Below are 57,038 nucleotides of genomic sequence, written 5' to 3' on the forward strand. Positions count from 1 at the left end.
TAAAAAAGGCTCCCCCGCGGGGAGCCTTTCTGTTTGCCGCAATCCGGCAGATTACGCCAGCTTGCCGTGGCAAGCCTTGAACTTCTTGCCGCTGCCGCAAGGGCAAGGGTCGTTGCGGCCGACCTTCATGCCCATGTAGGTGGTGGCCGGATCGTCGCTCACCGCGGTGGCGCCGGCGGTGGCCGCCTGCGGTGCCATCAGTTCTTCCGGCGCGGCGGTCGGGTCGAAGTCGGCGTGCTGGTAGTTGATGTTTTCCAGGTGCGCCGAGGCTGCCTGCATCGCTGCTTCCGCCGCCTCGACTTCCTCGCGGGTCTGGATGCGGACCGTCATGATGGTGCGGATCACTTCGTTCTTGATCTGGTCCAGCATGGCGCCGAACAGCTCGAAGGCTTCGCGCTTGTATTCCTGCTTCGGGTTCTTCTGGGCGTAGCCGCGCAGGTGGATACCCTGGCGCAGGTGGTCCAGCGCCGCCAGGTGCTCGCGCCAGTGGGTGTCGATGTTCTGCAGCATGACGTTGCGCTCGAAGCCGCCGAAGGCTTCCTTGCCGACGATCGCCACCTTGCTGTTGTACGACTCGTCGGCGGCGGCCAGCACGCGCTCGAGGATGTCGTCGTCGTTCAGGTTCGGCTCGTCTTCCAGCATCTGCGCCAGCGGCACCGGCAGCGCCCACTCGTCGGCCAGCACGCGGCTCAGCGCCGGGATGTCCCACTGCTCTTCGACCGATTCGGCCGGCACGTGGGTGCGCACCACATCGGTGAACACGCCGGTGCGCAGGCTGGCGATCAGCTCGGACATGTCGACCGACTCCAGCAGCTCGTTACGCTGGGTGTAGATCACCTTGCGCTGGTCGTTGGCGACGTCGTCGTATTCGAGCAGCTGCTTGCGGATGTCGAAGTTGCGGGCCTCGACCTTGCGCTGGGCGGTCTCGATCGAACGGGTCACGATGCCGGCTTCGATCGGTTCGCCTTCCGGCATCTTGAGGCGGTCCATGATCGCGCGCACGCGGTCGCCGGCGAAGATGCGCAGGAGCGGATCGTCGAGCGACAGGTAGAAGCGCGAGGAGCCCGGGTCGCCCTGACGGCCCGAACGGCCGCGCAGCTGGTTGTCGACGCGGCGCGACTCATGGCGTTCGGTACCGATGATGTGCAGGCCGCCCTGCGCCACCACGTGGTCGTGCAGCGACTGCCATTCGTCGCGCAGCTTCTGGGCCTGCTCGGCCTTCTGCTCCGGCGACAGCGACTCGTCGGCTTCGATGAACTGGATCTGCTTCTCGACGTTACCGCCGAGGACGATGTCGGTACCGCGGCCCGCCATGTTGGTGGCGATGGTGATCATCTTCGGACGGCCGGCCTGGGCGATGATTTCCGCCTCGCGGGCGTGCTGCTTCGCGTTCAGCACGTTGTGCGGCAGGCCCGCCTTGGTCAGGATCCCGGACAGCAGCTCCGAGTTCTCGATCGAGGTGGTACCGACCAGCACCGGCTGGCCGCGCTCGTAGCAGTCGCGGATGTCGTTCAGCATCGCGCCGTATTTTTCCTCGGCCGATTTGTAGACCTGGTCCTGGCGGTCCTTGCGCTGCGACGGGCGGTTCGGCGGGATGACCACGGTCTCGAGGCCGTAGATTTCCTGGAATTCGTAGGCTTCCGTGTCGGCGGTACCGGTCATGCCGGACAGCTTGGTGAACATGCGGAAGTAGTTCTGGAAGGTGATCGAGGCCAGGGTCTGGTTCTCGTTCTGGATGCGCACGCCTTCCTTGGCTTCGACGGCCTGGTGCAGGCCATCGGACCAGCGGCGGCCCGTCATCAGGCGGCCGGTGAATTCGTCGACGATCACCACTTCGCCGTTCTGCACCACGTAATGCTGGTCCTTGTGGTACAGCACATGGGCGCGCAGCGCCGCGTACAGGTGGTGGATCAGGGTGATGTTGGCGGCGTCGTACAGCGAAGCGCCTTCCGGCAGCAGGCCCATCTTGGTCAGGATGGCTTCGGCCTTCTCGTGGCCGGCCTCGGTCAGCAGCACGGTGTGCGCCTTCTCGTCCTTGGTGTAATCGCCCGGGACTTCGACCTTGCCCTTGCCGTCCGGGGTTTCTTCGCCGATCTGCAGGGTCAGCAGCGGCGGGACTTCATTGATCTTGTGGTACAGGTCGGTGTGGTTCTCGGCCTGGCCGGAGATGATCAGCGGGGTACGCGCTTCGTCGATCAGGATCGAGTCCACCTCGTCGACCACGGCAAAGTTCAGGCCGCGCTGCACGCGTTCCTTCGCGTCGTAGACCATGTTGTCGCGCAGGTAGTCGAAGCCGTATTCGTTGTTGGTGCCGTAGGTGATGTCGGAACCGTAGGCCTTCTGCTTGCTGTCGTGATCCATCTGCGACAGGTTGACGCCGGTGGTCAGGCCGAGCCAGCCGTACAGGCGGCCCATCTGGTCGGCGTCGCGCTGCGCCAGGTAATCGTTGACGGTCACCACGTGCACGCCCTTGCCGGACAGCGCGTTCAGGTAGACCGGCAGGGTTGCCATCAGGGTCTTGCCTTCGCCCGTGCCCATCTCGGCGATCTTGCCGTAGTGCAGGACCATGCCGCCGATCAGCTGCACGTCGAAGTGGCGCATCTTCATGACGCGCTTGGCCGCTTCGCGGCAGACCGCAAACGCCTCGGGCAGGATGTCGTCGAGCGTGGCACCGCCCGCGAGCCTTTCCTTGAATTCGGGGGTTTTTGCCTTGAGTTCGGCGTCCGACAGCTTTTCCATCTGTGGCTCGAGCGCGTTAATCTCGCGCACGGTTTTTTGGTATTGCTTGAGCAGTCGCTGGTTACGGCTGCCGAAAATCTTGGTCAGGAATGACATGCTGTGTTCTTAAAAAGTACGCCGCGAAAAAGCCATGGATGATATCAAAATAATATCCGCCGAAGACCGCCTATGGCAAAAAGCCACTGATTTTATCATGCGATCCGGCCACACTTGGGGATTGGCGGGCGGATCACAAGTGCAGGCGGACAAAGAATGTTATCAAATTGCACTCGATGACATCCGTCCGATACGTTTCCTTATGAGCATACCGCCCGGCTGTGGTATGTTCCAAGCCATGCAGTCTCCCAAGCCTCCCTACCATATCTACGGCACCAAGATCCGCCGTACCTCGATCGAAGCGACCGATTTTCTGCGCCGTAACGACCGCCTGGCCGCGCTGCTGCCGGCGGCGACGCGCATGGCCAAGCTGCAAAAGGATGTGCGGCTGATCCTGCCGCCGATGTACGCGAACTGCGAGGCGCTGTCGGTCCAGGAAGGCGTGCTGACGCTGGCCGTGCCCTCCTCCGCCGTCGCCGCCAAGCTCAAGCAGCAGGCGCCGAAGCTGCAGGCGGCGCTGCAGAAAAAAGGCTGGCAGGTGGATGCGGTGAAGATCAAGATCCAGGTGGGACGCGCGCTGCCGGTGGAAGACTCGGCAAGCCTGAAACCGTCTTCGCTGGAACTACCGCCGACGGCGGTGCAGGCATTCGAGGAACTGGGCGACGCCTTGCCGGCATCGCCGCAGAATGCGCCGCTGATTGCGGCGATCAAGCGCTTGGCGGAGAAGCGGAAGAATAAATAGCACCGTTACCGCTCGATTCGTCGTCCTCGCGCAGGCGGGGACCCAAGTTCGGCGCCTATCACTATCGTTTCAAGCTACCGCTACGCAAACAAACTTGGGTCCCCGCCTTCGCGGGACGACGGTGTTATTGCGGGGACGACGCTTACGTGAGAGCCCACTCCCGCTCCATCTGCGCGCCATACGACACCGGCGCGCGCTCCTGCTGTTCGAAGGTGACGATCTCGTAGGCTTCCGGATGCGCCAGCAGCTCGCGCAGCAGCAGGTTGTTCAGGCCGTGGCCCGACTTGTGCGCTTCGTAGCTGGCCAGCAGCGGGTAGCCGACCAGGTACAGGTCGCCGATCGCGTCGAGGATCTTGTGGCGCACGAATTCGTCTTCGTAGCGCAAGCCGTCCGCATTCAGGATGCGGTACTCGTCCATCACGATCGCGTTTTCCAGCGAGCCGCCCCTGGCCAGGCCCATGCCGCGCAGGCTTTCGACGTCCTGCATGAAGCCGAAGGTGCGGGCGCGGGCGACGTCGTGCACATAGGAGACCTTGCCGAAGTCGACCTCGGCGCGCTGCATGGTGCCATCGACGGCCGGGTGGTTGAATTCGATGAAGAAGTCGAGCTTGAAGCCGTCGTAGGGGGTCAGGCGGGCCCACTTCTCGTTGTTGCCGCTGCCCTGGCGGACCTCGACGGGCTCGAGCACGCGGATGAACTTCTTGGCCGCGCTTTGCTCCTGCACGCCGGCCTGCTGCAGCAGGAAGACGAAGGACGAGGCCGAGCCGTCCATGATCGGGATTTCTTCGGCGGTGACGTCGACGTACAGGTTGTCGATACCGAGGCCGGCGCAGGCCGACATCAGGTGCTCGACGGTCGAGACGCGCGCATTGTCCTTGCTGAGGACCGAAGCCATGCGGGTATCGCCGACGATTTCCGCATTCGACGGGAACTCGACCACGGGGTCGAGATCGACGCGGCGGAAGACGATGCCGGTGTCCACGGCAGCCGGACGCAGGGTCAGTTCGACCTTGGTACCCGAGTGCAGGCCGACACCTGTCGTGCGCACCAGCTGTTTGATTGTTCTTTGTTTGAGCATCCCTCGATTATATAGGAGGGTCTTTGGCTTCGCTGGCGCCCGCCTTTCATTTGGCAGGAACACCACGTTTTCAGGGATGTTCGGCCTCTGCATGCGCAGTTTCGTGGCGAATCAGGTACAGCCCGCTGCCGATGATGATTGCCGCACCGATCAAGGTGTATTGGTCGGGCAAGGTTTGCCAGAACACCCAGTCGATCGCGATGCCGCAGGCCAGGGCCGTGTACTCGAACGGCGCCACCACCGAGGCTTCGCCGTGGCTGAAGGCTTCGGTCAGGGCCAACTGGGCCAGGAAGCCGCTGATCGCCAGGCCGGCCAGCAAAGGCAGGTGGCGCGCTTCGACCGGCGCCCAGTTCGGCCACGCCAGCGCGGTGGCGCCGACGGCCATCATCAGCATCAGCCAGAACACCATCTGCGCGCTGCTGTCGCTGCGTGCCAGCACCCGCCCGGTCACGGCCGACACCGCGTAACACACCGCCGCCACCAGGATCGCCAGGCCGCCCAGGGTCAGGAAGCCGTCGCCGCTGGGGCGCAGCACCACCAGCACGCCGGCCATGCCGATCGCGATCGCCAGCCAGCGCGCGCGGTTCACGCGTTCCTTCAGCACGAACACCGAGAGCGCCGTGATCAGGATCGGACCGATGAAGAAAATCGTGTAGGCCTCGGCCAGCGACAGCTCGCGCACACCGTAGGCGAACAGCGACAGCATGACGATGCCGATCGCGGCGCGCAGCAGGTGCAGCGGCCAGCGGACCTGCAGCATCGTCCCGAAGCCGCCGCGCCAGGCCACCCAGACGCAGACCAGCGGCAGCGAGGCCAGGGAACGCAGCGCCGCCACCTGCATCGCCGGGAATTCGGCGGACAGCAGCTTCATGATCGTGTCCATGATCGAAAACATGAGCACGGCCGCCAGCATCGCCTGGATGCTGCGGACGTTGCCGCTCATTCGGCTGCTGGTTTTGCTGCCCTGGCTGGCGCTGCGGACCTTCACGTCTTAGCCGATCTGTTCGAGCAGCTTCTCGGCCGACGACACGGCAAAGCCGCCGCCGTTCTCGAGGTTCAGCTGCTTGACCACGCCGTCGGTGACCAGCATCGAGTAGCGCTGGCTGCGCACGCCCAGGCCCTTGGCGGTCAGGTCGAATTCCAGGCCCAGGGCCTTGGTGAAGGCGGCGCTGCCGTCGGCCATCATGCGGACGATGCCGGTGGCTTTCTGCTCGCGGCCCCAGGCGCCCATCACGAAGGCGTCGTTGACCGACACGCACCAGATCTCGTCGACGCCCTTGGCCTTCAGCTGGTCGGCCAGCTGGATGTAGCCCGGCAGGTGCTGGGCCGAGCAGGTCGGGGTGAAGGCGCCCGGCAGGCCGAAGATGGCGATGGTCTTGCCCTTCGCGAGCTCGGCCGTGTTGAAGCTGTTCGGGCCGAGCGAGCAGCCTTCGGTTTCGGTTTCGATGAACTCGGACAGGGTGGCTTCCGGGAGGCGGTCGCCGATCTGGATGGTCATGTCAGGTACTCCATGTTGTGATTTCGGAACCCGCAAGTATGCCTGATCCACAGCAAACCGGGGTCAGACACCGATTTTTGGCAATGTCCATGAGGCTCTTTCCAAAATTCGGTGTCTGACCCCGGTTTTTGGAAACGGATTTTTGACAACAAAAAACAAAAGGCCAGTACCGCTTGGTCGGTACTGGCCTCGCATCATGGAGCGCCGGTGGTCAGCCGGCTGGAGTTTGCTCTTCGATTAGTCGGCTTGCTCAGTCAGCCTGTTTACGCAGGAACGCCGGGATGTCGTAGGTCTCGACGCCGTTGTTCTGCATCGCGCGAACCTGCTCCGAGGCCTGCTCGCGGCGCCACACGGCCGGCTGCTTCATGCCGGCGTCGGCGCTGCCCGTGCTGATCGAGCCCATGCGCACGTTGCCTGCGGCGACCGGTGCGGTGCCCGACATCATCGGCGAGCCGTAGGTGCCGGTGTGCAGCATCTGCTGCGGCTGCACCAGCGAGATGCTGGCCTTGTTCTTGCCCAGGCCGGTCGCGACCACGGTCACGCGCAGCTCGTCGCCCATCTCGTCGTCGTAGGCGATACCCTGTGCGATGGCGGCGTCCGGTGCGGCGAAGGCGCGCACGGCGGCCATGACTTCCTTGATCTCTTTACCTTTCAGGCCGCGCGATGCGGTGACGTTCACCAGCACGCCCTTGGCGCCCGACAGGTCGATACCGTCCAGCAGCGGCGATGCCACGGCCTGCTCGGCGGCGATGCGCGCGCGGTCCACGCCCGACGCGGTCGCGGTGCCCATCATGGCCTTGCCCTGCTCGCTCATGATGGTCTTGACGTCGTTGAAGTCGACGTTGATGTGGCCCGGCACGTTGATGATCTCGGCGATACCGGCAACGGCGTTGTTCAGCACGTCGTCGGCATGCTTCATCCAGTCCAGCATCGATTCGTCTTCGTAGATGTCTTCCAGCTTTTCGTTCAGGATGACGATCAGCGAGTCGACGTGCTTGGTCAGCTCGGCCAGGCCGTTCTCGGCCACGTCCATGCACTTCTGGCCTTCGTAGGAGAAGGGCTTGGAAACCACGGCGACGGTCAGCGCGCCCAGGCTCTTGGCGACTTCGGCCACGATCGGCGCGGCGCCGGTGCCGGTGCCGCCGCCCATGCCGGCAGCGATGAAGACCATGTGCGCGCCGCGCAGTGCGTCTTCGATGCGGGCACGCGACTGCTCGGCCAGCTGGCGGCCGACTTCCGGACGCATGCCGGCGCCCAGGCCGGACTCGCCGATCTGGATGACGTTGTGCGCGCTCGACACGGCGAGTGCCTGCGCGTCGGTATTGGCGGCGATGAACTGCACACCGGCCACGCCTTTATTGATCATGTGCTGGACAGCGTTACCACCCGCGCCGCCAACCCCGACGACCTTGATGACGGTGCCCAGTGCTGCGTTATCGACCATATCGAACTCCATGATGAACTCCTAATCTCAATGTGCCGTTCCCAAGCTGCAGACCTCATCGTTCGCGATCAAACCTGCAGATTGGAAACGCGCTTGTATTGTAAAAATATTTGCGTGCCTTGACCAATAAAAACGTAACTACTTGTAGCTGAAATTCTTAAAAGTTCCCTAAAAACCACTCCTTCATGCGCTGCCACACCGCTTTCACCGATCCATCCTGGCGCGTGACGATATGGCCGCGCAGATACTGCTTCTTCGCTTCCAGCAAAAGACCGAGAACGGTCGCGTAGCGCGGACTGCGCACCACGTCGGCCAGCTGGCCGCGATACTCCGGCGTGCCAAGGCGCGCCGGCTTCAGGAAGATGTCTTCGGCCATCTCGATCATGCCCGGCATGATCGACGAGCCGCCGGTCAGCACGATGCCCGACGAGAGCACGCCCTCGTAGCCGGACTCGCGCACCACCTGGTGCACCATCGCGAACAATTCCTCGACGCGCGGCTCGATCACGGCGGCCAGCGCCTGGCGCGACAGCGAACGCGGACCGCGGTCGCCCAGGCCCGGCACTTCCAGGGTCTCGCCCGGATCGGCCAGCACCTGCTTGGCCACGCCGTAGCGGATCTTGATTTCTTCCGCTTCGCCGGTCGGGGTGCGCAGGGCCATCGCGATGTCGCTGGTGATCTGGTCGCCGGCGATCGGGATCACGGCCGTGTGGCGGATCGCGCCATCGCTGAACACGGCGATGTCGGTGGTGCCGCCGCCGATGTCGATCAGGACCACGCCGAGTTCCTTCTCGTCGTTGGTCAGCACGGAATCGGCCGACGCCATCGGCTGCAGGATCAGGTCCGAGACCTCGAGCCCGCAACGGCGCACGCACTTTACAATATTCTGCACGGCGGACACCGCACCGGTGACGATGTGCACGCGCACTTCCAGGCGGATGCCGCTCATGCCGATCGGCTCGCGCACGTCTTCCTGGTTGTCGACGATGAATTCCTGCGGCACGGTGTGCAGCAGCTGCTGGTCGGTCGGGATGTTGACCGCCTTCGCCGTCTCGATCACGCGCGCCACGTCGGTCGCGGTGACTTCCTTGTCCTTGATCGCCACCATGCCGCTCGAGTTGAACGAACGGATATGGCTGCCGGCGATACCTGCGTACACGTTGCGGATCTTGCAGTCGGCCATCAGCTCGGCTTCTTCGAGCGCGCGCTGGATGGATTCGACGGTCGCTTCGATGTTGACGACAACGCCCTTCTTCAAACCTTTCGACTCGTGCTGGCCGAGTCCAATTACTTCATGGCGCCCATCGGCCATCACCTCGGCCACCACCGCCACCACCTTCGAGGTGCCGATGTCGAGGCCGACGATCAGGTTCTTCGCGTCTTTTGTCATTTCGTATCGCCTGCTATTAAGTGTGCTTTGTTGTTTTAGTGGGTGCTTTTTTCTTTGCTGCCTTGACCGGCTTGGTCGCGTCCGTCGGCACGTTCAGCGCCGACGACGACAGCGCCAGCCCGTTCGGATAGCGCATGTCGATCGTGTCGATACGCCCTTCCTGCAGGCGCGCCACGAGCTGGGGATAGATGCTCACCAGCCGCTCCACGCGCGCTTTCATGCCGTCCTTGCCCTGCTCGCGTTCGCGGCCCAGTTCCACGCTCATGCCGTTGTCCAGCCGGACCGTCCAGGCGTAACGCTTCGACAGGCTGAGCGAAGTCGGCACCAGGCGGATCGGCGCGAACAGGCCGCGCAGTTCGGCGAAGCGCGCCAGTACTTCCTTCTCGCTGCCGGGAGGACCGTCGAAAGCAGGCAGCTCATGGTCCTCGTCGGCTTCGGCCAGGTTGGCGGTGAAGCTGTCGCCCTTCACGGACAGCAGGCGTCCATCCTCGCCCCAGGTGCCGAGCGCTTCGTGTTCCTCGACCTGGACGATCAGCTGGTTCGGCCATTCGCGGCGCACGCTGGCCTTGCGGACCCAGGGCACGGCCTCGAAGGTGCCGCGCACCTGCTCCAGGTCGGTGGTAAAGAAATTCCCCTTGATCTTGCCGAGCACGCCGTTGCGCACCGTGAGTTCGTTCACGTGCTGCAGGTCCAGGCCGTACATGCTCTCGACACGCACCGCGCGCAGGGTGAACATCGGACGCTGCGATATCCACCACACACCCGATGCGATACAGGCGAGCGCCACCAGCGCGGTGATCGCGCCGGAGGTTGCGTTCAGGGCTCGCACGTCATGCCACATCTTCTTATGCCTTCCCCTTGCCGATCTTCAGCGACGCCGAGCGCAGGATCTGCACGCACAGGTCTTCGTAGCTGGTGCCCTCGGCACGCGCGGCCATCGGCACCAGCGAGTGCCCGGTCATGCCCGGCGAGGTGTTCACCTCGAGCAGGAAGAACTGCTTGTCGGACTCGCGCAGCAGCACGTCGACGCGGCTCCAGCCCTCGCAGCCGAGCGCGCGGTAGGCCTTCTCGACCTCGCGCTGGATCGCGAGGGTAGCAGCCGCATCCAGCGGTGCCGGGCAGTGGTACTGGGTGTCGTCGGTGAAGTACTTGTTCTGGTAGTCGTAGTTGCCTTCCGGCGCCACGATCTCGATGATCGGCAGCGCGCGCGCCGAAGGTCCCGTGCCCAGCACCGGCACCGAGAACTCGCGGCCTTCGATGAACTGCTCGGCCAGCACGCGCGCGTCGTAGCGGCGCGACAGCTCGACCGCCGCCTGCAGCTCGTCGGCACGGGTCACCTTGGTGATGCCGATGCTCGAACCTTCCAGCGGCGCCTTGACGATCAGCGGCAGGCCGAGGTCCGCCACCACTTTATCCAGGTCGGTGTCGTCGTCGATGACCGCGTACTTCGGGGTCGAGACGCCGTTCGCCAGCCAGATGATCTTGGTGGTGATCTTGTCCATGCCGACGCTGGACGCCATCACGCCGCTGCCGGTGTAGGGAATGCCGAGCTGTTCGAGCGCGCCCTGCAGGCTGCCGTCTTCGCCGTAGCGGCCGTGCAGCGCGATGAACACGCGGTCGAATTTTTCGGCGGCCAGTTCGGCCAGCGAGCGCTCGGCCGGGTCGAAGGCGTGGGCGTCCACGCCCTTCGACTGCAGGGCCTGCAGCACGCCGGTGCCGGACAGGATCGAGATCTCGCGCTCGGCCGAGCGGCCGCCGAACAGGACGGCGACCTTGCCGAGTTCCTTGATGTCGGATGGAGTCAGGGTAGTGCTCACTTTGTTACCTTTTGCAGCTGGTTCTGTTGCTCAACGAGTTGGTGCGGAACGCCGCCGATCGAGCCGGCGCCCATGGTGAGCACGACGTCGCCGTCGCGCGCCACCTTCAGGATCGTCGCCGGCATGTCGGCGATCGACTCCACGAAAATCGGTTCCGTGTCGCCGCCGGTGCGCAGCGCGCGCGCCAGGGCGCGGCCGTCGGCCGCCACGATCGGGGTCTCGCCGGCCGCGTACACCTCGGCCAGCAGCAGCACGTCCGGCACCGCCAGCACCTTGACGAAATCCTCGAACAGGTCGCGCGTGCGGCTGTAGCGGTGCGGCTGGAAGGCCAGCAGCAGGCGTCGGCCCGGGTAGGCGGCGCGTGCCGCGGCCAGCGTCACCTGGGCTTCGACCGGATGGTGGCCGTAGTCGTCGACCAGGGTGAAGCTGCCGCCCGAAGCCAGCGGGATCTCGCCGTAGCGGGTGAAGCGGCGGCCGACGCCGCGGAACTCGGCCAGGCCGGCGGCCGTGGCTTCGTCCGGGATGCCGATCTCGCGCGCGATCGCGATCGCCGAGCAGGCGTTCAGCACGTTGTGCATGCCCGGCTGGTTCAGCACGAAGCTGGTGTCCGGATAGCCGGCCTGGCGCACGATGAAGCGCATGCGGGTGCCGTCGGCGCGGGCGTCCATGGCGAGCACTTCGGCGTCCTCGGAAAAGCCGTAGGTCGTCACCGGCTTGGTCACCTGCGGCAGGATGGACCGCACGTTGGCGTCGTCGATGCACATCATCGCGCGGCCGTAGAACGGCAGGCGGTGGGTGAAGTTCACGAACGCCGCCTTCAGCTTCTCGAAGTCGTGCTCGTAGGTGTCCATGTGGTCGGCGTCGATGTTGGTGATCACCTCGATCATCGGCGACAGGTTCAGGAAGGAGGCGTCGGATTCGTCGGCCTCGGCCACGATGTAGTCGCCGGTGCCCAGCTTGGCGTTGGCGCCGGCCGCGGTCAGGCGGCCGCCGATCACGAAGGTCGGGTCCATCCCGCCCTGCGCCAGCACCGACGCCACCAGGCTGGTAGTGGTGGTCTTGCCGTGCGTGCCGGCGATGGCGATGCCGCGCTTCAGGCGCATCAGTTCGCCCAGCATGATCGCGCGCGGCACGATCGGCACCTTGGCGGCGCGGGCGGCCACGACTTCCGGATTCGCTTCGTTGACGGCGGTCGAGGTGACGACGGCGTCGGCGCCGCGGATGTGCTGTTCCGCGTGGCCGGTGTAGACCGTGGCGCCCAGTTCGGCCAGGCGCTGGCTGGCGGCGTTCGAGGCCAGGTCGGAGCCCGACACTTTATAGCCCAGGTTCAGCAGCACCTCGGCGATGCCGCTCATGCCGCTGCCGCCGATGCCGACGAAGTGAATGTGCTTGATCTTGTGTTTCACGCTTCTGCCCTCTTTCCGGCCAATTCTTCCAAAACGGCGGCGATCGCCGCATTGGCGTCGCGTCGGCCGACCGCCTGCGCCGCCTCCGCCATCTTCAGGCAGGCTTCGCGGCTAGTGGCGTGCAGCAGCTTTGCCAGCTGCTGCGGATTCAGTTCGCCCTGCGGCAGGTAAATCGCCGCCTTCTGCTTGTCCATCCAGATCGCGTTGTCGCGCTGGTGGCTGGTGGTGCTGGCGACGAAAGGCACCAGCACGCTGGCCACGCCGGCCGCCGTCAGTTCCGACACCGTGATCGCGCCGGCGCGGCAGATCACCAGGTCGGCGTTCGCATACTCCGCCGCCATGTCGTCGATGAAGTCGACCACATTGGCCTGCACGCCGGCGTTCGCATACGCGGCGCGCAGCGCGTCGATGTTCTTCTTGCCCGACTGGTGGGTCACCACCGGACGCAGGCCTTCCGGAATCAGGGCCAGCGCTGCCGGCACGCTGTCGTTCAGGACTTTCGCGCCCAGGCTGCCGCCCACCACCAGGATGTTCAGTGGGCCGCTGCGGTTGGCGAAGCGGTGGCCCGGCGACGGCATTTCGAGGATTTCCTTGCGCACCGGGTTGCCGGTGACGACCGCCTTGCCGGCCGCTTTGCCGAAGTCGGCCGGGAAGCCGAACAGCACGCGCTGGGCGATCGGGGTCAGGGTTTTATTGGACAGCAGCAGCGCGGCGTCGGCATTCACCAGCGCCAGCGGCACGCCGCGCGCACGCGCCATCATCCCGCCCGGCACGGTCACGTAGCCGCCCATGCCCAGCACCACGTCCGGCTTGCGGGTGGCGATGAATTTGCGGCAGGCGGCAAACGCGCCCAGCATCTTGAAGGCGCCGGTGACCGTGTGGCCCAGACCCTTGCCGCGCAAGCCGGCGAAGTCGATGCTGTCCATCGGGATGCCGTGCCTGGGCACGATGTCCTTTTCCATGCCGTGGGCCGTGCCCAGCCAGCTCACTTCCCAGCCGCGCTCGCGCATCGATTGCGCAATGGCGATGCCGGGGAAGATGTGGCCGCCGGTGCCGGCCGCCATGATCATTAAACGCTTGCTCATTTGTTGATCCCCTGGCGGCCACCGCGCATGCGGACGCGGTTTTCGTAATCGATGCGCAGCAGGATCGCCAGGCCGATACAGTTGAACAGTACGCCCGAACCGCCATAGCTCATCAGCGGCAGGGTCAGGCCCTTGGTCGGCAGCAGGCCCAGGTTCACGCCCATGTTGATGAAGACCTGCACGCCCAGCCAGATCCCGATGCCCTTCGCGGCCAGGCCGGCGAAGTGCTGCTCCAGCGCGATCGCCTGGCGGCCGATGTCGAAGGCACGCTTGACCAGCCAGTAGAACATGCCGATCACGACGATCACGCCGACCAGGCCCAGCTCTTCGCCGATCACCGCCATGATGAAGTCGGTGTGCGCTTCCGGCAGGTAGTGCAGTTTTTCGACGCTGCCGCCCAGGCCGACGCCGAAGATCTCGCCGCGGCCGAAGGCGATCAGCGAGTGGGTCAGCTGGTACGCCTTGTCCAGCGCATTGCCCTCTTCCCACGGGTTCATGTAGGCGAACATACGCGCGCGGCGGAAGGGCGAAAGCGCGATGATGCTCGAGAACACCAGCACCAGGATCGCACCGATGCCGCCGAACCAGATCATGTTGAAGCCGCCCAGGAACAGGATGCCCATCGAGATGCAGACGATCACGCCGAAGGCGCCGAGGTCGGGCTCCAGCAGCAGCAGCACGCCGACCAGCGCCATCGCGGCGGCCATCGGCATGAAGCCCTTGGTCAGCTTGTGCATGTACTGCTGCTTGCGCACCGTGAAGTCGGCCGCGTACAGCACCGCCACCACCTTCATGATCTCGGACGGCTGGCCGATGCGCATCGGCAGCCAGCGGCGCGCGCCGTTGACCGACACGCCGACGCCGGGCACCAGCACCAGGGCCAGCATGATCAGGGTGACCACGAACATGAAGGGCGCGAGACGCTGCCAGGTCGCGACCGGGATGCGGAAGGCGAACAGGCCGCCCACCAGCGAGATCGCGATGAACATCGCCTGGCGCAGCAGGAAGTAGCTGTTCTTGCCGCCCAGGTAGGCGAACTTGGGCGAATCCGGCAGCGCGATCGAGGCCGAGTACACCATCACCATCCCGAACAGCATCAGCAGGACCACGACCCAGACCAACGGCTGGTCGTACTCCATCATGCGCGACGGCCGCGCGCTTGCCGCGACGCTCGCGTCGCTGGCACTGCCGCCGAACTTGAAGGGAATCTGGAAAGCCATCAGATCTCCTGCCCCTTCTCGAGCGCCAGTTCACGCACGGCGTCCACGAAGACCTGTGCGCGGTGGGCGTAATTGGTGAACATGTCCAGGCTGGCGCAGGCCGGCGACAGCAACACCACGTCGCCGGATTTCGCCAGGCCGGCGGCGCGGCGGGTCGCGGCCGGCAGGTCCGGCAGGTCGAAGCACGGCACGCCGCTCGGTTCGATCGCGGCCTTCAGGCTCGGGGCGTCGCGGCCGATCAACAGCACCGCCTTCACATAGCGCGAGCACGGCGCGGCGAGCGGCGCGAAGTCCTGGCCCTTGCCGTCGCCGCCGGCGATCAGCAGGATCTGGCGGCCGGTCTCGCCGAAGGTCTGGCCCAGGCCTTCCAGCGCGGCGACGGTGGCGCCGACGTTGGTGCCCTTGCTGTCGTCGTAGTAGTCGACGTTCTCGATATTCGCGACCAGCTCCACGCGGTGCGGCTCGCCCTGGTATTCGCGCAGGCCATGCAGCAGCGGCGCCAGCGGCAGGCCGCAGGCGCGGCACAGGGCCAGCGCAGCCAGCGCGTTCGAGGCGTTGTGGATGCCGCGGATGTGCAGCGCGTCGGCCGGCATCAGGCGGTTGACGACCAGTTCGGCCGGCTCTTCCGGTTCAGTTTTCTTGCGTTTCTTTTCCGGTTCTTCCGCCGGATTGGCGTTCGCCAGCCACAGCACGCCGCGCTCGTTCACCAGGCCGAAGCTGCCGGGTGCGTCCGGCTCGCCGGTGCCGAAGGTGATCGTTTGCGCGTCCGGGTTGGTCATGCGCATGACGGTCGCGTCGTCGCGGTTCAGCACGCGGACCGTGTCCTTGCCGAAGATGCGCGCCTTGTCGAAGGCATACGCGGTCATGCTGCCGTGCCAGTCCAGGTGGTCCTGGGTGATGTTCAGGACCGTGGCGGCGTCCGGGTTCAGGCTGAAGCTGGTGTGCAGCTGGAAGCTGGACAGTTCCAGTACCCAGGCTTGGGGTAGCCCATCCTGCAGCTCATCCTTGTCCAACACTTCGCGCAGCACGTCCAGCGCCGCCGGGCTGATGTTGCCGGCCACGCGCGTCGTCAAACCGGCGCGGCGGCACAGCAGGCCGGTCAGGCTCGTCACCGTGGTCTTGCCGTTGGTGCCGGTGATGGCGATGACTTTCGGGGCATAGCCGCGCGTGGTTTTCAAATCGGCCAGGGCCTGGGCGAACAGTTCGATCTCGCCCCATACCGGAATGCCGCGGGCGGCGGCTGCCGGGCCGAGTTCGGCCAGCTCGCGCTCCGGCGCCAGGCCGGGGCTGACGGCGACGAAGTCGACGCCTTGCAGCAGATCCGCATTGAAGGCGCCGGCCACGAAGTCCGCATCCGGCACCGCCTGGCGCAGCGCGAACAGGCGCTGCGGTTCGGTGCGCGTATCGGCCACGCGCACGCGGGCGCCGCAGCGCGCGAGCCATTGCGCCATCGCGAGGCCCGATTCGCCGAGCCCGAGTACCAGTGCGGTTTTGCCTTCGTAGTTCATCGCCGTTTTATCGCAGTTTCAGGGTCGAAATGCCGATCAGGACCAACACGATGGTCACGATCCAGAAGCGCGCCACAACCTTGGTTTCCTTCCAGCCCTTCTGTTCGAAATGGTGGTGCAGCGGCGCCATCAGGAACACGCGCCGTCCCGCGCCGTAGCGCTTCTTGGTGTACTTGAACCAGCTGACCTGGATGATCACCGACAGGGTCTCGGCCACGAACACGCCGCCCATGATGAACAGCACGATCTCCTGGCGCACGATGACGGCGATGGTGCCGAGCGCGCCGCCCAGCGCCAGCGCGCCGACGTCGCCCATGAACATCTGCGCCGGGTGCGCGTTGTACCAGAGGAAGGCCAGGCCCGCGCCCGCCATCGCGCCGCAGAAGATCAGCAGTTCGCCGGCGCCCGGGATGTGCGGGATGAACAGGTATTTCGAATAGGTCGCGTTACCGGTCAGGTAGGCGAACAGGCCCAGCGCGCCGCCCACCATCACGGTCGGCATGATGGCCAGGCCGTCCAGACCGTCGGTGAAGTTGACGGCGTTGGAGGCGCCCACGATCACGCAATAGGTCAGCGCGATGAAGCCCCACACGCCCAGCGGGTAGCTGATGGTCTTGAAGAACGGGACGATCAGGTCGGCCTTCGGCGGCAGGTCCATCGAGAAGCCCGACTGCACCCAGGCGAAGAACAGCTGGCCCACTTCCCACGGGGTCGCGGCCGAGACCGAGAACGCCAGGTAGAGCGAGGACGCGACGCCGATCAGCGACATCCAGAAGTATTTTTCGCCCGAACGCATGCCTTCCGGGTCCTTGTAGACCACCTTGCGGTAATCGTCGACCCAGCCGATCGCGCCGAAGCCGAGCGTGACCACCAGCACCGGCCAGATCAGGCGGTTCGACAGGTCGCACCACAGCAGGGTCGAAAAGCCGATCGCGATCAGCACCAGCACGCCGCCCATGGTCGGGGTGCCGTGCTTGGCCAGGTGGGTCTGCGGACCGTAGGTGCGAACTGCCTGGCCGACCTTCATCGCGGTCAGCTTGCGGATCACCGCCGGGCCGCACAGCAGGCCGATGGCAATCGCGGTGATGGTCGCGAACACCGCACGGAAGGTGATGTAGTTAAAGATCCGCATCGGACCGACGTAGTCCTGGAAATATTGTGCGAGCCAGAGAAGCATTTAGTGGGAATCCTTGCCAGTGTTTTGTGATTGAACGAGATGTTGGACCACGCGTTCCATCTTCATGAAGCGCGAGCCCTTCACCAACACAGTTGCGTCGGATTTGCTGCCCAGTTGTTTATTCAGTGCTGCCAATAAATCGTCGAACTGCTCAAAGTGTTGCGCGCCCGTGCCCACCATGTGGCGCGCCAATGCGCCGGTGACGAGCACGGACTCGATGCCGCGGCTTGCCGCATACGCACCGATCTCTTCGTGGAACTCGGGTCCCTGCGTGCCGACTTCGCCCATATCGCCCAGCACCAGGATGCGTGGCGCGGCGGCCTGCGCCAGCACGTCGATGGCGGCGCGCACCGAGTCCGGGTTGGCGTTATAGGAGTCGTCGATCACGGTCGCGCCGTTCGCGGCCTGCTTGCGCTGCAGGCGGCCGCTGACGGGCGCAAAATTTTCCAGGCCGCGCACGATGGCCTCGACCGGGATGCCGGCGGCCAGGGCGCAGGCGCAGGCGGCCAGGGCGTTTCTTACGTTGTGCTCACCCGCTGCGGAAAGCTTGATGGTGAACGTAGCATCGTCGTTCCCGCGAAGGCGGGAACCCAAGTTTGCCTGCTCGTCTGCGGTGCCAACCTTGGGTCCCCGCCTGCGCGGGGACGACGTAACGGTAAGCTCGGCGCCGAAGCTGTTCGGCGTGTAAGTCGCACGCACGTCGCACGCCTCGCTCAGGCCGAAGCTCAGCACGGCGCGGTCGCCGGCCAGTTCGCGCCACAGCGGCGTGTATTCGTCGTCGCCCGGGAACACGGCGATGCCATTTGCCGGCAAGGCGGCCAGCACCGAGCCGTTCTCGCGCGCCACCGCTTCCACGGTGTGCATGAATTCCTGGTGCTCGCGCTGGGCGTTGTTAACCAGGGCGACGGTCGGTGCGGCAATCGCTGCCAGACGCGCGATCTCGCCCGGATGGTTCATGCCCAGTTCGACCACCGCGGCCTTGTGCGCGTCGGTCAGGCGCATCACGGTCAGCGGCACGCCGATCTCGTTGTTCAGGTTGCCCTGGGTGGCCAGGCGCGCCTCTTCGCCGAACGCGGCGGCGAGAATCGAAGCGATCATCTCCTTGACCGTGGTCTTGCCGTTGCTGCCGGTGACGCCGATGACCGGCATGCCGAACTGGCTGCGCCAGGCGTTACCGATGCGGCCCAGGGCCGCCAGCGTGTCCGGCACCACCAGCGCCGGCAGCGGGAAGTTGTCGGGCAGCTGTTCGACCACCACGGCGGCCACCTTGCGCGCCGCCACCTGGTCGAGGAAGTCGTGGGCATCGAAGGTTTCGCCGCGCAGCGCGACGAACAGCGCGCCGGCCGGGGCCGAGCGGCTGTCGGTCGACACGCCTTCGAAAGCGGCGTCACGCGTCATGCGTGCGCCGTCGATCGAAGCGGTCAGCTGTTGAAGCGAGCCATGCATTCTTAATTTGTCCTCATCATCGTCAGCCGCGCGCTCAAGGCCAGCGTGGCATGGTCGGCATCGGAAAACGGCATTTTCCGGCCTTTGATTTCCTGGTAGGGCTCATGCCCCTTCCCGGCCAGCAGGATCACGTCCGGCTTGCCGGCGTGCTTCACCGCCGACAGGATGGCGGCGGCACGGTCTTCGATCGCCTGGTATTGCGAGTTCGGATGGTGCGGGTCCATGCCGGCCACGATCTGCTCGATGATCGCGCGCGGCTCTTCGCTGCGCGGATTGTCGCTGGTGACCAGCACGTGCTCGGCCATCTGCGCGATGGCGCCCATCTGCGGGCGCTTGCCCGGGTCGCGGTCGCCGCCGCAGCCGAACACGCACCACAACTGGCCGCCGCGCTCGTGGGCCACCTGGCGCAGCGCGCTCAGGGCTTTTTCCAGCGCGTCGGGCGTGTGCGCGTAATCGATCACGACCAGCGGCGCATCGGCGCCGCCGATCTGCTGCATGCGGCCCGGCGCCGGCTCGAGGGTTTCGATGACCTCCAGTGCGGCGCGCAGCGGCGTGCCCCTGGCCAGCAGTACGCCCAGCACCGCCAGCGCATTGCTGACATTGAAGTGGCCCACCAGGCGCGTGCGCGCCTGTGCGCTGCCGGCCGGTGCATCGAGCCAGAACTCGGTACCGGCCGGGCGCGAACGCAGTTGGCGGGCGCGCAGGATCGTCACACCGTCCAGGTCCGCCTGTTCGTCTTCGCTGCGCGCCGTGTAGCCGGTCACGGCCACTTCCGGGCGCTGCGCGCGCAGCCAGGCCGCGATGCGGCGGGCGGCGTCGTCGTCTAGGTTGAGCACGGCGTGCTTCAGGCCCGGCCACTGGAACAGCTTCAGCTTGGCCGCCTCGTAGCTGGCCATGTCGCCGTGATAATCCAGATGGTCGCGCGTCAGGTTGGTGAACACGGCAACGTCGAAATGCATGCCGGCCGTGCGTTCCTCGACCAGGCCGATCGAGGACACTTCGATCGCCAGCGCGCCGGCACCGGCATCGCGCAGGCCGGCCAGGCGGGTCGCCAGCAGCACCGCGTCCGGCGTGGTGTAGCCGGTGACGTCGAATTCCGCTTCCGCGCGCGCTCGCACCAGGCCCACACCCAGGGTGCCGATCACGCCCACGCCCTGGTCCACGCTGCTCAGGCGGGCCAGCGCCTGCGCCGTCCACAAGGCGATCGATGTCTTGCCGTTGGTGCCGGTGACGCCCACGGTGAACATGCCGGCGTCCGGCTGGCCGTAGTAGGCATGGGCGATGGCGCCGGCGTTCTTTTTCAGGTTCTCGAGGGCCAGGTGCGGCACCTCGGGCGCCGCGCTCCACTCGAAGCTGCGCGCTTCATGCACCACGGCGGCGGCGCCCTTCTCGAGCGCGGAAGCGATGTAGTTGCGGCCGTCCGCGGCGCCCTCGCCCGGATAGGCGAAGAACACGTCGCCGCGCTGGATGCGGCGCGAGTCGGAAACGAGACGGCCGCCTGGTGCGGCGGCGCGTATCCACTGGCAGATCCCGTTCAGATCCAGCATCAGTCGCTCTCCTCGATTGGATGTTCGGGGATGATGATGTCCGTGACCGTCGAGTCCGGCGGCACGTTCTCCGCCCGCAAGGCATTCGCGGCCAGCGCCGCGAAGGTCGGCGCCGCCACCGCACCGCCGGTGTGGAAGGGGCCGCGCGGATCGTCGATCATCACCGCAATGACGAAGCGCGGGTTCGACATCGGCGCCACGCCGACGAAGTTGCCGACGTAGCGGCTCTGGGAATAGCGGCCGTCGATGACCTTCTGCGCGGTGCCGGTCTTGCCGCCCACGCGGTAGCCGGCCACCTGGGCCTTCGATGCGGTGCCTTCCGGGCTCACCACGGATTCGAGCATGACGCGCATCTGGGCCGCGGTCTTCGGCGAGATGATCTGCTGGCCGACCGGCTTCTCGGTCACCTTCTGGAAGGACAGCGGGATCATGTCGCCGTCGCGCGCAAAGATCATGTAGGCGCGCGCCAGCTGCAGCAGCGACATCGAGAGGCCCTGGCCGAAGGACATGTTGGCCTGCTCCACCGGGCGCCAGGATTTATACGGACGCACGCGGCCGGCCACCGCGCCGGGGAAGCCGAAGCGCGGCGCCTGGCCCAGGCCGACCTTGGTGAACATCTCCCACATCTCCTGCGCCGACATCATCTGCGAGATCTTGGTGGTGCCGATGTTGGACGACTTCTGGATGATGGTGCCGATGTCGATCACGCCGTGCGGATGGGTGTCGCGGATCGGCTTGCCGGTCACCATGTAGCGGCCGTTGCCGGTGTCGATCAGGGTCTTCGGCGTGATCAGGCCCTTGTCCAGCGCCAGCGCCACGGTGAAGGGCTTGAAGGTCGAACCCGGCTCGAAAGTGTCGGTGATGACGCGGTTGCGCAGCTGCTCGCCGGTCAGGTGGCTGCGGTTGTTCGGATCGTAGGTCGGCCAGTTGGCCAGCGCCAGCACCTCGCCGGTGTGCACGTCCAGCACGACCGCGGCGCCGGCCTTGGCCTGGAATTTCTCGACCGCGTTCTTGATGCTGTTGAAGGCGATGTACTGCAGCTTGCTGTCGACCGACAGGGTCAGGTCCTTGCCGTCGTGCGGCTCGCGCGACATGCCGACGTCTTCGACGATGCGGCCCAGGCGGTCCTTGATCACGCGACGGCTGCCCGGCTGGCCGGCCAGCGACTTCTGCTGCGCCAGTTCCATCGCTTCCTGGCCGACGTCCTCGACGTTGGTGAAGCCGACCATGTGCGCCATCACCTCGCCCTGCGGGTAATAGCGCTTGTATTCCTTGCGGGTGTCGAGGCCGTCGATGCCGAGCTTCTCGATTTTCGCGACGGCGTCCATCTCGACCTGGCGTTTCAGGTAGACGTAGCTGCGCTCCGAGTTCAGCTTCTTGCGCAGCTCCGATTCCGGCATCTCGAGCAGGCTGGCCAGCTCGCGCACGGTTTCGTTGGAGGCCGGATTGGCCTTGTAGTCGTCGGTGAAGATGGAGACCGACTTCACCGGCAGCGAGGAAGCCAGCACCATGCCGTTGCGGTCGAAGATCTTGCCGCGCGTGGCCGGCAGTTCCTGGGTGCGCATGTAGCGGTTGGCGCCCTGCTCCTGCAGGAATTTGTTGTCGGCGACCTGGACCCACACCGCGCGGCCGGCCAGCGCCGCGAATGCGGCAAACAGCACGAACAGCACGACGCGCGAGCGCCAGTCCGGCAGGCGCACCGCCAGCACCGGGCTCTTCGAAAAGGCCACGCCCTTGGAGGCGGCGACGCGGGAATTGGTCCGGGACGAGCTGGCAGTCGACCTCATTTGCCGCCTTCCGTCAGGTACTGGGTACGCGCCGGGGTCAGGGGCGCCATGTTCAGGTTGACGCGCGCGATCTGCTCGATGCGCTCGTTCTTGCCGAGGGTGGACTGGTCGAGCTGGAGCTGGGACCAGTCGATGTCGAGCTGGCGCTGCTGGGTCGCCAGTTTCTCGATGTCGTTGACGAGGTGGTTGCGCTGGTAGCGGGCATTCACGACCGACAGCGCGCAGCCGACCAGCAGCGTGGTCAGCACGACGTTGATCTTGCCGGTCATCGAGCAGTCTCCAGGCGCTCGGCCACGCGCAGCACCGCCGAACGGGCGCGCGGGTTGGCCTCGACCTCCGGGCCGGACGGCTTGGTCTTCGAGATCAGCTTCATCAAGGGCTGAGGCAGATCGGCGGCACGGATCGGCAGCCGGCGGTCCGGCTGCTCGACCTTGGCCTTCGAGGCCAGGAACTGCTTGACCATGCGGTCTTCCAGCGAATGGAAGCTGATGACCGACATGCGCGCGCCCGGCGCCAGCAGTTCGAAAGCCGCGTTCAGACCTGCTTCAAGGTCCTCAAGCTCTTGATTGATGAAAATCCGGATAGCCTGAAAGGTGCGGGTTGCCGGATCCTTGCCTTTCTCCCGGGTTTTGACCGCGTTTGCCACGATTGCGGCAAGCTGTCGTGTGCTTGAAATTGGCTCGATTGTCCGGCGAGCAGTAATCGCCTTTGCAATCTGAAAAGCAAACCGTTCTTCCCCATAATCGCGAATCACCTTTTCCAGTTGTCTTTCGTCCACCACGGCCAGCCATTCGGCGGCCGAGATGCCCCGTGTCGTATCCATCCGCATGTCCAGAGGACCGTCGTTGCGGAAGCTGAAACCGCGGCTGGCGTCGTCCACCTGGGGCGACGAAATACCGAGGTCCAGCAGAATGCCGTCTACCTGGGCGATACCGCGTGCCGCCAGTGCTTCGCGCATCGTCGCGAAACTGTCGTGCACGATCGCGAAACGCGGATCGCCGATCTGCTCGGCGGTGGCGATCGCCTGGAGATCCTTGTCGAAAGCGATCAGGCGGCCCTCGGGCGCCAGCTTCGACAGGATCAGCCGGCTGTGACCGCCGCGGCCGAAAGTGCCGTCTACATACGTACCGGATGCGCGCGCGCCTTCGAGAGCGAGCGCATCGACTGCTTCATCGAGCAGCACCGTGCGATGCTGTAAACCGTGCTGCAATTCCGGCACCGGATTTTCCATGTTCATGGCGGTGCCTTCTTAAAAGGAGAAGTTGGAAAGGACATCGGGCATGCCACCGGCGACGGCTTCGGCCTCGTCCGCGGCAAGTCGGGCGGCGTCCCAGATCTCGAAATGGGTCCCCATCCCGAGCATCATCACTTCCTTCTCCAAACCAACTGCGCTGCGCAGTTCGGGTGAAATGAGCACCCGGCCCGATCCGTCCAACTCGACATCGCAGGCATTACCCAGGAAAATGCGTTGCCACGCCCTAGCGGACATCGGCCAGGCGGCGATCTGTTCGCGATGCTGTTCCCACACCGGACGGGGGAAGAACAACAGGCAACCATGCGGGTGTTTCGTGAGCGTCATACGGCCTTCACACTGCTGCAACAAGGCGTCACGGTGCTTGGACGGTATTGACATCCGCCCCTTCGCATCGAGATTGATCGCTGACGCGCCCTGAAACACGTATTTACCTAGTTTTGGAGAGTTATCAGTTTGTTAGTTTTAGGCGCCGGGGAGACCTGAGTTTCTCCCACAAAACTGCACTTTTTGCCACCGTTTCCCACTTTAGAGGAAGCGTTGTCCTTGGTCAAGCGAATTCACCTTTCGAAAAGCGCGAAATTGCTAATGAAACCAATGACTTAGCGAACTTCCCTGAAGCTGCCTCAAGTAAAAATGTTGAGCAAAATTAGGGACTTAGCTTAGAGAGTGCATGTGGCAGCTCATGTATACACATGGGTTTTACGTTTGATCGTCCGCAACTTTTTACTGCCGGTAGATCGGTTTCGATGCGACAGCACCTATGCGGCATGGATGATACGGTTCGGTGGGAAATTGCAGATTCATGCGGAGCGGGTTAGGATAAATTCCAGCGAACACCCAGCCGTTAACGGGTGTAAGTAAGCGCGTACTAACTCGCAGGCAGCGCCTGCGCTGGAGGCCCCCGTGAGCATCACATTAGCCCGGACTCGCACCGTCTACGATCTCCTCGAGGTCCAGGGTGCGCTCGACCGCAGCCGCGGACGTTCGCCCGAGCTCGACACCTTTTACGAGCGCATGCTCGAGACCGGCGCCGAACGCTTCGTCACCACCCCCTCTTCCATCGACGCCCTCGACCCGCTGTTCGAGGCCTGCCCCAACTTCGAGGAAGTGCTGGACGACCTGGCGCGCTACCTGCGCCTGGCCCATGCAGGCAAGGGAGGAGAAATTCGAGGTTTCAACGTCATGCCGATCCTGCTGCTGGGCGGCCCCGGCGTCGGCAAGACCCACTTCGCCAAGCAGTTGGCCAAGGTCATGCAGACCGACTGCGAGCTGATCAGCATGAACGCCCTCTCGGCCGGCTTCGTCATTACCGGCAGCTCGGCCAGCTGGCGCGGCGCCAAATGCGGCAAGGTGGCCGAGCGCCTGGTGCGCGGCAAGTATGCGAACCCGGTGATCGTGCTCGACGAGGTCGAGAAGGCGACCGGCTCCTCGCAATCCGATCCGCTGGCGGCCTTGTATCAGTTGCTGGAGCCGGAAACGGCGTCGGCTTTCCGCGACGAGTTCATCGACGTGGATATCGATGCGTCGCAGATTTTCTGGGTGCTGACCGCGAATTCGACCGAGGGGATTCCACATCCTCTTTTGAACCGGATGGCCGTGTATGAGGTGCCGGCGCCGACGCCCGAGCAAGCCGCGGGGATTGCGCAGCGGATGTATGCGGGTCTGCTGAAGGAGTTGAACCTGGGCGGTTTCGATCCGCGGCTGGGGGATGTGGTGCTGGATAGGCTTGCCGGGGTGTCGCCGCGGGATTTGCGCAAGACTTTACTCGATGGTCTTGGTTATGCCGTGGCGGATGGGCGGGAGCATGTGATTGCGGGGGATATTCGGGTCAAGCTTATGCCGGGTAAGGGGCGGATTGGATTCTGATCTTTTCCTGATTACCAGTTCTCGCCGATGAGGCCCTGAAAATACTTCCAATCGGGTTCATTAGAAGAAAAATCTCTACGGGAAACAGCTGCACTTTTTGAGGGATAGCGTTCAACAGTTCGAAAAAGCCTCGACGCTTCCGACCCGAAGGACAAATTCACGCTCGCCACGCTCTGCAGGTACCGCAGTGAATCGATGTATCACTTGGCTCCAAAGTGCAAACCATCTTCTCCTCGAAGACCTGCATCATCAGTATACCTTTCGATGACGCCAATCCGTTTTCAAGCCGATGTGCCGTTTTCCAGAATACGTTGAGGCGTACGGGTTAGTCGGACCTAGGAAAGTCAGGCAAGAAACATCTGAAACGCACCGGGAAGGGCTAGGCATCGGTTTGCCCGTCCACGATAGCCCATCCGAGTTCACGTATTTCGTAAAGCGGATAAGTCCTTGCCGACGCGATGGGCATACACGTCAACAGCCTCAAGAAGTACGAGTTCGGCGAGGCGCAGCCATCACTGGACGCGCTGCGCAAGATCGCCGTGGCCCTACACACCAGCACAGATTTCTTGCTGTTCGATGAACACGAGCGTGGGCCCTCGGACGACCTGCGCCTGTAGTCCGAGGCCGTGTCCCAATTCCCTGAGGAAGAGCGCAAGTTCGTCAAGGCGCTGCTCGACAGGATGATCATCAAGTTCCAGACCAAGCAGATGGTGGGCAACTTGAGCAGCTAAACGAACCGCTTTTTAGCGGCTAAAAAAGAAGAAGCCTCTCGCATCCGGAAATTCCGGAGGGAGTGGCCTTTTTTGTTTAAAAGAAGGATGGCTACCGCTGCGGTACGGGTCTCTGGACATGCCCTAAGTTCAGGAAAAGCTGCGCGGCGTGATGGGGGCTGCGCCACCGAATGTCGCGCGGCGCCGTATCGCCACGACTCGTCGTAACGATACGTTTCTCATCCTGTCCTGACGATGCCTACCCTAAGCGTGGACGTTGGAGTGGACGTTACCGTTGATATCGCAGTTGACGTCGCAATGACCTGTTGCGTTCACCAGGCCGCGGTCACATCTTTACATTGCTCGAGCGCTACACACGCCTTTTGCCTACTCGCAAAAATGATCAACTGCGGCCTTGGTGTTCCTTCGTTAAGACATGGAATAGGGCTTCCTCAATTCAGGCTTCCTCGCCTTCTAAAATTAATTCACGTGCTCTTGCTATTTGGAGCGGCGTAGCTAGGACAGGATTGGCGAGCTCATAAATGGTATCCGTTACCCATTTTTCGTTATTAATGTCAAAGCTAATATCCTCCCGTCCTTCAATCAAATTTGCCCATTGCTCCACCATAGAAGCGGTTAGTTCACCGCTCAGATATCGTCGAAGCACCTGTACGATGTGCTCAGAATGCAATACAGTCGTGATTCCTTCGAAATCCCAATCAAAACTGCTGAGCTGTCGTTGCAACTCATCTAGCGGTCTCGAAAAATTAAGTAGGTTTTCGACAACGATTGATCTTTCATTGTTCATGGGGTCACCACATTGCCTGTAATTTTGTCCTTCACGTGAACAATTGCCCCGTCTGGCGCGGTCGTTGTTTTCGTGTATTGGATAGTTTTTCCCGCAGAGTCAATCTGTTTCTCGTACAACGCGGATGATCCTGGAACCTTCCCTGGCGATACACCTTGATCGGCGCGCCGCATGCTGGTGCTGTACAGCGTCTCGAGGATCGCCCGGTCGCGCAGGCCGAGTTCGCCGCTGCCGGCCGCATCGATGACCTGCGCGATCTCCGCCACGGTCAAGACATGGCGCGGCAGGCGCGTCTCCTTTTTCGGCAGGTCCATCTCGCCGACAGGGTTGAACAGCAGGTGATGCTGACGCGTCAGCCAGCGGAAGAAGACACGCACCGCCACCAGCCGCGTGCCCTGGCAGTTGAACGACAGCGGCAATCCGTCGCGTTGCCTGCGGTAGAGTCACGGGACCGCTCGATCGAGTTCGCGCTTATCCTGTAAAAAGCTTATCGATCAGAGACTCCAAAATTTGCCCTCTCACGGTTGGTTCATACCTTTCGTCCATACCTCGGATCTCGAACTCGTCTTGCAGCAAATTTCTATATTCGTCCGCAGTCTCATCAGTTATCTCAAGAACAGGTTGATCTCCGGACAAAGCTAGATAACGCCCGGCATCAGCTTCGGCTGAAACTTCCTGGAGGACCTGCCACTCTTCCAGTGTCAATTTAATCAACATTATTAATCTCCACTTATTGCTCGGCTGCCCTAATAAGCTTTTCAGCAGTTTTTGTTGACGTGGGGTTGACCGACACGATCTTACCGGTATCGGGATTTACTGCCGTCGTGGCATCCTTTCCAATAAATCGCTGCGACGCTCGCCCAAGTTCATCAGTTTTAGTTTCAGTGATCTTCAAGGGATTTTTTAGTGAGTCCAGTATTCCCTTTGGTCCGACGCCGGCTCGCTTACCCCCATCGCCGATCGCTCTATCTACCGCGTGACGAGCAATCGATTTGATTTCCACCCCGTTCTTCGCAACTATGCTTGTCGCTTTACCTGCGGCGCCAGCCGCGACCGCGGCTTCTGCGGGAGCACCAGCAAGCACAGCAGCTGCAATAGGCGGGCCGAAAAGCATTGCCCCCGTTACAACTGCAGCCGGAACTACGAACGGATCGTAATCCCGCACGTTACCCGATGCGAAATCTTTTCGGTATTGGTCGCTGAATGCCTCGGCTGCTCGCTCTTGACGACCATCCGGATCAATGTATTTGTACGGGCTATTACTCGCGTAAGCGTACCGATTGAAGCTGCCACCAGTATTCGCATCCGTCACCACCGGATCAATACTCAAAAACCGCCCCGCCACCGGATCATAATACCGCTGCTGCATATACGTCAGCCCGGTATCCACATCGTTCACATGGCCCGTGAAGCCAATGGTCGGCTGGTCGCCCGAAGCCACATAACCGTAAGGCTCGTAGCGCGTGCGGCTGATCACGTTACCCGACGCATCGGTCTTCGCCACCGGACTGCCCAGCCCATCGGTGTGGATATAGGTCACCGAGCCGTTGGTGGCGGCAACGGTGGTCATCGTTTCCGTATAGGTCGCGCTGCCGCCGGCACCGCTGGCGGTCCAGGTGCACGAGGACGGATAGCCGACCCAGGCCGACTGCGCCGTCAGTGCGCGCGAGCCGCTCACCGCCAGCGATTCGTTGACCGTGTAGCCCGTGCCCGACGCCGTGCAGACGTGCGTCAGCGAGGTCGCGTCGGTGGTGCTCCAGGTGGTCATGAAGCTCTGTCCTGCCGTCAGCGCGGGCCGTGAGACGCTGATGGTCGGCTTCGGTGTCGCCGCAGCCGTGGTGCTGAGTGTTTCGTACACCGTGGTCGTGCCGCCCGGACCGCTTGCCGTCCAGCTGCAGGAAGACGGATAGCTGACCCAGCCGGCTTGCGCCGTCATCGTGCGCGAGCCGTTGACTGCCAGCGATTCGTTGACGTTGTAGCCGGTGCCCGAGGCCGAGCAGGTGTGGCTCAGCGAGCTCGCATTCGTCGTGCTCCAGCTCATGGTGAAGTTCTGCCCCGCCACCATTGCCGTGTGCGAAGGACTGATGGTCGGCTTGGGGGTGGCTGGCGCCGACACGGTAATGTAGGTGGTGCTGTTCTGCCCGAAGCGCTGGTGGTACTCCCACACCATGCCCCACTGGAAGGTGTAGGTCCCAACGGTCGAGGGCGCAAGCACCTGGAAGTTGAAGGTAGAGCTCTGGCCCGGCGCGACAGTGGACGAACTCATCGCTACCCGGTTCACGCCGAAGGTGTAATTGTTGTCCGTGTTCCCCAGCGAAAAATCTGGTGAGGTCCAGGTCGTATTGCCGGTGTTCTTCAGCGTCATCGAGACGTTGTAATAGGTCCCCGCCGTCATCGAAGACGGGACGCTGGCCGAGATCAGCTGGGCGTCGTACACCGGCGCCGGCACGGCCACCGTGATCGACGACGCGATGTTGCCGCCGAACCAGTACATCCCCTCACGCAGCATGCCCCAGCCGAAGGTATAGTTGCCAGGCGTCGAGGGCGCCGTAATGGTGAAACCGAAGACCGCGTTGCCACCCGGTGCGACAGTGCTGCCGAGGTCGACCCGTCCCACGCCCCAGGTCGTGTTGTCCTGTGGATTCTGTGAACCCAGCCGATACGGATTGGCCATGCCCGGATACCAGGTCGTGGTGCCGCTGTTGCGGATCGTGACCGTGACGTAGGCGGTGCTGCCCGGCGCCATCGTCGATGGGGCGGCGATGTTGACGCCGGTAGCGGCATCGTAATAGTTGGGCTGCGGATCGGGTTCGTCCGGCGGCGGTGGCGGCAGCAAAGTAGAACCAGGCGGCGCCTGGATGTCGGGTGCATCGATCGTGTGGTTCTGGGCCCAGGACGTTCCGCTGGCGAACGTCAGCATTAGCACGACTGCCAGCGCTGGCAGCATGGTGCGCATGAGGCGCTTCAGCATCGCCGGCGAAAAGCCAGAAAAATTATGGACGGCCAGCATTACTTCACCTCCGCGATCTGGTGGTTGTGCAGATAGATGTATTTGGTCGCAGTGCCGCTGGTGGGTGCGACGTAGAGCAGTTGGCCGCCCTGGCTGTAGACCTGGATGCGGTTCACACCATCGGTGCCGACCACGCTGACCCGGCGGCCAAGGCCGTCATACACATAGGTCGCACGGCCTGCCGCGGCCGTCATGCGGTTGGCCATGTCGAAGGTGTAGCTCTGCGCGCCGCGGCTTGTGATGTTGCCTTGCGCGTCGTAGCCGTAGGCGAAATTGAACTTGGCCGGACCGTTGGTGATGCTGGCCAGGCGATTGGTCGTGTAGTCGATGTTGTGGATCGTGCTGCGCGAGTTCGCACCGCCCGAGATCGAAGTCGAGGTCAGGTTGTCGAGCGTGTCGTAGCCGTAGGTCGCGGTACCCCAAAGATTGGACGCGGTGGTCGTCTTCAGGCGATTCAGGCCGTCATACGTCATGCTGCGCGTCGCCAGGCTTTGCAGTTGGTCGACAATGCTCTCGACGTTGGCGTTCTTGTCGTAGGTGTAGGACTCGTCGAGCACGCCGGCATCGGTGCTGCGCGACGGCAGGCCACGGGTGTTCTGCGCCAGCGTGCGGCGGATGCCGTTACCGTAGGTGAAACCGGCAATCGCGCCACTCGGGTGGTAGGTGACGCCGGTCGCATACGTGCCGGCCTGGCGTGGCTCGCCCAGCGCGTTCGGGTTGTACGCCACCGTCAGGTTGTTGCCCGGGTAGCGCAGCTGCGTCAGCGAGCCGTTGGCGTCATAGCTGCGGCCGATGCTGTAGGTGGTGCCGCCATAGGCCAGGCTCTCGCCTTCGAGCAGGCGACGCTTGTTGTAGCTATACGTCCACTTGCTGCCGTTCGACGACACCGTGTCCTGCAGGCCATCTAGCGTGTAGGTCCGGTTGATGGCGGCGCTGCCATCGCCGAAGCTTGTGTCCTTCAGGCGATTGCGCAAGTCATAGGTGAAGGACATCTTCCGGGCATCGGTAACGCTCGTCGTATTGCAAGACGTCGTCGACGGCAGGGCCAGGCCGGTGGCGCGCCAGGCCACGTTATTCGCCAGGTCGTAGTCCTGCACCGTGGCGCCGGTTTCGGGCTCGATCGTCTTGCACAGGCGCTCATTGCCATCGTAGACATAGCTGCGCGTCTGGCTCAGGCCGGCGCCGCTGCGCGTGATCGACTTTGTCTTGTCGAAGACGTCGCGCGCGATACCGAGTGCCACCCCTTCCGGCATCGTGACGCTGGTGATCGCGTCTTCGCTTGGCTGGTCGAAGGCCTGATAGCTGTAGTAGGTGCTATTGCCTTTCGCATCGACGTACTGTTTCCTGAAACCGTCCAGGTAATAATAGTATTCGTTGAGCGTGCCGAGCTCGCTGCTGGTCGACTGCGTGGTGAGACGGCCGAGCGCGTCGTAGCCGCTGGAGACGCCGCCCGAGATGCTCTGGTAGTTGCGTTGCGGGTAGGATTCGAAAGTGGTGCAGGCTTCGAAGTCGTACTGGCGCTTGACAATGCGCGAAGTGCCGGCGGCGTCGGTGCTGTCGTAGCGTTCCACGTAGATCGGACGCCAGAGCGCGTCGAGATAACTGATTTCTTTCGCGCCGCCGGTGGTGACTGTCTGCTTCCAGTGGCCTGCGCCCAGATCGTATTCCTGCGCGCCGACCGGGGCAAACGAAAGCGTGGTCTGATTCCACGTCACCGAATCGGCTGACGGATAGGTGATCGATGCCAGGCGGCCCATGGCGTCATAGCCAAAGAAGTGGGTCGAGCCGGCCTCGTTGGTCAGCGAGGTGATCTTGCCGAGGTTGTCTACCGCCGCCGTCTCGAAACTGCCGTCCGGGTAGTCGATGCGCTGGGCGATGCCGCGCTTGTAATTCGAATAGGTGGTCGGCGGGTTCTTGCCGTCCGAGACAGTCTTGATGGTACCGTCGGTGTAATACGTGAACGCGTTCTGCAGCTTGCCGAACTTGGTGACGCTCAGCACTGTAGACACGTTCGGGTCGAAGGTGTTCAGCTGCATCACCTTGCCGGTATTGAGCTCGGTCACCTGCTTGACCTGGCCGAGTATCCATTTGGTGAGGTTGTCTTCATACAGTGTCTGTTCGACACGCCCGCTGTTCAGGCTGCTGTAGCGGTTGACTTTCGTCGGCCGTGCGAAGCTGTCGAATTCCGTCGCTTCCCAAGTAAAAGTGGCACCTTGCTGCACAGTGTCGCGGCGGTCGACTTCGGTGGTGCGCGCCGCCATCGTGCCATCCCCACGGGGCTGCAGGCTGTAACCGCGCGGCGCCACCGGTTCGCGGTAGTGCAGGCTGGTCGAACGCAGGACTTCGCCGCTCGCGCTGACGGTTTCGGTACTAGCGGGCTGCCCTTCCGTTTGCTGGAACAGGGTACCGAAGGTGTGCCTGGTTATATTGCCAGCCGGGTCCGTGACACTGACGGTCTTGGTGTCGACGCAGTTATTGCACGGCGCCCAGCTCGACGCCTCGACCGGGTACTGCGTCCTCCAGGTCAAGGGCAACAGACCGGGACCACTGATGGTCTTCTTCGTCAGCGCATACGTGTCGAAATTCTTCGCATACATCGGCTTGTATGTCTCGTTCGACAAGTCATGCCGGCAATCGTAGAACACGTTGGAGCGACCATGGCGCGTTGCCGTCAGCATGAAGTTGCCGATGGCGCCGGAAGGATGCGTCATCGATCCCGTGATCTCGCTGGGCGAGAAATTGCCAGGGACATCGCAGCTGCCTCCACCGAGATACTGGATACCACTTAGCAAATTGCCGATTCCGCTCAGTTGCCATGCCGAACCATCCGGCAGCGTGACGGTTTGCAGTTGTCCAATGCTATCGTAGGCATAGCGCCAGGTGCGTGTGCCATCCGTCACGGAAGACACGAGGTTGGAAGCCGTCGAGCCGGGGGTCTGGTAATTCAAGGTGATCGTGCGCGATGCGCCGGAAGCGTCATTCGCAACGATGCTCTTCAACTGCCACTTGTTGGTAGTGTCGTAGGTATAAGTGACTGTGTTTCCGAAGCGGTCGGTCACTTGGGTCGGCAAGATCCAGATTTCGACGCGGCTGAGCTGTGGGTTTTGCGGCACTGTCGGCGTTTCCACACCGCCTCCGACGCTGGTGGTCGTGCCCGTGGTGGCGCTGGTTTCGGGAGAACCCGCGGCGCCGTCCGCTTTTTCAGGCGCCACTGGCGCGTTGGAGAGCTCAGGGGCGGACGAGGATTTCTCCAGCGGCTGGTAGTTGCGGCTTACCATCCAGTCGAAGCGATATTCGGTGCCGTCCGGCGAGACGGCGACGAAAGCCTCTCCACTGCTGCCATTGCCGGCTGCCATGCTCGACAGGCAGCGGATCGCCCAGTTGTTTCGGGTGACGATGGGATAGCTATTGCCGGTTGGTGCTGTTTGGAATTCAGTGCTTCGTTGCAGCATTTCTTGGTCGCCAACGCCTGGCACGTAGATGAAGCTGCCATGCCAGTATTCAGTGCCGCTCCACGACGCGGTTGGGCTGGTAGCGTCGGGCGCTCGACTGAACTGGCTGCAGCGCGCGGTCGTGCCGCCAGTCGTCGTCCATCCTTTTTGCCGGGAGAAGATCCCGTGCAAGTGCGGAATTTCGATATCCCATCGGCCGAACAGGGTCTCCTCCAGCCAGTCCTCGCCCACCTTGATATGCCGGCCCACTTCGACCGGCAATCCGCTATTGCCCGGCAAGGAAACATCCTTCTGAATAAATTCCAATCCGCCCGTATAAAGATTGACCTTGTCGCCGAACAGGTCGGCACCGAGCCGGGTTACCGCCTGGGGGGCGCGGATCAATTTGTTCTGATCGCTATAAGTAGTAGCCGTTTGCGCATATGCGGCCTGGACGGCCATGGCAATGGTAAGGACTGCGAACTTCTTGTTGGTTTTCATATGGCTATGAGGGAAGTTCCAATGGGAAATCCCATGTTGCCATTACATATGCGTGAGAAAACTCACCAAAAGTTACATACAACAATTATTTTTTCGCAATGCACTCGTTTCACACTTGCAATAAACGGAGCGATACCGACCTGCCGTCCAATACCAATGAATGGAGTCGACATGTTCGGAACAAGCCATCCACGCCCTCCTGACCGTAAAGAGGTAGCCATGCAAATCGTCCAGCAAAAACAGCGGCCCTTTGCCGGCACCGAACTGACAATCGAGAACCCGCCCTCCGGCGAAGTCGCGCCGCCGCCCGACGCCCCGCCGATCCGTTTCAGCGTCTCGTACACGCTGGCCGAATACATGAGCATCCTGCGCGCCCACCTCGGCTTCATCCTGCGCCATACGCCGAAAGGAAAACGGCTGCGCCAGACCTGGCTACCGCTCGAAATCGGCGTGTTTGCCGCCTTGACCGCGTGGATGCTCGATCCGGGCTGGGCCAGCGGCGCGTTCGCTGCCGTCAGCGCCCTCGCCTTCCTCTCGCTGCCGTTCACGCTGGATGTATGGGTTGCGCTGATCGCGCCGCCGGTCTTCTTCCTGAAAAAACGCCGCATGCCGGTGTGCGAATTCCGCATCGACGGCCAGGGCATCGCCCGCACGTCGCGGCTCGGCATCTTTGAAAAAAGCTGGGATGAGGTGAAAATGGTGCGCCGCTACGAGCGCGGCTACCTGCTGATGTTTGCGAAGGGCGGGATTCCGATTCCCTTCCGCTGCCTGGACCAGTGCCAACGCGAACAGCTGCGTGGCTACACCGCCGGCCGAGTCCAGGCCGCGGCGGTTTGAACCACGCTTATTTGTCCGGCGTCGCTGCGAAAGAACCCTGCCCCGGCTGCCTGGGCACATGCACCCAGCGCCCATCGACCCGCCGGAAGTCCAGCGTATCGAAGTAATGGGCGATGCCGCCGTATTCCATCCTCACCTGAGCGGTATCGCCGTCCAGGCGGGCGCCGGCGAAGCGGCTGTGCGGCTCGCCGTTGGCGCTGACGCAGCCGGCGGCAAAGGCGCCGCCTCGGTCGGCGACATCCGGGCCGATGACGGTGCGGATCTCGGGCGGCAGCCCGGCCAGCGAGTCGATCTCGCCCGGCTGCGGGGCGGTCTGTGCTGCGGTCTGTGCTGCCGCCGGCTCGGCGGACGATGCCGGCAGGCCGGTGCCGGCTGCAATCGCAAAGATGAGAGGCATGATCGGGTTCCGGTAGCGCATCGCGGTTCCTTCGAGGGGGTTCCGGAACATTCTACCCCTTCTCTTCGAGTTTGACGTCCTCGCTTTTCGCTTCTTTCATCGCTTCCGGCTCCAGCACTTCCGCCTCCTTGTTGAAGCGGATGAACAGGCCCCAGCCGGCCAGCAGGATGCCGGCTGCCACCAGCACCGAGGCCGCGTGCGGCAGCAGTTCCGGCTCTTCGTGCAGCGCCTTGAAGGTGCCGACCAGGCCCTCGATCGATAGCGCCACCACCACCACGACCATGAAGCGCGACAGGTAGCGGCGTACGCGCGTCGGGGCGCTGATGTGGGCGTCGCGGATGACTTCTTCCTCGGCGATGGTCTGGGAAATCTGCAGCGACACCACGGCGATCGCCAGCAGGCCGATCGCTTCGATCGCACTTTCGGCACCCTGGCCCACTTCGGCGCCGATGGCTTTCCAGCCCGTCAGTGCGGCAAGCACCATCAGCAGGAAGGAAATGGCGACGAACAGCACGGCAATGACGGCATGGATGGTGGAGAAGAAGGCTTTCAAGGGGGCTCCTATGCAATGGGTCTGTCCAGATTGTGCACCATCCCCAGCCAATCGCTCGCACGGCAGCGTTATAATTCTTTCATGACCCAACTACATGCCGGCCGCTTCCTGCTTCGTCCCTTCATCATGGCGGACGCCCCCGCCTTTGCCGCGGCGGTACGCGAATCGGCGGCCGATCCGGGGTCCGGTCTCGGCCAGTGGATGGGCTGGGCCCATGCCGCCTACAGCATCGACGAGGCCCGCTCCTGGATCGCGTTCTGCGAGACCGCGCGCGCGGCCGGCCACGCCCACGAATTCGGCATCTTCCTCGACGATGGCAGCACCCTGGTCGGCGGCGCCGGCCTGAACCAGCTCAATACGGTCAACGCCTTCTGCAACCTGGGCTACTGGACACGGGCTTCGCAGCAGAGACAGGGCGCGGCGCCGGCTGCCGTCCAGGCGCTGGCAAGGCACGCGTTCGGGGAGCTGAAACAGGCGCGCGTCGAAATCGTGATCGCCGACGGCAACCTGCCCAGCATGGCGGTGGCGCGCAAGGCCGGCGCCGTCCACGAGTGCCTGGCCCGCAAGCGCCTGCAGCTGCGCGGCGCGGCGGTCAATGCGCACGTGTTTTCGCTGATCCCGGATTAAACCTGCCCAGGCTCGGCCCAGCTTTTGGCATGCACCACGGCTTTCGCCCAGCGCGCCATCAGCTGCTCGCGGCGCGCCGCCGGCATCTGCGGCTCGAAGCGGCGCTCGAGCTGCCACTGCGCCGCGATCTCCTCGCTGGAAGCCCAGAAGCCGACCGCCAACCCGGCCAGATAGGCCGCGCCCAGCGCCGTCGTCTCCGTAACGCGCGGGCGGATCACCGGCACGCCCAGCAGGTCGGCCTGGAACTGCATCAGCATGTCGTTGCGGGCCGCGCCGCCGTCCGCGCGCACCTCGTGCACGGCGCAAGCGGCATCCTTCTGCATCGCGCCCAGCAGCTCGGCGCTCTGGTAGGCGATGCTCTCCACCGCCGCGCGGGCGATGTGGGCGCCGGTCGTCCCGCGCGTCATGCCGACGATGGTGCCGCGCGCATAAGCATCCCAGTGCGGCGCACCGAGACCGGCGAAGGCCGGCACCAGCATGACGCCGCCGCTGTCCGGCACCGACAGGGCCAGCGCTTCGACCTCAGCCGACTGCTTGATGATGCCGAGGCCATCGCGCAGCCACTGCACGGTGGCGCCGCCCATGAAGACGCTGCCTTCCAATAAATAATCCGTGCGCCCTTCGATGGTCCAGCCCACCGTGGACAGCAGGCGGTTGTGCGAGACGGGCGGCGCAGCGCCGGCGTGCATCAGCATGAAGCAACCGGTGCCATAGGTGTTCTTGACCATGCCGCGGCGGTGGCAGGCCTGGCCGAAGGTCGCCGCCTGCTGGTCGCCGGCGATGCCCGCCAGCGGGATCGCGCGGCCGAACCATTCTTCTTTGGTGACGCCGACCTGCCCGCTGCTGGCGACGACTTCCGGCAGCATCGAGGCCGGCACGCCGAACAGCGCCAGCAGCTCCTCGTCCCAGCGCAGGCTGTTGATATTGAAGAGCATGGTGCGGGCGGCGTTGCCGACGTCGGTGACGTGGCGCCCGGTCAGCTTCCAGGCGAGCCAGCTGTCGACGGTGCCGAAGGCGAGTTCGCCGCGTTCGGCGCGGATGCGCGCGCCCGGCACGTGGGTCAGCAGCCATTGCAGCTTGGTGGCCGAAAAATAGGCGTCGAGTTCGAGCCCGGTCTTGCGCTGGATGAGTTCGGCCTTGCCGGCGGCGCGCAGGGCATCGCAGATTGCCGCCGTGCGCCGGTCCTGCCAGACGATGGCGTGGCACAGCGGCTGGCCGGTACGACGGTCCCAGACCACCGTGGTTTCGCGCTGGTTGGCGATGCCGATCGCCGCCACCTGGCCAGCATCGGTTTCGCTCTGCTGCAGCACCTCGCGCGCGCAGGCGAGCTGGCTGTGCCAGATGTCGAGCGGGTCGTGCTCGACCCAGCCGGGCTGCGGGAAGTGCTGCGGATATTCGTGCTGGGCGCTGGCGAAGACCTGCCCCTGTCGATCGAACAGGATGGCGCGCGAGCTGGTGGTGCCCTGGTCGAGGGCGAGGATGTAGTCCATCGTCGTGACCGTGAATTATGTGTAAAGCAGGCCGATAGGCCGGATTCTGTGTAGTGGTCTCCCTTGCGGGACGCCCCTATGACAGCCATTCCTCTAGGCGCCGAATTACTCCGGCGCTCAAGCTTCCTACCCGCACGCTCCGCGAGCAACATCAACGCGTGCCTATTTGGAATTGCTCCAGGTGGAGGTTACCGCGTTTCACCGTAACTTAATACGCTCGTCTCTGTGGCCCTATTCCTCGCCTTATACCTGGCTTGCGCCAGGCTTTCGGCGGACGGCCGTTAACCGTCACCCCGCTCTGTGGAGTCCGGACCTTCCTCCCGCCGGTATCTTGCGATACCAGCCAGCGGCTGTCTGGCCTGCTTCACGGGCATCATTGTACCCGATCGGCGACCAGGGTCCCAAGATCGTCGTCGTCCGCCACAGCCGGCGGGTCCGCGCGCCTGGCCAGGTAGTTCACCAGCGGGATCGCCCCGACCCGGTAGCGGATATTGAAACGGATCGCATTGCCGGCGCCGTCGCGCACCGTAAACACCGGCCGCCGCGGATGCTCCTCGAAGGTGGCGTCGCGCAGCTTGACGATGCGCGGGCGGCGCAGCAGGCGGCGCCACTCGGCCGCATCGTCGTTGAAGCGCAGGGTGCTGCCGAAGACCTCGAGCATCAGCCACAGCGAGGCCAGCGCCATGGCGGCGAAGATGGCGACGATCCACCACGCTTCGTCCCCCAGGGAGGCGACCGCGAACAGCATGATCGCCGCGGCCGGCAAGCCGCAGGCCGCGATCGCGCGGATCTGCCCCGTGTGGCGTGCGTAGACCCAGTCGCCGATCAGTTCCGTGTCCGGCCTCGACGCCGCGGCGCGCGCCACGCCGCCCAGGACCAGCAGCGCGCCGATCCGCAGCAGGGCGCCATGCTGGGCCGCGAAGTCGCGCGCGTCGGCCAGCAGCGCGTCGAGCCCGGACGGCGGTTCGCCTTCGCCCTCCTCCATGCGGTGCGCCGCGCCGAGACGGTCGATGTCGCGCACGCTCATCAGCGGCGCATACATCAGGTCGTGCCGGTCGGTCGAGCGGCGCCAGCCGAGATGCAGTTCGCCGATCGCGCGTTTGACCATCTTGAGCATGCGCGTCGCAGCCGGCCCGGCCGGCTGCGACGGATCGGCGCCATCGAGCAGGCGCGCCATCGACACCACGGAGCAGTTCAGCGCCGGCATGTGCATCGAGAACTGGTAACGGAAGCCACCCGCACTGGCATTGATGTCGCGCGCGGTCAGGAACACCCGGTAGGTCGACGGCAGGAGGCCAGGCAAACCCGCCGATGCGCCGGCGGCGCGCATCAGCAATTCCTCGCCCGCGTACTGCTCCGTGCCGGGCAGCAGGGGCAAGTCCAGCGGCGGCAGGCGCATCGAGGAGCGTATCCGGATACCCAGCGCCGCCTGCAGCTGGCTTGCCAGTTCACCGGCGTAGTACTCGGAAAAATCGTCGAGCGGCACCAGATATACCCGCGTCGGTGCGTGATACTGCACCTGCACCTGCACCTGCGCCAGCGCCGGTCCGGCACCCAGCAGCGCCAGTCCTGCCAGCAGCCGGCGGCGTGTCGGTTGAACCATGCTTGCCTCCTCAAGGATGCATACGACGATCGGTTTGCGGTCTTACAGGCTCCCGCCCTCGAGCCAGCGCTGCACCTGTTTGATTTCGGCGGCGCGGCCCGCCTCATCCGCCGGTTTCGGCAGCAGGATGTCCGGCGCCACCCCGATCGCATCGATGCGCATGTCCGGCAGGCGGGTCGTGCGCGTCGTGGCATACCAGAGCTGGGCGCGGCCCGACGGCAGCAGGTGCGGACGCATGTTGGACACGTCGATCGCGCCGTAGGTGGGCCGGCCGACGACTTTCACGCGATAGCTGGTGCGTGCCTCCAGCACGAACTGTTCGCAGCTGCTGCCGCAGTCGCGGTCGGTCAGCAGCGCGACACGGGCCGGCCGTTTCGCTTCCAGCTTGATCTTCTCGACTTCGACGCGGGCCTCTTCCGTCCGCACGAAGCTGCCCGGCGCGGCTGCCCGCATCTTCTCCAGCACCGGCGCCATCTGCTTGTCGCAGTGCGCCTTGATGCTGGTGCTGGCGCAGATGGCTTCCTGGGCCTTGAGGTTGGCCGGCGTCACCAGGTACTCGGTACGGAAACCGCGCAGGTCGCCGTCGAGCAGGAAACCCATCAGCGGCGCATAGGTGCTGTCGGATCCGCCGCCGTTGTCGCGCACGTCGATGATCCAGTTCTTGTGCGATTCGAGCTCGGCGCGGTGCTCGGCCACCAGTTTCTTCATCGTCGCCGCATAAGCGTCGTTGAAGGTCGGGATGACGAACAGGATCGTGTTCTTGCCCAGCACCTGGAAACGCGGTGCGCGCGGATCGGTGGCGGGCTTCGCCTCCGCCTTCGCTGCCTGCGGCGCGTCCTTGCTCTCGTTGCCGGGCGTCGGCGCGACCGCGATATGGCCGGGCCGCCAGGCGCGCGAATAGCCATGCAGGAGCTTGCCGCAGGTCTTCATGTCCGGTGCCTGGGCCGCTTCCTGGCGCGCCTTGGCCAAGGCTTGTTCGATTGCCGCGCCGTGGTCGGCCAGCGCGTCGGCGGCACCGGCATCGTTGGCGCGGATGAAGGCGTCCATGTCATCGAGGTCCGCCACGCACCCGGCCGGCGTGTAGGGAGTCTCGGCAGCAAATGCACCGACTGGCAAGACGATGGCCAGGGCGACGACGAGCTTGCGGACCTTAAGCATATGCATGACTTAGTTGTTTAAAAGAAAATATTATCTTACATCTATTTCTGCGTTTTCTGTAAGTTTGTGTCGCCATTTCAAAAGCCACTCTCCTGGCCCTCGCCTAGAATGTCCGGATAGCAAAACCTACAAGGATGAGCACATGACGCACCCCTCCCGTTCCGGCGGCCAGATCCTGGTCGACGCACTCCAGGTTCATGGCGTGGACACCGCCTTCGGCGTGCCCGGCGAAAGCTACCTCGACGTGCTCGACGCCCTGCACGATTCGCAGATCCGCTTCGTGATCAACCGCCAGGAGGGCGGCGCGGCCTTCATGGCCGAGGCCTACGGCAAACTGACCGGCAAGCCCGGCATCTGCTTCGTCACCCGCGGTCCGGGTGCGACCAATGCCTCGATCGGCGTGCACACGGCATTTCAGGACTCGACGCCGATGATCCTGTTCATCGGCCAGGTCGGCACCGACTTCATGGACCGTGAAGCCTTCCAGGAAATCGACTACCGCCGCATGTACGGCCAGATGGCCAAGTGGGTGGCGCAGATCGACCGCGCCGACCGCATCCCGGAATACATCGCACGCGCCTTCCAGGTCGCGACCAGCGGCCGTCCGGGCCCGGTGGTGCTGGCACTGCCGGAAGACATGCTGATCGCGCAGGCGGAAGTGGCGGACACGCGCCGCTACCAGCCGGTGCAGGCCTCGCCGTCCGCGGGCCAGATCGACACCCTGCGCAGCATGCTGCAGGCAGCGAAGAAGCCGCTGCTGCTGCTCGGCGGCGGCACCTGGAACGCGCAAGCCTGCGCCGACGTCCAGCAATTCGCCGAGGCGAACGGCCTGCCGGTGGCCTGCGCCTTCCGCTTCCAGGACCTGCTCGACAACGATCATCCGCAGTACATCGGCGACGTCGGCATCGGCATCAATCCGAAGCTGGCCGCGCGCGTGAAGGAGGCGGACCTCCTGATCGCCTTCGGTCCGCGCCTGGGCGAGATGACGACCAGCGGCTACTCGCTGTTGACCTCCCCGGTGCCGCAGCAGCGCCTGGTGCACATCCACCCCGATCCGCAGGAACTGGGCAGCGTCTACCAGGCCGAGCTCATGATCGCCGGCGGCGCCCCGGAAACGGCGAAGATGCTGGCGGCGATGGAACCGGTGGATTCCTCGGCCTGGCGCCACACGGTCGAGGAAGCGAAGGCCGAACTGCGCGCCTGGCAGCAGCAGCCACCGATCTTCAAGGACGGTAGCGCACCCCTGGACCTGTGGCAGCTGGTGCAGGACCTGCAGGCCGCCCTGCCGCACGACACCATCGTCACCAACGGCGCCGGCAACTACGCGACCTGGGCGCACCGCTTCTGGCGCTACGGCGCGATGCGCACCCAGCTGGCCCCGACCAGCGGCGCGATGGGTTATGGCGTCCCGGCCGGCGTGGCGGCGAAGATCGTCGACCCGCAGCGCACCGTGGTCACCTTCGCCGGCGACGGCGAGTTCATGATGACCGGCCAGGAACTGGCGACCGCGGTGCAGTACCGCGCCGGCCTGATCCTGATCGTCTTCAACAACAGCATGTTCGGCACCATCCGCATGCACCAGGAGCGCGAGTATCCGGGCCGCGTGTCGGGCACCGAGCTGCACAATCCCGATTTTGCGGCGCTGGCGCAAGCCTACGGCGGCCAGGGCGAGGTGGTGGAGAAGACGGCCGATTTCGCGCCGGCCCTGCAGCGCGCGCTGGCGTTCGCGAACGCTCGACAACTGCCGGCGGTGATCGAGCTGCGCTATGACGGCAACCTGATCACACCGGGGGCGACGCTGGAGACCATCCGCAAGAACGCGCAGGCCGCCAAGGCCGGCTGAGCGGCATCAGATCCCCTGCCCGCCCGACACTTCGATCCGCTGGGCCGTGACCCAGCGGTTGTCCGGCGACAGCAGGCTGGCGATCATCGGCCCGATGTCGTCCGGTACGCCGGCCCGGCCGAGTGCCGTCATGCCGGCGAACAGCTGGTTGATCTCGGGGTTGTCGCGCACCGCGCCGCCGCCGAAATCGGTCTCGATCGCGCCCGGCGCCACCGCGTTCACGGCAATCCCGCGCCCGCCCAGCTCCTTTGCCAGGTAGCGCGTCAGCACCTCGACCGCACCCTTCACGGCGGCATACGCGGCATAGCCGGGGAAAGCGACGCGGGTCAGGCCCGAGGACAGGTTCACGATACGGCCGCCATCCGCGATCAGCGGCAGCAACGCTTCGGTCAGGAAGTACACCCCCTTGAAATGCACATCGACCAGGCGGTCGAACTGGGCTTCGCCGGTCTGTCCGATCAGTGCGTAATCGCCGTGCCCCGCGTTATTGACCAGGTGATCGAAGCGCTCGCGGCCCCAGTGTTCGCGCAGCGCCGCGCCAAGGCGATCGGCAAAGGCCGCGAAGCCCTGGATATTGCCGGTGTCGAGCTGGAGGGCGACTGCCTTGCGGCCCAGGGATTCGATCTCGGCGACCACGGCCCGGGCTTCTTCATCGCGGCTGTGGTAAGTGATGACGAGGTCGCCGCCGCGGCGGGCGATCGCGAGGGCGGTATTGCGGCCGAGACCGCGGCTGGCGCCGGTGATGAGGGAAATGGTCGACATGATCGCTCCTTGTTGTGTGTTGAAAGAGCGTTCATCATCGGGCCGCGGCAGGCACGCGCGTTGCCGGAATCTCCCGCGGTCTTGCCAGATTCTCCAAACCACGGTGCGCCGGCGCTGCGCAGGGTGTAAGCTTTCTTCCATGACGACCCTATGCGAAGCAGTCCGCCGCTACACCGAGCTGCACGCCGGCAGCGACGGTGTGGCCCCCTCGCCGATTCCCGGCCTGACCACCGTGCGCACTTACGCGCCGACCGGCCTGGTGCATGGCATTCCGCGTCCGCTGGTCTGCCTTGTGCTGCAGGGGAGCAAGCGCGTCAACTTCGGCGTGCAAAGCTTCGACTTCCATCCTGGCGACTCGCTCCTGATCACCGCCGACGTGCCGACCGTCAGCCAGGTCACGCGCGCCAGCCTGGCCGAGCCCTATCTCGCACTCGTGCTCGAGCTAGATACAGCGACGATCGCGGAACTCGCGCTGCGCATCGCCGAGGAAGCGGACGACAGCAACCTGCCGGTCCGGCTGGAGCGCACCGACGGCGATGTCGCCGCTGTCGCGCTGCGCCTGATGCGCTTGCTCGATCGTCCAGCGGCCGTGCCCATCCTGCACGCGCAACTGCTGCGCGAACTGCATTACTGGCTGCTGACCGGCCGCCATGGCCGGACACTGCGCCAGCTCGGCCTGCAGGGACAGCCGCACCCAGCGCCTGGCACGGGCGGTCGCCTTGCTGCGTAGCGGTTACGCGAAGCGGATGCGGGTCGAGGATCTGGCGGACGCGGTCGGCATGAGCCTGTCCTCGTTCCACCAGCATTTCCGCGCCATGACTTCGCTCTCGCCCCTGCAATTCCAGAAGCAGTTGCGGCTGATCGAGGCGCGGCGGCGGATGGTTTCGGAAGGCGCGAGCGCGAGCAGCGCCGCGTTTGCGGTGGGCTATGAAAGCGTGCCCCAGTTCACCAGGGACTATGGGAAATTTTTTGGTCAGCCGCCGCTGCGGGACACGAAAGCGGTCCGCTCCCGCACGCTGGCAGCCTAGCGATCAGATGCCGGGGTTATCCAGCCCCAGCTCTGCCGGCCAGGGCACGGGCGTGTCGAGCACGCTGCGCGGCTCGCCCGAAGGATGCGTGAGGAAGGCAGCCACCAGCGCAATGAACAGCCAGACGACGATATTGCGCAGCGAGGCCGCATTGCCGCCCATGACTTCGTCTCCGGAAATAAGCCGCTTGAGATACCTGGACAGAATCTTCACGATGATCTCTTGTAGGAAGTATTCTTTTGTGGATGTTCACAATCTATACCAGTCCGCATTGATTTTCCAGCTTGCGTATTGATATAGAAACTGATGAGCAGCATTCTAGCGACAATATGGCTGAGCTGTCGCACGTTGTGCTCCCGGATTTGCGGCTACAGCGCCTTGCCTGACAGCCAGACTGGGACGGGGGTCCGCCGCCATGCTCTGGTAAAATACCGCGATCGTTGACATGTCCGGAAAAATCGGGCATATGCATGCAGTTCCCCTCCCCGAATACATCCATGTTTAGTTTCTTCAAAAAGAAAAAACCTGAAGCCGAGACACCCGTCCAGGCCGAGTCCGCCGCAACGGCATCGCCCGCAGCGGAAACGCCTGCGGAAGCGCCCGCCCAGCCGGGCTTCCTGCGCCGCCTGTTCGGTGCCGGCGACGATGCCTTCGTCCCCACGCCCGAGGCCGCCGAGCCGGCGCCGCAGCCGGAGGCACCGCAGGAGCCGGAAGCGCGCGACGCCACCAACATCGATCCGGCTGCGGAAAAGATCGCGCGGGATGCTGCCGCGCTGTCGAACGGCTACGAAGGCCAGCTCTTCCCCGAGACCGCCGAGCGTCCTGGCAGCGAGCAGGAAAAGAAGAAATCCTGGATGGCGCGCCTGAAGGCCGGCCTGTCCAAGACCTCGAGCAATCTGTCGCTGCTGTTCGTCGGCGCGCGCATCGACGAAGACCTGTACGAAGAGCTGGAATCGGCGCTGCTGATGTCGGACGCCGGCATGGACGCCACCCAGTACCTGCTCGACAGCCTGCGCCGCAAGGTCAAGGAAGAAAAGCTGCTCGACGCCGTCGCCGTCAAGGCCGCGCTGAAGGAATTGATGGTCGACCTGCTGCGTCCGCTGGAAAAGCCGCTGGAACTGGGCCGCCATGAGCCGCTGGTGATGATGATCGCGGGCGTGAACGGCGCCGGCAAGACCACCACCATCGGCAAGCTGGCCAAGCACATGCAGCGCTTCGACCAGTCCGTGCTGCTGGCCGCTGGCGACACCTTCCGCGCCGCCGCGCGCGAACAGCTGATGGTCTGGGGCCAGCGCAACAACGTCACCGTGATCTCGCAAGCATCCGGCGATCCGGCCGCGGTCGCCTTCGACGCGGTGCAGTCGGGCCGCGCGCGCGGCGTCGACGTGGTGATGGTCGATACCGCCGGCCGCCTGCCGACCCAGCTGCACCTGATGGAAGAGCTGAAAAAGATCAAGCGCGTGATCGGCAAAGGGATGGAAGCCGCGCCGCACGAAACCCTGCTGGTCATCGACGGCAATACCGGCCAGAACGCACTGGCCCAGGTGAAGGCCTTCGACGACGCCCTGCAGCTGACCGGCCTGGTGATCACCAAGCTGGACGGCACCGCCAAGGGCGGCATCCTGGCCGCGATCGCGCGCACCCGCCCGGTGCCGGTGTACTTCATCGGCGTGGGCGAAAAGCTGGAGGATCTGCAACCCTTCAGCGCCGACGAGTTCGCCGAGGCGCTGCTGGGGTAAGAATGATCGAATTCCAGTCCGTCTCGAAAAAATACTCCGCCGACGCGCTCGCCCTGAACGACGTCTCGTTCAGTATCGCCAAGGGCGAACTGGTCTACCTGGCCGGCCCGTCCGGCGCCGGCAAGTCGACCCTGCTGAAAATGATCGCCGCCGTCGAGCGACCGACCAGCGGCCGGGTCGTCGTCAACGGCCAGGATATCGGCAAGCTGAAAAAGGCCGGCGTGCCTTTCCTGCGGCGTAACCTGGGCGTGATCTTCCAGCAGCAGCGTCTGCTGAACGACCGCCATATCCTGGGCAATGTGATGCTGCCGCTGATCGTCACCGGCGCCGCCAAGGGCGAGGCCGAGCAGCGCGCCCGCGCCGCACTCGACAAGGTCGGCCTGCTGGACCGCGCGAAAGCCATGCCGCTGGAGTTGTCCGGCGGCGAACAGCAGCGCGTGGCGATCGCCCGTGCCATCGTCAACCGCCCGCAGATCATCCTGGCCGACGAACCGACCGCGAACCTCGACCGCGCCGCGGCCGACCGCGTGATCGACGCCCTGCACGCCTTCCACTCGGCCGGCGTGACCTGCCTGATCTCCAGCCACGACGAGCAGATCCTGGACGCCGCCGCGCGCGTGATCCGCCTCGAACATGGCCAGCTGGTGGAGGCCACCGTATGAATATCTGGTTCCGCCAACACCGCTTCGCCCTGGGCGCCGCCTTCGGCCAGCTGCGCAAGGCGCCAGGCAGCTTCCTGTTCAACGTGCTGGTCGTGGCGGTGGCGCTGGCCCTGCCCTTTGCCGGCGTGACCCTGCTCGACAACGTGCGTCCGATGTCGGAACAGCTCTCGGTCGATCCCGAGATCAGCCTGTTCATGAAGACCGACGCTCCGCGCGAGCAGGCCCAGGCCCTGGCTCCGCAGCTGCAGCAGATCCTGGCCTCTAGCCGTGCCAAGGTCAGCTTCATCCCGCGCGAGCAGGCGCTCGAGAACCTCAAGGCGAAGAGCGGCCTGACCGACGTCATCGAAACCCTGGGCGACAATCCGCTGCCAGACAGCTATGTGATGAAGCTGGAAGGCTTCACCAGCCGCGCTGCCGACGCCGAACGCGTCGACGGCATCGCCGAGCAGATGCAGGCGCTGCCGGGGGTGGATTCGGTGCAGGTCGACTCGGCCTGGGTCAAGCGCCTCGCCGCCCTGCTGGGCGTGCTGCGCCTGGTGCTGCTGCTGCTGGCGGTGACGCTGGGCGTGGTCGTGATCGCGGTGGTGTTCAATACCATCCGCCTGCAGGTGCTGACCCAGCGCGACGAGATCGCCGTCTCCAAACTGCTGGGCGCGACCGACAACTTCATCCACCGTCCGTTCTATTACACGGGCGCCCTGCTCGGCCTGTGCGCCGGCGCGGTGGCGCTGGGTGCGGTGGCGCTGGCCTTGCGTCCGCTGAATGCGGCCATCGCCGAATTCGCCCGCCTGTACGCGTCCGAGTTCCAGCTGGCCACGCTGCCGCCGCTGGGCCTGGCCGGGCTGCTGGCCATCAGCGCCGGCCTGGGACTGGTCGGGGCGATGCTGTCGGTGCAGCGGCATTTGGCGCGGCTGAGCTAGTTAAATTTTTGTTATCCCATCCGCCGCTGGCCAGAAAAATCCACGGCGGAGACGGGATATACGCCTACAAATGTAAGTGCGCCATTTCACAGACCTCGCTCCACGCAGCGCATAACCTGTCTTCAAGCGAATTCAAATAGTACGAGCGCCCCGCTTGATTTTCATCAACGGTACCACTCGTACCTGCTCTACAGTGGAATCGGCCCCACAAAAGTGATTCCCACGAGCAATACTTTAGCAAGACTTAAGGACGTCGTCAGGGATATGGAGGCGGCTAGCACTCACCTCAAGAGAGTGCTAATATTACGTCTGACCACTGTCCGCATCCCGTAACAAGCCGTAAAAGTAGCGCCTTCGGGGCACTTTTCCGGGCATATTGACGATGCAGCACAGAACACTCTACGAGGGAATATGACTATGTCCGCACAATCCGCATTGGTTCCTGTTGGCAGCCGTGCTCTGGGACTCGGTTTCACCGGCAATCTCGGCAACATCGACGCCTATATCTCGGCCGTCAATCGCCTGCCGATGCTGTCCCACGAGGAAGAGGTCTCGCTGGCAAAGAGCCTGCAAGAAAAGAACGACCTGGACGCCGCGCAGAAGCTGGTGATGTCGCACCTGCGCCTGGTGGTCTCGATCGCGCGCGGCTATCTGGGCTACGGTCTCCCGCACGCCGACCTGATCCAGGAAGGCAATATCGGCCTGATGAAAGCAGTCAAGCGTTTCGATCCGAACCAGGGCGTTCGCCTGGTCTCGTACGCCATGCACTGGATCAAGGCCGAGATGCACGAATACATCCTGAAGAACTGGCGTCTGGTGAAGGTCGCGACGACCAAGGCCCAGCGCAAGCTGTTCTTCAACCTGCGCAGCAACAAGCAGGGCCTGGACGCCATGTCGCCGCAACAGGTCGACGACCTGGCCAAGATGCTCGACGTGAAGCGCGAAGAAGTGATCGAGATGGAAACCCGCCTGTCGGGCCGCGACATCGCCCTGGAAGCGCCGACCGACGAGGAAGACGACAAGTTCTCGCCGATCGCCTACCTGTCGTCGGACCAGCAGGAGCCGACCAAGGTGCTGGAAGCCAACGACACGGTGCGCCTGCAGTCGGAAGGCCTGGAAACGGCCCTGGGCAAGCTGGACCCGCGTTCGCGCCGGATCGTGGAAGCACGCTGGCTGGCCAACGACGACGGCTCGGGCGCGACCCTGCACACGCTGGCCGAAGAGTTCGGCGTGTCGGCCGAGCGCATCCGTCAGATCGAAACGGCAGCGCTGAAGAAGATGAAAACTGCCCTGGCAGCCTACGTCTAAGCGGTCTCCGCTCGAAAAGCAAAGGCACCCTCGGGTGCCTTTTGTTTTGCCTCAAACCGGGGTCAGACACCGATTTTTGGAAAGATCCCCACGGCTATTGCCAAAAATCGGTGTCTGACCCCGGTTTGCGTTAGCTCAGCTTTTCTTTGAAGAAGGCCACTGTTCTGCCCCAGGCCAGCTTGGCCGCCGCCTCGTCGTAGCGCGGTGTGGTGTCGTTGTTGAAGCCGTGCTCGGCGCCGGCGTAGACGAAGTGCTGGTAGTTCACCTTGTTGGCCTGCAGCGCAGCCTCGTAGGCGGGCCAGCCGGCCAGGATGCGTTCGTCCTTGCCGGCGTCGTGGATCATCAGGGGCGCGCGGATCCGTGCCACGTCGGCGGCCGCCGGCTGCGCGCCGTAGAAAGGCACGGCCGCCGCCAGCTCGGGGATCTGCGTGGCCAGGTAGTTGGCGATGCCGCCGCCGTAGCAGAAGCCGACCACGCCTACCTTGCCCGTCCCCTGCGCCAGCCCCGCCAGCGCGTGCCAGGCGGCGACGAAGTCGGCCCGGGTTTTCACCTGGTCCAGCTTGGGGAACAGCGCGCGCGCCTTGTCCTCGTCGCCGGGATAGCCGCCCAGCGGGAACAGCGCGTCCGGCGCATAGGCGATGAAGCCTTCCAGCGCCAGGCGGCGCGCGATGTCTTCGATATGCGGGTTCAGGCCGCGGTTCTCGTGCACCACCAGGATCAGCGGCAGCTTGCCCTTGGCATTGGCCGGCATCGCCAGGTAGCCGCGCACCTTCCCGTAGCCCTGCGGCGATGGAAATTCCTGGTAGCTGGTCTTCAGGCGCGCGTCGGCAGGTGCGACCAGCGGCGCCGCGAAGGATGGCGACAGCTGCGCCAGCAAGGTGGCCGCCGTGGCCCCGCCCACCGCATAGCGCCCCGCCCGCGCGAGGAAATCGCGGCGCGACAGGCGCCCGTGCACATAACCGTCGAAGAGTTTCAGTACTTCGGGATCGAAATCCGTGGCAGTTAAACGCGTCATGCTGGTCTCCCTGGTTGTTCATAATCTAAGGACATCGCTCTCTATCGTACACCTGGACGGGCGGCTGTGACATTTCACGGATTTCTCGGGTGCAAATAAAGGTATCGTGGCGTTTTCCCAGCAAGGAGAGACCGTGGCCACCACCGCAAACCCGAATTCGCTGCGCATCGACGGTACCCCGGGCGACGACGGCCTGCTCGGCACCCCGGCCGATGAAGACATCCACGGCGGCGCCGGCAACGACGACCTCGTCGGCAAGGGCGGCAACGACCTGCTCGACGGGGGGCCGGGCGACGACTACCTGATCGGCGACAGCGGCAACGATACCCTGCTGGGCGGCGACGGCGACGATTTCCTGGCCGGTCAGGGCGGCAACGACAGCCTCGACGGCGGCACCGGCCTGAACGTCCTGTTCGGCGGCGATGGCGACGACCACTACGAGATCCACAGCCTCACCGACCTGATCATCGATACCGGCGGCCACGACAGCGGCACGGTCTCGGTGGACTGGTACAAGACCGACCCGACCGTCGAAGACTGGAGCTGGGCGCCCGGCGTGCAGAAGCTGCCCTACTGGATCGATGCGCTGGTGTATGACGGCGTGCCTTTCATCGGCGCGGCGCTGGATGGCGCGCACACCATCTACTACGCGTTCGCGCAGACGCCGCCGAGCTTTTTCAATGACGAGGACAAGAACGGCTTCAAGGCCTTCAACGCCGCCCAGATCGGCTATACCAGGACCGTCCTGGCCTACATGGAAACCGTCCTGAACCTGCATTTCGTCGAGACCACCGACACCGAAGGCGACAGCACCATTGTCTTCGCCAACAACAAGCAGGAGGATTCGGCCGGCTATGGCTACGCGCTGCAGCCGACCGGCGGCAGCGCCCGCGTGCTGGTCGACATCACCCTGCAGACGCAATCGCCCATGTTCGACAGCGGCGCCGAACTCATGCGCGTGCTCGCCCACGAGATCGGCCATGCGCTGGGCCTGAAGCATCCCTTCGGCCACGACGATGCGCTCGGCAACGCCGGCATCGGTCCCTTCCTGCCGGCCGCCGAAGACAATGTGCTCTACTCGATCATGAGCTACACCGGCATCGAGCCCCATCCGGGCCAGTTCAGCCCACTCGACATCGCGGCCCTGCAGTACGTCTACGGCCCCGCCGGCGGCTACCGCGCCGAGGACACGCGCTACACGATCGGCCGCGACTACATGATGATCGGCGACGGCGGCGGCAACGACACCCTCGACGGCGCAGCCCAGACCCGGGACCTGACGCTGTTCCTGGAAGCCGGCTACTGGAGCTACGTGGGCGCGAAAGCCGCCACCATCACCGCGCACGGCCAGATCACGATCGACCTCGGCACGGTGATCGAGAACGCGATCGGCGGCGCCGGCAATGACCTCATCGTCGGCAATGCGGTGGCCAACAGCATCAGCGGCGGCGGCGGCAACGACCTGCTGCGCGGCGGCGGCGGCGACGACCGGCTCGACGGCGGCGCCGGACGCGATACGGCCGCCTACGATGGCGCGCGGGCCGGCTACACGGTCACGCGCACCGATACCGGCCTGCGCGTGACCGACCGCAGCGGCGTCGAAGGCAGCGACAGCCTGGCCGGCATCGAGCGCCTGCTGTTCGCCGACGGCGCGCTGGCCTTCGACGTCGACGGCGTCGCCGGCAAGGCCTACCAGCTGTACGCGGCCGCCTTCGACCGCGTGCCCGACCTGGGCGGCCTGGGCTTCTGGCTGGGCGCGATGGACGGCGGCACCTCGCTGACCGACGTGGCGACGGAGTTCACCAAATCCAAGGAATTCACCAGCATGTACGGCGCTACCCGCAGCGCCGAGGATTTCCTGACCAAGGTGTACCAGCACGTGCTGCACCGTGCGCCCGACCCCGCCGGCTACGACTACTGGCTGCAGGTCATGAAGAGCGGCGCCACCGAAGGCCAGGTGCTGGCGGCGGTCAGCGAGGACTTCGAAAACCACAACCTGCTGATCGGCCAGATGCAGGACGGGATCGCCTACAAGCCTTACGTCTGAACGGGCGCGCGGACGGGCGCCGTCCCTCAGTTCTTGTCCTTGCTCCTGCGCCGCAGCAGCGACAGGATCACGAACGCGAACACGGCGCTGACCACTGCCGTGGTCTCCCGCCCCATCCCGGCGGCCACGCCGATGGCGGCTGTCAGCCACACGCTGGCGGCCGTGGTCAGGCCCTGGATGGCGTTGCGCTCGCGCAGCTTGAGGATGGCGCCGGCCCCGAGAAAGCCGATCCCCGCCGTCACGCCCTGCAGCACGCGCGACAGGTCTTCGACCTGCATGCCGGCCTGCAGCGGGATCAGGACGAAGATCGCCGAGCCCAGCGCCACCAGCATGTGCGTGCGCTGCCCCGCCGAGGCGCCGATCGATTCGCGCTCGTAGCCCAGCAGGCCGCCGAGCGCCACGGCCACGATCAGGCGCACCACCACGCGCGTGATGTCGTTGGCGTCACCCAGGTCCGAGAATTCCTGCTGTATCGTGATCCAGCTTTGCTCCCACCACACGTTTCCTGCCTCCCTTGGTCTGGAAGACATCATGCCAGCTCCGGCTCATCGGTGGCGCGCAGGCGAGGAATGTGATTACAATGCTCTTTTATTTGAGGGGAACATGATGTCGCCGCTGGAAAAGAAGCCCATGTTTATTCTGGTGGTCAGTCTGTTGACCAGCGCCACGACGCTCTATCTGTTGGATGCGGCAGGCCTGCCGTCGCCGGGCGCGTTGCGGCCCGCGCAATGGGTCATCTATTTGTTCTGTTTCTTCGGCATCTGGCGCAGCTACTCGTTCCTGGGCTGGCTGGCGGCCTTGTACGTCGCTCCATCGCTCGTCACCCGGCCCCAGCCCACCGATCGCCCATCAGTGTAGCCTGATCTTCGCCACCGTCGGCTCGTCGCCGACCTCGATCTTCGCATCGTCGAAGCCGGGCGGCCCGAACTTGCTGGCCGCATCGCGGCTGAAGCCGTAGTTCTCCTTCGGGATGCCGAGCAGGTTGCGGTCGAGCTCACCATTGCCGTTCTCGTCCTGGTAGGCCAGCACGGCCCAGGTGCCCTTGGGGACGTTCGGCACCAGGATCACGTTCTCGCCGTCGCGCGCGGGCGCCGATGCGGAATAGGCGCACTGCTTGAGGAAGCGCTCGCGGTCGCAGACGGCGACCTTGACGCTGCCCTTGCCGCCAGCGACCTCGGTGACGCGGACTTCGACGGTGGCGGCCGATGCGGTGGCCGAAGCAGCGGCGGCGGCCAGCAGCAGGCCGCCGGCCAACAAGTGGGTGAATCGGGTCATGCGTGTCCTTTCGCTTATGGTAGTCTGTCCGGCATGTTCAACGCCTTCATTCTCATCCTTACCGTGGTCCTGATGGAAGTGTTTTCCATCGTCGCGCACAAGTACGTCATGCACGGTTTCGGCTGGGCCTGGCACCGCTCGCACCACGAGCCGCGCACCGGCTGGTTCGAGAAGAACGACCTGTACGCGGTCGTGTTCGCCGGCGTGGCCATCGCCCTGATCTACGCCGGCGCCACCCTGGGCCACCATCCGCTGGAATGGATAGGCGCCGGCATGACGGCCTACGGTTTGCTCTACTTCGTGGCGCATGACGGCCTGGTGCACCAGCGCTGGCCCTTCCGCTACGTGCCGCGCAGCGGCTACCTGAAGCGCCTGTACCAGGCCCATCGCATGCACCACGCCGTGGCCGGCAAGGATGGCGCGGTGTCCTTCGGCTTCCTGTATGCGCCGCCGGTCCACGTCCTCAAGCAGGCTTTGCATGAGCTGCATCAGGGGCCGCTTCGCCGGCAGCACCCGGACGCTGCCACAGGCCGGCCGGACGCGGTCGCCTCACGGTCGAACCCGCAGTCGAACCCGCAAGACGCGAACTGAGCGCCTGCACGCCCCCTTCCGCCAGCAGGCGCAGCTTGGTCGCCTTCGAGGTCCCTGCGCGCTCGTCCCAGGCCCGTGCGCCGCGGCGCTTGACCACCACGCCGATCTGCCGGTAGACCTTGCGCGCAGTGGCGATCGCCCAGGCCGAGCGCAGGGGCAGATCCGCGATCCCGGCCAGGGCCGAGTCGTAATAGGGTTCGGCATGGTCGACCAGGCGCGCCGCCACCCTGGCCAGCGCCGCCCGGTGCTGCGGCAACGCGACTTCATCCGGCGGTATGCCGGCCTCGCGCAGCCACTGGGCCGGCACGTAGCAGCGGTGTACGTGCGCGTCCTCGACGATATCGCGGGCGATGTTGGTCAGCTGGAAGGCCAGGCCCAGGTCGCAGGCGCGGTCGAGCACGCGCGGATCCTTCACCCCCATGATCGACGCCATCATCAGGCCGACCACGCCGGCCACGTGGTAGCAATAGCGCAGCGTGTCCTCGATGGTCTCGTAGCGCGCCCCCTCGACATCCATTGCGAAGCCGGCCAGGTGGTCGAAGGCGAAACGCTGCGGCATCTGATGGCGCAGCGCGACTTCCTGGAAGGCGGCAAAGGCCGGGTCCCGCATCGCTTCGCCGGCGTAGGCGCGGCGGGTCAGCTCGCGCAGTTCGGCCAGCCGCGGGGCGGCATCGAACTGCTCGCGCGGCGCGGCGTTGAAGCCCAGCTCCTGGCCATCGACCACGTCGTCGCAATGGCGGCACCAGGCATACAGCATCAGCACGCTGCGCCGGGTGGCGGGGTCGAACAGCCTGGCGGCAGCGGCAAAGCTCTTCGACCCGACGGCGATGGTTTCGGTCGCGTGATTCAGCAATGCTGCATCCGACTGCGCGCTCACACCCGCACTCCTTCCCGCATCGCCTGCAGCATCAGACCCGCCGTGGCCTTGGCCGAGCCGATCACGCCCGGCACGCCGGCGCCGGGATGGGTGCCGGCACCGACCAGGTAGAGGTTGGACAGCTCGGCATCGCGGTTGTGCGGGCGGAACCAGGCGCTCTGCGTCAGCAGCGGCTCCAGCGAGAAGGCCGAGCCCAGGTGGGCGTTCAGCTGGTCGCGGAAGTCGTGCGGCGTGAAGATGCGGCTGGTGACCAGCTGGCTGCGCAGGCCCGGCATGTAGCGCTGCTCCAGGTAGTCGAAGATCCGGTCGCGGTACTTCGGCCCCTCGACCTCCCAGTCGATCGGCGCATTGCCCAGGTGGGGCACCGGCGCCAGCACGTAATGGCTGCCGCAGCCGGGCGGCGCCAGCGAAGGATCGGTCACGCAGGGCGCGTGCAGGTAGAGCGAGAAGTCCTCGGCCAGGCTCTGGCCCTTGAAGATGTCCCTGATCAGCTCGCGGTAGCGCGGCCCGAAGCAGACCGTGTGGTGCTGCAGCTGGCTGTGGTGTTTATCCAGGCCGAAGTAGAGCACGAACAGCGAATTCGAAAACTTCTTCTTCGCCAGCGATGCGCCCTCGGCCGCGCCGCGCGGATGCTGGCCCAGCAGCTTGGCATAGGTATGCACCACGTCGGCATTCGAGGCGACGGCATCGGCGGCGAAGCTGCGGCCGTCTTCCAGGCGCACGCCGTCGACCTTGCCGTCGCTGACGCCGATCTGCGCCACCGACGCGTTCAGCTCGATGCGGCCGCCGATGTCCTGGAACAGGCGCACCAGCGCGCGCACCAGGGCGCCGGTGCCGCCGCGCGGGAACCACACGCCCCACTCGCGTTCGAGCGCGTGGATCAGCGTGTAGATCGAGGAAGTGGCGAACGGATTGCCGCCGACCAGCAGCGAGTGGAAAGAGAAAGCCTGGCGCAGCTGCTCGTCCTGGATGAAGCGCGACACGATGCCGTACACGCTGCGCCAGGCCTGCAGGCGCGCCAGCTGCGGGCCGGCGGCGATCATGTCGCGGAAGGACAGGAAAGGCACGGCGCCCAGCTTCAGGTAGCCTTCGGCGAACACGGCCTTCGAATAGGCCAGGAAGCGCTGATAGCCTTCGACGTCGGCCGGGTTGCGCGCATGGATCTGGCGGTCCAGCGCCTCCTGGTCGTTGGCGTAGTCGAAGTGGCTGCCGTCTTCCCAGCACAGGCGGTAGAACGGCGTCACCGGCAGCATCTCGACATAGTCTTCGATGCGCTTGCCGGCCACGGCGAACAGCTCTTCGATGCAGGAGGGGTCGGTGATGACGGTGGGGCCGGCGTCGAAGGTGAAGCCCTGGTCTTCGTACACATAGGCGCGCCCGCCCGGCTTGTCGCGCTGTTCCAGCAGCGTGGTCTGGATGCCGCGGGCCTGCAGGCGGATCGCCAGCGCCAGGCCGCCGAAGCCGGCGCCGATGACCACCGCGCGGCGCGGTTCGATATTCCGTGCGTTCATTCTGCTCTTCCGATTTGATGGGGGTGGATCTTGCAGGCGGCGACAAAGGCCTGGCCCACGGGAACCGGCGGCTTGCCCGACAACAGGCGCGCTTTATCCCCGAGGCTCAGGCGGCCGGCGTAGAAATGCTTGATGAGGGAAGCCGGCAGCCGGTAGAAGCGCTGCATCACGCGCCAGCGCCGGTCCGGACTGCCGGCCAAAAACAGCATGCGGTTCAGCAGCCGGAAGAAGCGCTGGCGCCGCCATTCGCGGCCGGCTTCGTCGCGGATCGCCGCGAACAGCGCCGGCGCGCCCAGGTCCGGCATGGCGGCGATGCGCTCGCTAAGGCGCACCGCGTGCGGCAGCGAGTAGCCGGTGGTCGAGTGGAACAGGCCGGCGCGCAGGCCGACGCTGGGCTGGCCTTTCAAGTCGTCCCAGTAAGCGTCGAAGTCGCCCGCCAGCACGATCGGCAGCCTGCCCTCTTCCTCGCGCAGCACTTGCGCGACACGCCAGCCGCGCGCCTGCGCATAGGCGGCGATGTTGGCGCGCAGGCGTTCGGGTTCCCAGGCGTCGCTGTCGACGTAATGGGTGTCTTCGATCAGCAGACGGTGCGTATCGAAGGGCAGCACGTAGACGAAGCGGTAGCCGCCCTGCTGCTCGACGCTGGCATCCATGATGATGGGCGCGTCCAGGCCATGCGGCGCGGCCAGCCGCAGTTCCTGGCCGAGGAAGGTCTGCCAGCCCAGCGCCAGCCGGCGGCTGGGCCGCATGCCGCGGCCGTCGATCACGGCGTGCGCTTCCAATACCTCGCCGCTTTCCAGTTCGACGCGGTTCGGGCCGACTGCCGCGATGCGCGTGTCCAGGCGCAGCGAAGCTCCCAGCGCCGCCTCGATCGCGCCGGCGAAATCCTGCGAGGCGATGCTGGCATAGCCGCCGTCGAGCGTGCGCCGCAGTTGCGGGAACACGACCTCGTAACGCGGCCAGCGGCGCGATACCAGGGGCGCGATCCAGTCCAGCTGGGCCGCATCGAGATCGCTGTCGTGGAAGGACCAGGTGTGGTTGCCGCCCAGGTGCGCGCCCTGCTCCAGCAGCAGGATGCGCAGCTCGGGCCGGCGCTGGCGCAGGCGCCAGGCGATCAGGCCGTTGGCCAGGCCGCCGCCGGCCAGAATCAGGTCCCAGCCTGGCCCTGCCGCCGGCACGCGTTCGGCCCCGTTCATGCCGGCGCTCTGGCCCCGCCGTCCGCGCGCGCCAGCCT

General features: G+C 64.8%; 51 protein-coding genes, 1 other RNA gene and 2 pseudogenes (1 of these 54 running past the window's edge). 15 read left to right on the forward strand and 39 right to left on the reverse strand.

Translation table 11 applies throughout. The features are described from left to right. Positions 1-51: 51 nt before the first annotated feature. Positions 52-2,835 (reverse strand): preprotein translocase subunit SecA, encoded by a 2,784-nt coding sequence (gene secA / locus NX782_RS06800; protein WP_258844680.1) that lies wholly within the window; start codon positions 2,833-2,835, stop codon positions 52-54. A 34-nt stretch (positions 2,836-2,869) separates the two neighbouring features. Here secA and NX782_RS06805 point away from each other — a divergent pair, with 34 nt between their 5' ends. After that, positions 2,870-3,577, forward strand: a complete 708-nt coding sequence (locus tag NX782_RS06805) for a DciA family protein (protein WP_308632851.1) — start codon at positions 2,870-2,872, stop codon at positions 3,575-3,577. A gap of 142 nt (positions 3,578-3,719) precedes the next feature. Here NX782_RS06805 and lpxC read toward each other — a convergent pair whose 3' ends face one another. From lpxC to mraZ, 18 genes are all read right to left on the reverse strand, one after another. Beyond that, on the reverse strand, positions 3,720-4,655 hold the full coding sequence (lpxC, locus tag NX782_RS06810; protein ID WP_258844681.1) for a UDP-3-O-acyl-N-acetylglucosamine deacetylase: 936 nt from the start codon (positions 4,653-4,655) through the stop codon (positions 3,720-3,722). 70 nt (positions 4,656-4,725) lie between these two features. Beyond that, complete coding sequence (locus NX782_RS06815; protein WP_258844682.1) at positions 4,726-5,598, reverse strand: DMT family transporter; 873 nt, start codon at positions 5,596-5,598, stop codon at positions 4,726-4,728. A gap of 48 nt (positions 5,599-5,646) precedes the next feature. Beyond that, entirely contained in the window at positions 5,647-6,153 is a 507-nt protein-coding gene (locus tag NX782_RS06820) for a peroxiredoxin (protein ID WP_258844683.1), read from the reverse strand. A 250-nt stretch (positions 6,154-6,403) separates the two neighbouring features. Beyond that, positions 6,404-7,609, reverse strand: coding sequence for a cell division protein FtsZ (ftsZ, locus tag NX782_RS06825; protein ID WP_258844684.1), 1,206 nt, complete (start codon positions 7,607-7,609; stop codon positions 6,404-6,406). 145 nt (positions 7,610-7,754) lie between these two features. Further along, positions 7,755-8,987: a cell division protein FtsA gene (gene ftsA, locus NX782_RS06830; RefSeq protein WP_052233471.1), complete on the reverse strand. Its 1,233-nt coding sequence runs from the start codon at positions 8,985-8,987 to the stop codon at positions 7,755-7,757. A 16-nt stretch (positions 8,988-9,003) separates the two neighbouring features. After that, entirely contained in the window at positions 9,004-9,828 is an 825-nt protein-coding gene (locus tag NX782_RS06835; RefSeq protein ID WP_258844685.1) for a cell division protein FtsQ/DivIB, read from the reverse strand. Positions 9,829-9,832: 4 nt separating this feature from the next. Further along, a complete protein-coding gene (locus NX782_RS06840; protein ID WP_258844686.1) occupies positions 9,833-10,804 on the reverse strand; it encodes a D-alanine--D-alanine ligase in 972 nt (323 codons plus the stop codon). Further along, positions 10,801-12,210 (reverse strand): UDP-N-acetylmuramate--L-alanine ligase, encoded by a 1,410-nt coding sequence (gene murC, locus NX782_RS06845; RefSeq protein ID WP_258844687.1) that lies wholly within the window; start codon positions 12,208-12,210, stop codon positions 10,801-10,803. The genes NX782_RS06840 and murC overlap by 4 nt, the downstream gene beginning before the upstream one ends. Then, positions 12,207-13,295, reverse strand: a complete 1,089-nt coding sequence (murG, locus tag NX782_RS06850; RefSeq protein ID WP_258844688.1) for an undecaprenyldiphospho-muramoylpentapeptide beta-N-acetylglucosaminyltransferase — start codon at positions 13,293-13,295, stop codon at positions 12,207-12,209. The genes murC and murG overlap by 4 nt, the downstream gene beginning before the upstream one ends. Continuing rightward, positions 13,292-14,515, reverse strand: coding sequence for a putative lipid II flippase FtsW (ftsW, locus tag NX782_RS06855; RefSeq protein ID WP_258844689.1), 1,224 nt, complete (start codon positions 14,513-14,515; stop codon positions 13,292-13,294). The genes murG and ftsW overlap by 4 nt, the downstream gene beginning before the upstream one ends. Next, entirely contained in the window at positions 14,515-16,023 is a 1,509-nt protein-coding gene (murD, locus tag NX782_RS06860; protein WP_258844690.1) for a UDP-N-acetylmuramoyl-L-alanine--D-glutamate ligase, read from the reverse strand. The genes ftsW and murD overlap by 1 nt, the downstream gene beginning before the upstream one ends. Positions 16,024-16,030: 7 nt before the next feature. Further along, entirely contained in the window at positions 16,031-17,200 is a 1,170-nt protein-coding gene (gene mraY / locus NX782_RS06865; protein WP_258844691.1) for a phospho-N-acetylmuramoyl-pentapeptide-transferase, read from the reverse strand. Further along, the gene (locus tag NX782_RS06870) at positions 17,201-18,646 is read right to left on the reverse strand and encodes a UDP-N-acetylmuramoyl-tripeptide--D-alanyl-D-alanine ligase (protein WP_258844692.1); all 1,446 of its coding nucleotides are present in this window, start codon (positions 18,644-18,646) and stop codon (positions 17,201-17,203) included. It lies immediately after the preceding gene. Between the two features lie 2 nt (positions 18,647-18,648). After that, entirely contained in the window at positions 18,649-20,193 is a 1,545-nt protein-coding gene (locus NX782_RS06875; protein WP_258844693.1) for a UDP-N-acetylmuramoyl-L-alanyl-D-glutamate--2,6-diaminopimelate ligase, read from the reverse strand. After that, positions 20,193-21,980, reverse strand: coding sequence for a peptidoglycan D,D-transpeptidase FtsI family protein (locus NX782_RS06880; RefSeq protein ID WP_258844694.1), 1,788 nt, complete (start codon positions 21,978-21,980; stop codon positions 20,193-20,195). Before NX782_RS06880 ends, NX782_RS06875 begins: the two co-directional genes overlap by 1 nt. After that, positions 21,977-22,249, reverse strand: a complete 273-nt coding sequence (gene ftsL / locus NX782_RS06885; protein ID WP_258844695.1) for a cell division protein FtsL — start codon at positions 22,247-22,249, stop codon at positions 21,977-21,979. The genes NX782_RS06880 and ftsL overlap by 4 nt, the downstream gene beginning before the upstream one ends. After that, positions 22,246-23,217 carry a 16S rRNA (cytosine(1402)-N(4))-methyltransferase RsmH gene (gene rsmH, locus NX782_RS06890; protein WP_258844696.1) on the reverse strand — a complete coding sequence of 324 codons (972 nt, stop codon included), beginning with the start codon at positions 23,215-23,217 and terminating at the stop codon, positions 22,246-22,248. Before rsmH ends, ftsL begins: the two co-directional genes overlap by 4 nt. Before the next feature lie 12 nt (positions 23,218-23,229). Next, positions 23,230-23,658, reverse strand: coding sequence for a division/cell wall cluster transcriptional repressor MraZ (gene mraZ / locus NX782_RS06895; RefSeq protein WP_258844697.1), 429 nt, complete (start codon positions 23,656-23,658; stop codon positions 23,230-23,232). A gap of 480 nt (positions 23,659-24,138) precedes the next feature. Between mraZ and NX782_RS06900 the strand changes: the two genes are divergently transcribed. Further along, on the forward strand, positions 24,139-25,101 hold the full coding sequence (locus tag NX782_RS06900; protein ID WP_258844698.1) for an AAA family ATPase: 963 nt from the start codon (positions 24,139-24,141) through the stop codon (positions 25,099-25,101). A gap of 446 nt (positions 25,102-25,547) precedes the next feature. After that, positions 25,548-25,832 (forward strand): annotated as a pseudogene (locus NX782_RS26365) (helix-turn-helix domain-containing protein); the annotation flags it as partial. Between the two features lie 436 nt (positions 25,833-26,268). Here the strand turns inward: NX782_RS26365 and NX782_RS06910 are convergent. From NX782_RS06910 to NX782_RS06930, 5 genes are read right to left on the reverse strand one after another with little or no spacing between them, the layout of a single operon-like run. Then, positions 26,269-26,619, reverse strand: a complete 351-nt coding sequence (locus NX782_RS06910) for a hypothetical protein (RefSeq protein WP_258844700.1) — start codon at positions 26,617-26,619, stop codon at positions 26,269-26,271. Continuing rightward, on the reverse strand, positions 26,616-27,038 hold the full coding sequence (locus tag NX782_RS06915; protein ID WP_258844701.1) for a site-specific integrase: 423 nt from the start codon (positions 27,036-27,038) through the stop codon (positions 26,616-26,618). The genes NX782_RS06910 and NX782_RS06915 overlap by 4 nt, the downstream gene beginning before the upstream one ends. A 52-nt stretch (positions 27,039-27,090) precedes the next feature. Then, positions 27,091-27,336, reverse strand: coding sequence for a hypothetical protein (locus tag NX782_RS06920; protein WP_258844702.1), 246 nt, complete (start codon positions 27,334-27,336; stop codon positions 27,091-27,093). 13 nt (positions 27,337-27,349) lie between these two features. Beyond that, positions 27,350-29,629 (reverse strand): RHS repeat-associated core domain-containing protein, encoded by a 2,280-nt coding sequence (locus NX782_RS06925; protein WP_258844703.1) that lies wholly within the window; start codon positions 29,627-29,629, stop codon positions 27,350-27,352. Next, complete coding sequence (locus NX782_RS06930) at positions 29,629-33,561, reverse strand: RHS repeat domain-containing protein (RefSeq protein ID WP_258844704.1); 3,933 nt, start codon at positions 33,559-33,561, stop codon at positions 29,629-29,631. The genes NX782_RS06925 and NX782_RS06930 overlap by 1 nt, the downstream gene beginning before the upstream one ends. A 219-nt stretch (positions 33,562-33,780) precedes the next feature. Between NX782_RS06930 and NX782_RS06935 the strand changes: the two genes are divergently transcribed. Continuing rightward, positions 33,781-34,398, forward strand: coding sequence for a YcxB family protein (locus NX782_RS06935; protein ID WP_258844705.1), 618 nt, complete (start codon positions 33,781-33,783; stop codon positions 34,396-34,398). 7 nt (positions 34,399-34,405) lie between these two features. Here the strand turns inward: NX782_RS06935 and NX782_RS06940 are convergent, their stop codons facing one another. Both NX782_RS06940 and NX782_RS06945 read right to left on the reverse strand, forming a co-directional pair. Further along, positions 34,406-34,795 (reverse strand): hypothetical protein, encoded by a 390-nt coding sequence (locus NX782_RS06940; protein WP_258844706.1) that lies wholly within the window; start codon positions 34,793-34,795, stop codon positions 34,406-34,408. Positions 34,796-34,847: 52 nt separating this feature from the next. Next, a complete protein-coding gene (locus tag NX782_RS06945) occupies positions 34,848-35,348 on the reverse strand; it encodes a hypothetical protein (RefSeq protein WP_258844707.1) in 501 nt (166 codons plus the stop codon). An 81-nt stretch (positions 35,349-35,429) separates the two neighbouring features. On the opposite strand from NX782_RS06945, the gene NX782_RS06950 reads away from it, so the two are divergent. Further along, a complete protein-coding gene (locus NX782_RS06950) occupies positions 35,430-35,975 on the forward strand; it encodes a GNAT family N-acetyltransferase (protein ID WP_258844708.1) in 546 nt (181 codons plus the stop codon). On the opposite strand, the gene glpK is transcribed toward NX782_RS06950, so the two are convergent. The 4 genes from glpK to NX782_RS06970 all read right to left on the reverse strand — a co-directional run bounded on the left by glpK (position 35,972) and on the right by NX782_RS06970 (position 40,232). Continuing rightward, entirely contained in the window at positions 35,972-37,465 is a 1,494-nt protein-coding gene (gene glpK, locus NX782_RS06955) for a glycerol kinase GlpK (RefSeq protein ID WP_258844709.1), read from the reverse strand. The two genes, NX782_RS06950 and glpK, sit on opposite strands and share 4 nt — an antisense overlap. Before the next feature lie 19 nt (positions 37,466-37,484). Continuing rightward, positions 37,485-37,831: RNase P RNA component class A (rnpB, locus tag NX782_RS06960), an RNA gene on the reverse strand. A 7-nt stretch (positions 37,832-37,838) separates the two neighbouring features. Further along, the gene (locus NX782_RS06965) at positions 37,839-39,068 is read right to left on the reverse strand and encodes a hypothetical protein (RefSeq protein WP_258844710.1); all 1,230 of its coding nucleotides are present in this window, start codon (positions 39,066-39,068) and stop codon (positions 37,839-37,841) included. Between the two features lie 42 nt (positions 39,069-39,110). Continuing rightward, positions 39,111-40,232, reverse strand: coding sequence for a S41 family peptidase (locus NX782_RS06970; RefSeq protein ID WP_258844711.1), 1,122 nt, complete (start codon positions 40,230-40,232; stop codon positions 39,111-39,113). Between the two features lie 136 nt (positions 40,233-40,368). On the opposite strand from NX782_RS06970, the gene NX782_RS06975 reads away from it, so the two are divergent. Continuing rightward, the gene (locus NX782_RS06975; protein ID WP_258844712.1) at positions 40,369-42,069 is read left to right on the forward strand and encodes a thiamine pyrophosphate-binding protein; all 1,701 of its coding nucleotides are present in this window, start codon (positions 40,369-40,371) and stop codon (positions 42,067-42,069) included. Between the two features lie 6 nt (positions 42,070-42,075). On the opposite strand, the gene NX782_RS06980 is transcribed toward NX782_RS06975, so the two are convergent. Then, entirely contained in the window at positions 42,076-42,831 is a 756-nt protein-coding gene (locus NX782_RS06980) for an SDR family NAD(P)-dependent oxidoreductase (protein WP_258844713.1), read from the reverse strand. Between the two features lie 139 nt (positions 42,832-42,970). On the opposite strand from NX782_RS06980, the gene NX782_RS06985 reads away from it, so the two are divergent. Both NX782_RS06985 and NX782_RS26370 read left to right on the forward strand, forming a co-directional pair. After that, the gene (locus tag NX782_RS06985) at positions 42,971-43,561 is read left to right on the forward strand and encodes an AraC family transcriptional regulator (RefSeq protein WP_308632853.1); all 591 of its coding nucleotides are present in this window, start codon (positions 42,971-42,973) and stop codon (positions 43,559-43,561) included. Continuing rightward, positions 43,551-43,859 (forward strand): helix-turn-helix domain-containing protein, encoded by a 309-nt coding sequence (locus tag NX782_RS26370; RefSeq protein ID WP_308632854.1) that lies wholly within the window; start codon positions 43,551-43,553, stop codon positions 43,857-43,859. Before NX782_RS06985 ends, NX782_RS26370 begins: the two co-directional genes overlap by 11 nt. A 3-nt stretch (positions 43,860-43,862) precedes the next feature. On the opposite strand, the gene NX782_RS06990 is transcribed toward NX782_RS26370, so the two are convergent. Further along, a complete protein-coding gene (locus NX782_RS06990; RefSeq protein ID WP_258844714.1) occupies positions 43,863-44,072 on the reverse strand; it encodes a hypothetical protein in 210 nt (69 codons plus the stop codon). Positions 44,073-44,356: 284 nt separating this feature from the next. On the opposite strand from NX782_RS06990, the gene ftsY reads away from it, so the two are divergent. The 4 genes from ftsY to rpoH all read left to right on the forward strand — a co-directional run bounded on the left by ftsY (position 44,357) and on the right by rpoH (position 48,488). Beyond that, positions 44,357-45,598 (forward strand): signal recognition particle-docking protein FtsY, encoded by a 1,242-nt coding sequence (gene ftsY, locus NX782_RS06995; protein ID WP_258844715.1) that lies wholly within the window; start codon positions 44,357-44,359, stop codon positions 45,596-45,598. A 2-nt stretch (positions 45,599-45,600) separates the two neighbouring features. Further along, positions 45,601-46,260: a cell division ATP-binding protein FtsE gene (locus NX782_RS07000; protein WP_258844716.1), complete on the forward strand. Its 660-nt coding sequence runs from the start codon at positions 45,601-45,603 to the stop codon at positions 46,258-46,260. Further along, entirely contained in the window at positions 46,257-47,180 is a 924-nt protein-coding gene (gene ftsX, locus NX782_RS07005) for a permease-like cell division protein FtsX (RefSeq protein WP_258844717.1), read from the forward strand. The genes NX782_RS07000 and ftsX overlap by 4 nt, the downstream gene beginning before the upstream one ends. 417 nt (positions 47,181-47,597) lie before the next feature. Further along, entirely contained in the window at positions 47,598-48,488 is an 891-nt protein-coding gene (gene rpoH / locus NX782_RS07010) for an RNA polymerase sigma factor RpoH (protein ID WP_258844718.1), read from the forward strand. Between the two features lie 130 nt (positions 48,489-48,618). Here rpoH and NX782_RS07015 read toward each other — a convergent pair whose 3' ends face one another. Then, a complete protein-coding gene (locus NX782_RS07015; protein WP_258844719.1) occupies positions 48,619-49,503 on the reverse strand; it encodes a dienelactone hydrolase family protein in 885 nt (294 codons plus the stop codon). 133 nt (positions 49,504-49,636) lie between these two features. On the opposite strand from NX782_RS07015, the gene NX782_RS07020 reads away from it, so the two are divergent. Then, complete coding sequence (locus NX782_RS07020; RefSeq protein ID WP_258844720.1) at positions 49,637-51,550, forward strand: M57 family metalloprotease; 1,914 nt, start codon at positions 49,637-49,639, stop codon at positions 51,548-51,550. A 26-nt stretch (positions 51,551-51,576) separates the two neighbouring features. On the opposite strand, the gene NX782_RS07025 is transcribed toward NX782_RS07020, so the two are convergent. After that, a complete protein-coding gene (locus NX782_RS07025; protein ID WP_258844721.1) occupies positions 51,577-52,083 on the reverse strand; it encodes an MgtC/SapB family protein in 507 nt (168 codons plus the stop codon). A gap of 70 nt (positions 52,084-52,153) precedes the next feature. Between NX782_RS07025 and NX782_RS07030 the strand changes: the two genes are divergently transcribed. Further along, the gene (locus tag NX782_RS07030; RefSeq protein ID WP_258844722.1) at positions 52,154-52,408 is read left to right on the forward strand and encodes a hypothetical protein; all 255 of its coding nucleotides are present in this window, start codon (positions 52,154-52,156) and stop codon (positions 52,406-52,408) included. On the opposite strand, the gene NX782_RS07035 is transcribed toward NX782_RS07030, so the two are convergent. Beyond that, positions 52,400-52,825: a DUF2141 domain-containing protein gene (locus tag NX782_RS07035; protein WP_258844723.1), complete on the reverse strand. Its 426-nt coding sequence runs from the start codon at positions 52,823-52,825 to the stop codon at positions 52,400-52,402. The genes NX782_RS07030 and NX782_RS07035 overlap by 9 nt on opposite strands. A gap of 33 nt (positions 52,826-52,858) precedes the next feature. On the opposite strand from NX782_RS07035, the gene NX782_RS26570 reads away from it, so the two are divergent. Continuing rightward, the gene (locus NX782_RS26570) at positions 52,859-53,416 is read left to right on the forward strand and encodes a sterol desaturase family protein (RefSeq protein ID WP_441295302.1); all 558 of its coding nucleotides are present in this window, start codon (positions 52,859-52,861) and stop codon (positions 53,414-53,416) included. On the opposite strand, the pseudogene crtB reads toward NX782_RS26570, so the two are convergent. From crtB to NX782_RS07060, 4 genes and pseudogenes are all read right to left on the reverse strand, one after another. Continuing rightward, a pseudogene (crtB, locus tag NX782_RS07045) lies at positions 53,400-54,293 on the reverse strand (15-cis-phytoene synthase CrtB); the annotation flags it as partial. The gene NX782_RS26570 and the pseudogene crtB sit on opposite strands and share 17 nt — an antisense overlap. Next, positions 54,290-55,804, reverse strand: coding sequence for a phytoene desaturase (locus NX782_RS07050; RefSeq protein WP_258844725.1), 1,515 nt, complete (start codon positions 55,802-55,804; stop codon positions 54,290-54,292). The gene NX782_RS07050 and the pseudogene crtB, both read right to left, overlap by 4 nt. Beyond that, the gene (crtY, locus tag NX782_RS07055; protein ID WP_258844726.1) at positions 55,801-57,000 is read right to left on the reverse strand and encodes a lycopene beta-cyclase CrtY; all 1,200 of its coding nucleotides are present in this window, start codon (positions 56,998-57,000) and stop codon (positions 55,801-55,803) included. Before crtY ends, NX782_RS07050 begins: the two co-directional genes overlap by 4 nt. Further along, positions 56,997-57,038 carry the final stretch of a glycosyltransferase gene (locus NX782_RS07060; protein WP_258844727.1) on the reverse strand. The gene runs 1,278 nt beyond the window's last position, so 42 of the gene's 1,320 nt are visible here — the last part of the coding sequence; its start codon lies beyond the right edge, outside the window — the gene reads right to left on this strand; its stop codon occupies positions 56,997-56,999. The genes crtY and NX782_RS07060 overlap by 4 nt, the downstream gene beginning before the upstream one ends.

This window comes from Massilia norwichensis, from assembly GCF_024753245.1.
GTDB lineage: Bacteria > Pseudomonadota > Gammaproteobacteria > Burkholderiales > Burkholderiaceae_D > Telluria > Telluria norwichensis.

Bases quoted from the DNA above. Each gene is read 5' to 3' on its own strand.
- secA (WP_258844680.1), bottom strand. From the start codon at position 2,835: ATGTCATTCCTGACCAAGATTTTCGGCAGCCGTAACCAGCGACTGCTC.
- NX782_RS06805 (WP_308632851.1), top strand. From the start codon at position 2,870: ATGGATGATATCAAAATAATATCCGCCGAAGACCGCCTATGGCAAAAA.
- lpxC (WP_258844681.1), bottom strand. From the start codon at position 4,655: ATGCTCAAACAAAGAACAATCAAACAGCTGGTGCGCACGACAGGTGTC.
- NX782_RS06815 (WP_258844682.1), bottom strand. From the start codon at position 5,598: ATGAGCGGCAACGTCCGCAGCATCCAGGCGATGCTGGCGGCCGTGCTC.
- NX782_RS06820 (WP_258844683.1), bottom strand. From the start codon at position 6,153: ATGACCATCCAGATCGGCGACCGCCTCCCGGAAGCCACCCTGTCCGAG.
- ftsZ (WP_258844684.1), bottom strand. From the start codon at position 7,609: ATGGAGTTCGATATGGTCGATAACGCAGCACTGGGCACCGTCATCAAG.
- ftsA (WP_052233471.1), bottom strand. From the start codon at position 8,987: ATGACAAAAGACGCGAAGAACCTGATCGTCGGCCTCGACATCGGCACC.
- NX782_RS06835 (WP_258844685.1), bottom strand. From the start codon at position 9,828: ATGTGGCATGACGTGCGAGCCCTGAACGCAACCTCCGGCGCGATCACC.
- murG (WP_258844688.1), bottom strand. From the start codon at position 13,295: ATGAGCAAGCGTTTAATGATCATGGCGGCCGGCACCGGCGGCCACATC.
- ftsW (WP_258844689.1), bottom strand. From the start codon at position 14,515: ATGGCTTTCCAGATTCCCTTCAAGTTCGGCGGCAGTGCCAGCGACGCG.
- murD (WP_258844690.1), bottom strand. From the start codon at position 16,023: ATGAACTACGAAGGCAAAACCGCACTGGTACTCGGGCTCGGCGAATCG.
- mraY (WP_258844691.1), bottom strand. From the start codon at position 17,200: ATGCTTCTCTGGCTCGCACAATATTTCCAGGACTACGTCGGTCCGATG.
- NX782_RS06870 (WP_258844692.1), bottom strand. From the start codon at position 18,646: ATGCATGGCTCGCTTCAACAGCTGACCGCTTCGATCGACGGCGCACGC.
- NX782_RS06875 (WP_258844693.1), bottom strand. From the start codon at position 20,193: ATGCTGGATCTGAACGGGATCTGCCAGTGGATACGCGCCGCCGCACCA.
- NX782_RS06880 (WP_258844694.1), bottom strand. From the start codon at position 21,980: ATGAGGTCGACTGCCAGCTCGTCCCGGACCAATTCCCGCGTCGCCGCC.
- ftsL (WP_258844695.1), bottom strand. From the start codon at position 22,249: ATGACCGGCAAGATCAACGTCGTGCTGACCACGCTGCTGGTCGGCTGC.
- rsmH (WP_258844696.1), bottom strand. From the start codon at position 23,217: ATGAACATGGAAAATCCGGTGCCGGAATTGCAGCACGGTTTACAGCAT.
- NX782_RS06910 (WP_258844700.1), bottom strand. From the start codon at position 26,619: ATGAACAATGAAAGATCAATCGTTGTCGAAAACCTACTTAATTTTTCG.
- NX782_RS06920 (WP_258844702.1), bottom strand. From the start codon at position 27,336: ATGTTGATTAAATTGACACTGGAAGAGTGGCAGGTCCTCCAGGAAGTT.
- NX782_RS06925 (WP_258844703.1), bottom strand. From the start codon at position 29,629: ATGCTGGCCGTCCATAATTTTTCTGGCTTTTCGCCGGCGATGCTGAAG.
- NX782_RS06930 (WP_258844704.1), bottom strand. From the start codon at position 33,561: ATGAAAACCAACAAGAAGTTCGCAGTCCTTACCATTGCCATGGCCGTC.
- NX782_RS06935 (WP_258844705.1), top strand. From the start codon at position 33,781: ATGCAAATCGTCCAGCAAAAACAGCGGCCCTTTGCCGGCACCGAACTG.
- NX782_RS06940 (WP_258844706.1), bottom strand. From the start codon at position 34,795: ATGCCTCTCATCTTTGCGATTGCAGCCGGCACCGGCCTGCCGGCATCG.
- NX782_RS06950 (WP_258844708.1), top strand. From the start codon at position 35,430: ATGACCCAACTACATGCCGGCCGCTTCCTGCTTCGTCCCTTCATCATG.
- glpK (WP_258844709.1), bottom strand. From the start codon at position 37,465: ATGGACTACATCCTCGCCCTCGACCAGGGCACCACCAGCTCGCGCGCC.
- NX782_RS06965 (WP_258844710.1), bottom strand. From the start codon at position 39,068: ATGGTTCAACCGACACGCCGCCGGCTGCTGGCAGGACTGGCGCTGCTG.
- NX782_RS06970 (WP_258844711.1), bottom strand. From the start codon at position 40,232: ATGCATATGCTTAAGGTCCGCAAGCTCGTCGTCGCCCTGGCCATCGTC.
- NX782_RS06975 (WP_258844712.1), top strand. From the start codon at position 40,369: ATGACGCACCCCTCCCGTTCCGGCGGCCAGATCCTGGTCGACGCACTC.
- NX782_RS06980 (WP_258844713.1), bottom strand. From the start codon at position 42,831: ATGTCGACCATTTCCCTCATCACCGGCGCCAGCCGCGGTCTCGGCCGC.
- NX782_RS06985 (WP_308632853.1), top strand. From the start codon at position 42,971: ATGACGACCCTATGCGAAGCAGTCCGCCGCTACACCGAGCTGCACGCC.
- ftsY (WP_258844715.1), top strand. From the start codon at position 44,357: ATGTTTAGTTTCTTCAAAAAGAAAAAACCTGAAGCCGAGACACCCGTC.
- NX782_RS07000 (WP_258844716.1), top strand. From the start codon at position 45,601: ATGATCGAATTCCAGTCCGTCTCGAAAAAATACTCCGCCGACGCGCTC.
- ftsX (WP_258844717.1), top strand. From the start codon at position 46,257: ATGAATATCTGGTTCCGCCAACACCGCTTCGCCCTGGGCGCCGCCTTC.
- rpoH (WP_258844718.1), top strand. From the start codon at position 47,598: ATGTCCGCACAATCCGCATTGGTTCCTGTTGGCAGCCGTGCTCTGGGA.
- NX782_RS07015 (WP_258844719.1), bottom strand. From the start codon at position 49,503: ATGACGCGTTTAACTGCCACGGATTTCGATCCCGAAGTACTGAAACTC.
- NX782_RS07025 (WP_258844721.1), bottom strand. From the start codon at position 52,083: ATGATGTCTTCCAGACCAAGGGAGGCAGGAAACGTGTGGTGGGAGCAA.
- NX782_RS07030 (WP_258844722.1), top strand. From the start codon at position 52,154: ATGATGTCGCCGCTGGAAAAGAAGCCCATGTTTATTCTGGTGGTCAGT.
- NX782_RS07035 (WP_258844723.1), bottom strand. From the start codon at position 52,825: ATGACCCGATTCACCCACTTGTTGGCCGGCGGCCTGCTGCTGGCCGCC.
- NX782_RS26570 (WP_441295302.1), top strand. From the start codon at position 52,859: ATGTTCAACGCCTTCATTCTCATCCTTACCGTGGTCCTGATGGAAGTG.
- NX782_RS07050 (WP_258844725.1), bottom strand. From the start codon at position 55,804: ATGAACGCACGGAATATCGAACCGCGCCGCGCGGTGGTCATCGGCGCC.
- crtY (WP_258844726.1), bottom strand. From the start codon at position 57,000: ATGAACGGGGCCGAACGCGTGCCGGCGGCAGGGCCAGGCTGGGACCTG.